55 protein-coding genes (2 of these 55 cut by a window edge) are annotated in these 57,671 nt (G+C 50.5%); 24 read left to right on the top strand and 31 right to left on the bottom strand.

The annotated features are described in order from the left end of the window. The 4 genes from queC to queF all read left to right on the top strand — a co-directional run. Positions 1-59 carry the 3' end of a 7-cyano-7-deazaguanine synthase QueC gene (queC, locus tag PGL02S_RS21375; RefSeq protein ID WP_036641320.1) on the top strand. The gene continues 619 nt to the left of window position 1, outside the view, so only the last 59 of its 678 coding nucleotides appear in the window; its start codon lies off the left edge, out of view; it ends in the stop codon at positions 57-59. After that, complete coding sequence (queD, locus tag PGL02S_RS21370) at positions 56-547, top strand: 6-carboxytetrahydropterin synthase QueD (RefSeq protein WP_036641318.1); 492 nt, start codon at positions 56-58, stop codon at positions 545-547. The genes queC and queD overlap by 4 nt, the downstream gene beginning before the upstream one ends. Beyond that, entirely contained in the window at positions 540-1,334 is a 795-nt protein-coding gene (queE, locus tag PGL02S_RS21365) for a 7-carboxy-7-deazaguanine synthase QueE (RefSeq protein WP_036641317.1), read from the top strand. Before queD ends, queE begins: the two co-directional genes overlap by 8 nt. Positions 1,335-1,397: 63 nt before the next feature. Continuing rightward, positions 1,398-1,895 (top strand): preQ(1) synthase, encoded by a 498-nt coding sequence (gene queF, locus PGL02S_RS21360; protein ID WP_036641315.1) that lies wholly within the window; start codon positions 1,398-1,400, stop codon positions 1,893-1,895. Positions 1,896-1,994: 99 nt separating this feature from the next. On the opposite strand, the gene PGL02S_RS21355 is transcribed toward queF, so the two are convergent. The 3 genes from PGL02S_RS21355 to PGL02S_RS21345 form a co-directional block, all read right to left on the bottom strand. Continuing rightward, complete coding sequence (locus tag PGL02S_RS21355; RefSeq protein ID WP_036641314.1) at positions 1,995-2,906, bottom strand: EcsC family protein; 912 nt, start codon at positions 2,904-2,906, stop codon at positions 1,995-1,997. A 194-nt stretch (positions 2,907-3,100) separates the two neighbouring features. Further along, a complete protein-coding gene (locus tag PGL02S_RS21350) occupies positions 3,101-3,574 on the bottom strand; it encodes a Dps family protein (protein WP_006208694.1) in 474 nt (157 codons plus the stop codon). Between the two features lie 203 nt (positions 3,575-3,777). Then, positions 3,778-5,226: a potassium/proton antiporter gene (locus tag PGL02S_RS21345; RefSeq protein WP_036641311.1), complete on the bottom strand. Its 1,449-nt coding sequence runs from the start codon at positions 5,224-5,226 to the stop codon at positions 3,778-3,780. 179 nt (positions 5,227-5,405) lie between these two features. On the opposite strand from PGL02S_RS21345, the gene PGL02S_RS21340 reads away from it, so the two are divergent. Further along, positions 5,406-6,515 (top strand): GNAT family N-acetyltransferase, encoded by a 1,110-nt coding sequence (locus tag PGL02S_RS21340; RefSeq protein WP_036641308.1) that lies wholly within the window; start codon positions 5,406-5,408, stop codon positions 6,513-6,515. Between the two features lie 217 nt (positions 6,516-6,732). On the opposite strand, the gene PGL02S_RS28330 is transcribed toward PGL02S_RS21340, so the two are convergent. Together PGL02S_RS28330 and PGL02S_RS21330 are read right to left on the bottom strand one after the other, a co-directional pair. Next, the gene (locus PGL02S_RS28330; RefSeq protein ID WP_162158345.1) at positions 6,733-7,170 is read right to left on the bottom strand and encodes a hypothetical protein; all 438 of its coding nucleotides are present in this window, start codon (positions 7,168-7,170) and stop codon (positions 6,733-6,735) included. Positions 7,171-7,236: 66 nt separating this feature from the next. Further along, the gene (locus tag PGL02S_RS21330; RefSeq protein ID WP_006208690.1) at positions 7,237-7,914 is read right to left on the bottom strand and encodes a general stress protein; all 678 of its coding nucleotides are present in this window, start codon (positions 7,912-7,914) and stop codon (positions 7,237-7,239) included. Positions 7,915-8,150: 236 nt separating this feature from the next. On the opposite strand from PGL02S_RS21330, the gene PGL02S_RS21325 reads away from it, so the two are divergent. Beyond that, complete coding sequence (locus PGL02S_RS21325) at positions 8,151-9,104, top strand: class 1 isoprenoid biosynthesis enzyme (RefSeq protein WP_036641303.1); 954 nt, start codon at positions 8,151-8,153, stop codon at positions 9,102-9,104. Positions 9,105-9,176: 72 nt separating this feature from the next. Continuing rightward, positions 9,177-9,416 carry an NHLP leader peptide family RiPP precursor gene (locus PGL02S_RS21320; protein WP_006208688.1) on the top strand — a complete coding sequence of 80 codons (240 nt, stop codon included), beginning with the start codon at positions 9,177-9,179 and terminating at the stop codon, positions 9,414-9,416. Between the two features lie 165 nt (positions 9,417-9,581). Here PGL02S_RS21320 and PGL02S_RS21315 read toward each other — a convergent pair whose 3' ends face one another. The 3 genes from PGL02S_RS21315 to PGL02S_RS21305 form a co-directional block, all read right to left on the bottom strand. After that, the gene (locus PGL02S_RS21315) at positions 9,582-11,471 is read right to left on the bottom strand and encodes a sensor histidine kinase (protein ID WP_152827557.1); all 1,890 of its coding nucleotides are present in this window, start codon (positions 11,469-11,471) and stop codon (positions 9,582-9,584) included. Positions 11,472-11,739: 268 nt separating this feature from the next. Further along, positions 11,740-13,638 (bottom strand): sensor histidine kinase, encoded by a 1,899-nt coding sequence (locus PGL02S_RS21310; protein WP_244892244.1) that lies wholly within the window; start codon positions 13,636-13,638, stop codon positions 11,740-11,742. Between the two features lie 209 nt (positions 13,639-13,847). After that, entirely contained in the window at positions 13,848-15,305 is a 1,458-nt protein-coding gene (locus PGL02S_RS21305; RefSeq protein ID WP_036641300.1) for a SulP family inorganic anion transporter, read from the bottom strand. Positions 15,306-15,638: 333 nt separating this feature from the next. On the opposite strand from PGL02S_RS21305, the gene PGL02S_RS21300 reads away from it, so the two are divergent. From PGL02S_RS21300 to PGL02S_RS21290, 4 genes are all read left to right on the top strand, one after another. Further along, complete coding sequence (locus PGL02S_RS21300; protein WP_006208684.1) at positions 15,639-16,337, top strand: hypothetical protein; 699 nt, start codon at positions 15,639-15,641, stop codon at positions 16,335-16,337. A 277-nt stretch (positions 16,338-16,614) separates the two neighbouring features. Then, positions 16,615-16,791, top strand: a complete 177-nt coding sequence (locus tag PGL02S_RS28325; protein WP_006208682.1) for a hypothetical protein — start codon at positions 16,615-16,617, stop codon at positions 16,789-16,791. A 103-nt stretch (positions 16,792-16,894) separates the two neighbouring features. Beyond that, positions 16,895-17,287: a hypothetical protein gene (locus PGL02S_RS21295; RefSeq protein WP_036641298.1), complete on the top strand. Its 393-nt coding sequence runs from the start codon at positions 16,895-16,897 to the stop codon at positions 17,285-17,287. 236 nt (positions 17,288-17,523) lie between these two features. Then, complete coding sequence (locus PGL02S_RS21290; RefSeq protein WP_036641296.1) at positions 17,524-18,243, top strand: peptidylprolyl isomerase; 720 nt, start codon at positions 17,524-17,526, stop codon at positions 18,241-18,243. A gap of 102 nt (positions 18,244-18,345) precedes the next feature. On the opposite strand, the gene PGL02S_RS21285 is transcribed toward PGL02S_RS21290, so the two are convergent. Then, positions 18,346-20,478 carry a class I SAM-dependent methyltransferase gene (locus PGL02S_RS21285; protein WP_036641294.1) on the bottom strand — a complete coding sequence of 711 codons (2,133 nt, stop codon included), beginning with the start codon at positions 20,476-20,478 and terminating at the stop codon, positions 18,346-18,348. 183 nt (positions 20,479-20,661) lie between these two features. On the opposite strand from PGL02S_RS21285, the gene PGL02S_RS21280 reads away from it, so the two are divergent. The 3 genes from PGL02S_RS21280 (at position 20,662) to PGL02S_RS21270 (ending at position 23,771) form a co-directional block, all read left to right on the top strand. Then, complete coding sequence (locus tag PGL02S_RS21280; RefSeq protein ID WP_006208678.1) at positions 20,662-21,381, top strand: 3-ketoacyl-ACP reductase; 720 nt, start codon at positions 20,662-20,664, stop codon at positions 21,379-21,381. 249 nt (positions 21,382-21,630) lie between these two features. Continuing rightward, entirely contained in the window at positions 21,631-22,554 is a 924-nt protein-coding gene (locus tag PGL02S_RS21275) for an AEC family transporter (RefSeq protein ID WP_036641293.1), read from the top strand. A gap of 35 nt (positions 22,555-22,589) precedes the next feature. Then, complete coding sequence (locus PGL02S_RS21270; protein WP_036641291.1) at positions 22,590-23,771, top strand: MalY/PatB family protein; 1,182 nt, start codon at positions 22,590-22,592, stop codon at positions 23,769-23,771. Positions 23,772-24,036: 265 nt separating this feature from the next. Here the strand turns inward: PGL02S_RS21270 and PGL02S_RS21265 are convergent, their stop codons facing one another. From PGL02S_RS21265 to PGL02S_RS21230, 8 genes are all read right to left on the bottom strand, one after another. Continuing rightward, positions 24,037-25,956, bottom strand: coding sequence for a DUF4855 domain-containing protein (locus PGL02S_RS21265; RefSeq protein WP_036641289.1), 1,920 nt, complete (start codon positions 25,954-25,956; stop codon positions 24,037-24,039). A 178-nt stretch (positions 25,957-26,134) separates the two neighbouring features. After that, positions 26,135-26,821 (bottom strand): N-acetylmannosamine-6-phosphate 2-epimerase, encoded by a 687-nt coding sequence (locus PGL02S_RS21260; protein WP_036641287.1) that lies wholly within the window; start codon positions 26,819-26,821, stop codon positions 26,135-26,137. Between the two features lie 46 nt (positions 26,822-26,867). Continuing rightward, a complete protein-coding gene (locus PGL02S_RS21255) occupies positions 26,868-27,701 on the bottom strand; it encodes a carbohydrate ABC transporter permease (RefSeq protein ID WP_036641286.1) in 834 nt (277 codons plus the stop codon). Further along, positions 27,701-28,630, bottom strand: coding sequence for a carbohydrate ABC transporter permease (locus PGL02S_RS21250; protein WP_006208672.1), 930 nt, complete (start codon positions 28,628-28,630; stop codon positions 27,701-27,703). The genes PGL02S_RS21255 and PGL02S_RS21250 overlap by 1 nt, the downstream gene beginning before the upstream one ends. A gap of 94 nt (positions 28,631-28,724) precedes the next feature. Next, entirely contained in the window at positions 28,725-30,041 is a 1,317-nt protein-coding gene (locus PGL02S_RS21245) for an ABC transporter substrate-binding protein (protein ID WP_036641285.1), read from the bottom strand. A gap of 252 nt (positions 30,042-30,293) precedes the next feature. Beyond that, on the bottom strand, positions 30,294-31,256 hold the full coding sequence (locus PGL02S_RS21240) for an ROK family protein (protein ID WP_036641283.1): 963 nt from the start codon (positions 31,254-31,256) through the stop codon (positions 30,294-30,296). Positions 31,257-31,362: 106 nt separating this feature from the next. Further along, on the bottom strand, positions 31,363-32,232 hold the full coding sequence (locus PGL02S_RS21235; RefSeq protein WP_006208669.1) for a MurR/RpiR family transcriptional regulator: 870 nt from the start codon (positions 32,230-32,232) through the stop codon (positions 31,363-31,365). A 281-nt stretch (positions 32,233-32,513) separates the two neighbouring features. Further along, positions 32,514-33,023 (bottom strand): hypothetical protein, encoded by a 510-nt coding sequence (locus PGL02S_RS21230; protein WP_244892243.1) that lies wholly within the window; start codon positions 33,021-33,023, stop codon positions 32,514-32,516. Between the two features lie 209 nt (positions 33,024-33,232). On the opposite strand from PGL02S_RS21230, the gene PGL02S_RS21225 reads away from it, so the two are divergent. From PGL02S_RS21225 to PGL02S_RS21210, 4 genes are all read left to right on the top strand, one after another. Beyond that, positions 33,233-33,829, top strand: a complete 597-nt coding sequence (locus PGL02S_RS21225) for a M15 family metallopeptidase (protein ID WP_036641281.1) — start codon at positions 33,233-33,235, stop codon at positions 33,827-33,829. Between the two features lie 177 nt (positions 33,830-34,006). Next, positions 34,007-34,393 (top strand): GntR family transcriptional regulator, encoded by a 387-nt coding sequence (locus tag PGL02S_RS21220; RefSeq protein WP_036641280.1) that lies wholly within the window; start codon positions 34,007-34,009, stop codon positions 34,391-34,393. Then, positions 34,383-35,261: an ATP-binding cassette domain-containing protein gene (locus PGL02S_RS21215; protein ID WP_036641278.1), complete on the top strand. Its 879-nt coding sequence runs from the start codon at positions 34,383-34,385 to the stop codon at positions 35,259-35,261. Before PGL02S_RS21220 ends, PGL02S_RS21215 begins: the two co-directional genes overlap by 11 nt. After that, positions 35,258-35,986 carry a hypothetical protein gene (locus PGL02S_RS21210; protein ID WP_006208664.1) on the top strand — a complete coding sequence of 243 codons (729 nt, stop codon included), beginning with the start codon at positions 35,258-35,260 and terminating at the stop codon, positions 35,984-35,986. Before PGL02S_RS21215 ends, PGL02S_RS21210 begins: the two co-directional genes overlap by 4 nt. Positions 35,987-36,074: 88 nt before the next feature. Here the strand turns inward: PGL02S_RS21210 and mmsB are convergent, their stop codons facing one another. The 7 genes from mmsB to PGL02S_RS21175 all read right to left on the bottom strand — a co-directional run bounded on the left by mmsB (position 36,075) and on the right by PGL02S_RS21175 (position 45,222). Continuing rightward, complete coding sequence (gene mmsB / locus PGL02S_RS21205) at positions 36,075-37,241, bottom strand: multiple monosaccharide ABC transporter permease (RefSeq protein ID WP_036641275.1); 1,167 nt, start codon at positions 37,239-37,241, stop codon at positions 36,075-36,077. Between the two features lie 2 nt (positions 37,242-37,243). Then, positions 37,244-38,776: a multiple monosaccharide ABC transporter ATP-binding protein gene (mmsA, locus tag PGL02S_RS21200; RefSeq protein WP_036641274.1), complete on the bottom strand. Its 1,533-nt coding sequence runs from the start codon at positions 38,774-38,776 to the stop codon at positions 37,244-37,246. Between the two features lie 47 nt (positions 38,777-38,823). Further along, on the bottom strand, positions 38,824-39,909 hold the full coding sequence (gene chvE / locus PGL02S_RS21195; RefSeq protein ID WP_006208662.1) for a multiple monosaccharide ABC transporter substrate-binding protein: 1,086 nt from the start codon (positions 39,907-39,909) through the stop codon (positions 38,824-38,826). A gap of 346 nt (positions 39,910-40,255) precedes the next feature. Then, complete coding sequence (locus PGL02S_RS21190; RefSeq protein ID WP_036641232.1) at positions 40,256-41,470, bottom strand: response regulator transcription factor; 1,215 nt, start codon at positions 41,468-41,470, stop codon at positions 40,256-40,258. Further along, positions 41,467-43,410 (bottom strand): cache domain-containing sensor histidine kinase, encoded by a 1,944-nt coding sequence (locus PGL02S_RS21185; RefSeq protein WP_370511133.1) that lies wholly within the window; start codon positions 43,408-43,410, stop codon positions 41,467-41,469. The genes PGL02S_RS21190 and PGL02S_RS21185 overlap by 4 nt, the downstream gene beginning before the upstream one ends. Continuing rightward, positions 43,391-44,398: a substrate-binding domain-containing protein gene (locus PGL02S_RS21180; RefSeq protein ID WP_006208659.1), complete on the bottom strand. Its 1,008-nt coding sequence runs from the start codon at positions 44,396-44,398 to the stop codon at positions 43,391-43,393. Before PGL02S_RS21180 ends, PGL02S_RS21185 begins: the two co-directional genes overlap by 20 nt. A gap of 224 nt (positions 44,399-44,622) precedes the next feature. Further along, positions 44,623-45,222 carry a TetR/AcrR family transcriptional regulator gene (locus tag PGL02S_RS21175; RefSeq protein ID WP_036641229.1) on the bottom strand — a complete coding sequence of 200 codons (600 nt, stop codon included), beginning with the start codon at positions 45,220-45,222 and terminating at the stop codon, positions 44,623-44,625. Positions 45,223-45,410: 188 nt separating this feature from the next. Here PGL02S_RS21175 and PGL02S_RS21170 point away from each other — a divergent pair, with 188 nt between their 5' ends. Next, positions 45,411-46,127: a futalosine hydrolase gene (locus PGL02S_RS21170; RefSeq protein ID WP_006208656.1), complete on the top strand. Its 717-nt coding sequence runs from the start codon at positions 45,411-45,413 to the stop codon at positions 46,125-46,127. Continuing rightward, positions 46,124-46,978, top strand: a complete 855-nt coding sequence (locus tag PGL02S_RS21165; RefSeq protein ID WP_006208655.1) for a 1,4-dihydroxy-6-naphthoate synthase — start codon at positions 46,124-46,126, stop codon at positions 46,976-46,978. The genes PGL02S_RS21170 and PGL02S_RS21165 overlap by 4 nt, the downstream gene beginning before the upstream one ends. A 100-nt stretch (positions 46,979-47,078) precedes the next feature. On the opposite strand, the gene PGL02S_RS21160 is transcribed toward PGL02S_RS21165, so the two are convergent. Continuing rightward, the gene (locus PGL02S_RS21160; protein WP_006208654.1) at positions 47,079-47,594 is read right to left on the bottom strand and encodes a mismatch-specific DNA-glycosylase; all 516 of its coding nucleotides are present in this window, start codon (positions 47,592-47,594) and stop codon (positions 47,079-47,081) included. A gap of 54 nt (positions 47,595-47,648) precedes the next feature. Next, complete coding sequence (locus tag PGL02S_RS21155; RefSeq protein ID WP_006208653.1) at positions 47,649-48,149, bottom strand: hypothetical protein; 501 nt, start codon at positions 48,147-48,149, stop codon at positions 47,649-47,651. Positions 48,150-48,312: 163 nt separating this feature from the next. Between PGL02S_RS21155 and PGL02S_RS21150 the strand changes: the two genes are divergently transcribed. Further along, the gene (locus PGL02S_RS21150) at positions 48,313-48,831 is read left to right on the top strand and encodes an RNA polymerase sigma factor (protein ID WP_051449240.1); all 519 of its coding nucleotides are present in this window, start codon (positions 48,313-48,315) and stop codon (positions 48,829-48,831) included. Further along, positions 48,828-49,802, top strand: a complete 975-nt coding sequence (locus tag PGL02S_RS21145; protein WP_036641227.1) for a DUF4871 domain-containing protein — start codon at positions 48,828-48,830, stop codon at positions 49,800-49,802. Before PGL02S_RS21150 ends, PGL02S_RS21145 begins: the two co-directional genes overlap by 4 nt. A gap of 143 nt (positions 49,803-49,945) precedes the next feature. Here PGL02S_RS21145 and PGL02S_RS21140 read toward each other — a convergent pair whose 3' ends face one another. Further along, a complete protein-coding gene (locus tag PGL02S_RS21140; RefSeq protein ID WP_036641225.1) occupies positions 49,946-50,824 on the bottom strand; it encodes a DUF6612 family protein in 879 nt (292 codons plus the stop codon). Positions 50,825-50,948: 124 nt separating this feature from the next. On the opposite strand from PGL02S_RS21140, the gene PGL02S_RS21135 reads away from it, so the two are divergent. Both PGL02S_RS21135 and PGL02S_RS21130 read left to right on the top strand, forming a co-directional pair. After that, positions 50,949-51,509, top strand: a complete 561-nt coding sequence (locus PGL02S_RS21135; protein WP_036641224.1) for a DUF1273 domain-containing protein — start codon at positions 50,949-50,951, stop codon at positions 51,507-51,509. A gap of 147 nt (positions 51,510-51,656) precedes the next feature. Then, positions 51,657-52,349 (top strand): pseudouridine synthase, encoded by a 693-nt coding sequence (locus PGL02S_RS21130; protein WP_036641222.1) that lies wholly within the window; start codon positions 51,657-51,659, stop codon positions 52,347-52,349. Between the two features lie 167 nt (positions 52,350-52,516). Here the strand turns inward: PGL02S_RS21130 and ald are convergent, their stop codons facing one another. From ald to PGL02S_RS21110, 4 genes are all read right to left on the bottom strand, one after another. After that, positions 52,517-53,635: an alanine dehydrogenase gene (gene ald / locus PGL02S_RS21125; RefSeq protein ID WP_006208647.1), complete on the bottom strand. Its 1,119-nt coding sequence runs from the start codon at positions 53,633-53,635 to the stop codon at positions 52,517-52,519. A 366-nt stretch (positions 53,636-54,001) separates the two neighbouring features. Then, on the bottom strand, positions 54,002-55,501 hold the full coding sequence (gene melA / locus PGL02S_RS21120; RefSeq protein WP_036641220.1) for an alpha-glucosidase/alpha-galactosidase: 1,500 nt from the start codon (positions 55,499-55,501) through the stop codon (positions 54,002-54,004). Between the two features lie 125 nt (positions 55,502-55,626). Further along, complete coding sequence (locus tag PGL02S_RS21115) at positions 55,627-56,529, bottom strand: helix-turn-helix domain-containing protein (protein ID WP_036641219.1); 903 nt, start codon at positions 56,527-56,529, stop codon at positions 55,627-55,629. A gap of 155 nt (positions 56,530-56,684) precedes the next feature. Next, on the bottom strand, positions 56,685-57,671 hold the final stretch of the coding sequence (locus PGL02S_RS21110) for a methyl-accepting chemotaxis protein (protein ID WP_036641217.1). The gene runs 1,011 nt beyond the window's last position; the window shows 987 of its 1,998 coding nt (coding positions 1,012-1,998); its start codon lies off the right edge, out of view; its stop codon occupies positions 56,685-56,687.

The raw sequence follows: 57,671 nt of genomic DNA, 5'->3' as shown, positions 1-57,671 counted from the left end.
GTCTCGACAACTATATGTTGCGCCGTAACCGTGTATCTGAAGGGGGGCGCCTGGTATGAGCCGCGAGCCCGGGACTTTCCGCATTGTAGAGCACCTGCAGAAGCTTGGAGAAGACATCGATGCCGGAACCCTGCGTTACCACCGGAAGCGGGTGCTTGTCTCGAAAGAGTTTACCTTTGATGCTGCCCATCATCTGCATTGTTATGAAGGAAAGTGCAAGAACCTGCACGGCCACACGTACAAAGTGGTCTTTGGTATCAGCGGTATTCCCAATGAAGTCGGTATTACCGTGGACTTTGGCGACATTAAAGATTGCTGGAAAACGGATATCGAACCTTATCTGGATCACCGTTACTTAAACGAGACCCTACCGCCAATGAACACAACAGCGGAAAACATGGTGGTCTGGCTGTTTGAAAAAATGGAGGACGCCCTCCGCAGCAAAGAGTCGCACGAGCAACAAGGCACACGAACCGAATTCGTTCGCCTGTTCGAGACGCCGACCAGCTACGCCGAGGTCAGACGGGAGTGGATGCTCCATGAATGATCAGCATGTTACAACCGCGAACGATCCGGGCCGCGGCTCCTCCGCCGCCGCAACGGTGGACCGGCCGATTCCCGTCATGGAAATCTTCGGTCCCACCGTTCAAGGTGAAGGCATGGTCGTAGGCCGCAAGACGATGTTCGTACGTACGGCAGGCTGCGACTATCGCTGCTCCTGGTGCGATTCCGCCTTTACGTGGGACGGGTCCGCCAAGGATTCCATTTCGCACATGAGTGCGGACGACATCTGGCAGGAGCTCTACCGCTTGGGCGGAGAACGCTTTGATCACGTCACGCTCTCCGGCGGGAATCCCGCTCTTCTCTCCCAGCTTGGCTCCCTTGTGAATGAATTGCATCGGCATGGAATTACCGTTGCCGTGGAGACACAGGGTTCACGCTGGCAGGATTGGCTGAACGAGGTTGACGAAGTCACCATTTCGCCGAAGCCGCCAAGCTCCGGAATGGCTACGGACTGGGGCAAGCTGGATGATATCATCTCCCGCTTGTCCGGACGTCCGCCCGGCAGATCCTTCAGCCTGAAGGTTGTGGTGTTTGACGATCACGATCTGGCTTATGCGGAGACGGTGCACGAACGTTATCCGAATGTGCCATTCTACCTGCAGACCGGCAACCCCGATGTAGGCACTGGCGATACAACCACGCTTGTCTCTCATCTGCTGGATCGGTATGAGCAGCTTGTTGAGGCTGTCATGTTATCCGACCGCTTGAACGATGTGCGTGTATTGCCGCAATTGCACACGCTCGTATGGGGGAATAAGCGCGGAGTATAACCGTCTGTAAGTATCAGCTTGATTAAGATGAAGAATACAAATAGTGATAAGGAGTTTTCGTTCATGGCTGGAAGAAAAAAAGAAGAGATGCAAGACGTTACCCTGCTCGGCAACCAAGGCACTAAATATACATTTGAATATGATCCCAGCATTCTGGAGAGCTTTGACAACAAACATGCCTACCGGGATTACTTCGTCAAATTCAACTGCCCCGAATTTACCAGCCTGTGCCCGATTACAGGCCAGCCGGACTTTGCGACCATCTACATCAGCTATATTCCGGATATCAAAATGGTCGAGAGCAAGTCTCTGAAGCTGTATCTGTTCAGCTTCCGCAACCATGGCGATTTCCATGAGGACTGCATGAACATCATCATGAATGACCTCATCAAACTGATGGATCCGAGATACATCGAAGTGTGGGGCAAATTTACCCCGCGCGGCGGCATTTCCATCGATCCGTATTGCAATTACGGTCGTCCGGGAACCAAATACGAAGACATCGCTGCAAACCGCCTGATGAACCACGACTTATATCCGGAGACAGTGGATAACCGTTAGAATGCTGCTTGTGAAAATTCAATATGTGTCAAAAAAAAGGGTTGCCCACGCACGATAAGCGGGCAACCCTTTTTGTCACAAGAATAATCGAATATATACCTACAAGGAAGATTCCATATTCCGCAGGCGGCAGCTAAGACGGCGCTTCTTGTAGAGCATTTTTCCGGCTTCGGCCACATCACTGATGGTCGCCTTATTGCTGATCGATCCAAATACGATCCCGGCAATCGGAATCAGCTGAAACAGCTTTTTCATTCCGAAGTTGTCGGTATAGGACAGGACCACTTCACGCCAGCCCTGCAGTTGGGAGAATACCTGCTCCGTCGCCTGCTCCTCATCAAAACGGGCAAGCTCTTCAAGCACGGCCTTCTTCCCCACGATGTCTGCGGATGAGAATTGCAAGCATTTTACGATGAACACCCGCTCCCGCGGATCGTTCGGATCATAACCGTAGCAGAGTGCCATCTCCTGCAGCACCTTGAGCGACTGACCCAGCACCATCGGCAGATCTGCAGCGATCGTAAACACGCCGCCGATTCCCGTTGCTGCCCCTTGCGCTGCGGCGAATTTGACACGCTTGACTGTTAGCGTATCCGCAGCGGTATCCATCACGTGGAGTGGCAATGCTGCGGCAGATGCCAGAGTCAGCTCCTCTGTCCCCGTCCTTTTCTCATCCCCGTCCTCAAACTCGCTAGCCGATTTCCTGTGATCTGATTTCACGGATGAGCTGGAAGCTGCCTCCGAAACATCCAATCCCGCGGTTTGAGCCAGTACGTTCAACACCGTCTTCTCGCGAACAAGATGCTTTCCACCGTTCTGAATAAATCCGCCAACCTCATTCAGGGCACTGCCGATTTTCTCTTGAACTGCCTTGGGGGTGAGGCGATCCAGCAGCATAAAGGGAATTCTTCCGAGCTTCTCCCAGAACATAACATCCTTCTGCTCTTTCTCCCATTTCAATATCTCTTGAAGCTGCGACTCCAGCTGTTGCCGTGATTCCATCTCCGTCATTCTCACTATCTCCTCTACCCACTATTAAAAATAACTATAGGGTGTATACGCAGCAAAACGCCAAAAAGACGCAACAAATTGAAAATTCTCTTATCAGTCTTTTCCTCCATTCGCAAAAAAAGAGGCCAACCCCTTATTCAGGTTAACCTCTCTCCTCTATTCTTCAGTCTATGCCATGTTACACCTGGATCATTTTATTTCCCTAAGTATGCGTTCAGCATCCAGGTATGCTTCTGAACATCGCTCACCATACCAGTCAACAGATCAGCAGTAGCATCGTCACCCTCTTGATTGGCTGCTTCGATTCCGGCTTTCAGTTCCACGGCAAGCTGCTCGAAATCTGCAACCAGCTGACCCACCATCTGCTCGGCACTCTTCTCATTCGAAGCTTCCTGAAGCGTGGCGAGTTTCAAGTACTGTGACATCGTTGCTGCCGGTTTGGCGCCAATGGCCAGCATCCGTTCTGCCAGCTCATCTACATAACCTGCCGCTGCGTTGTACAACTCCTCAAACTTCTCATGCAGCACATAGAATTGGGGGCCTTTGACAAACCAGTGATGATGGTGCAGCTTAACGCCAAGCAGGCTCCAGTTGGCTACCTGTGTATTCAAAATCTGCTGAAGTTCATCCGTTGTAGTTCCTTGCGTATTATGGGTTAAGTTACTCATCTATATCGTCTCCTTTTATTGTATTTAGACTTATTCTAAATCCTTGTATTAATCATACCAGATTACTCTCTCATTTGCAAAGGATATCGAAACTTATCAGATGAAGATAGGATGAAGAAATCCCCAGCTATTTATACTCTATCCTAATTTATTTTTCCATCCGCCTGCAGTGACAGGCATCATATGGCCTAACCTCACAACGCTTACGATAATCCCAGTATGGCCTTCATTTCCTTTCGCTTTTGTTTTGAATTCATCACATATAAAGTGTCCCCGGCCTCAATTACAGTATTGCCTTTGGGCGTAATAATACGCTTCTGCCGAATAATGGCCGTAAACAGGATGTCATCCGGCAGACCCAGCTCCTGAATCTCCTTACCGATAATGGGCATCTCCCCGTCCACAACGATGTGGTTAATCTCGGAATCTGCTTTGCCCAGCGCCATTAACTCCAATAAAGACGGAGCTTTGGCCTTGTCTCTCTCCACCAATGAAAGCTTCTGGGTTAGAGGGGAAATTGTCGTGCCCTGAATTACCGCGGAGGTCAGCACAACAAAGAAAACCACATTAAAAAAAAGCTCCCCCTGCTGGACTCCCGCCAGAACAGGATATGTAGCCAGCACGATCGGCACAGCTCCGCGGAGTCCGGCCCATGATATCAACATCTTCTCACGCACGGCAAACTTGGTGAACAGCAAGCTGGCGAACACGCCAATCGGCCGGGCAATGAATATTAGAATCAGAGACAACAGCAGCCCTTCCCATACAATCCCCGACAGCTCATTCGGGAACACAAGAAGTCCCAGCAGCACAAACATCACGATCTGCATCATCCAGGCAAATCCCTGATTAAATGCTTGAATCGTCTTGCGATAAGTCAACTCGGCATTGCCAAGCAGCAGCGCCATGACGTATACAGCCAGCAATCCGCTGGCTCCGAGCCAGGCGGCGGATGCATAAGTCATCACGGCAAACCCCAATGCCGTAACGGGGTACAAGCCGGAGGAATCAAAATTGATGCGGTTAATTACATATACAGCCAGCATTCCCAAGAGCACACCCACGACCAAACCGAGCCCCATCTCCATGACAAAAGAAAAAATCAGACCGAGCAAATTCATCTCCGGACGTTCTATCCATTCGATTAACGACACGGTTAAAAAAACCGCCATCGGATCATTGCTTCCGGATTCCGCTTCCAGTGTCATCCGAATCCGCCTCTTCAGATTCGTTCCACCTAGAACCGAGAATACGGCAGCAGCATCCGTCGAGCCTACAATCGCTCCGATTAATAGTCCCTCTTTTAAGGAAATATCCAGAATAAAGGCTGCGCATACTCCAATAACAACGGTGGTCAGTAAAACCCCAATCGTTGCAAGGGAAACAGCGGGTCCAAGCACCGGTTTGATCTCTTTGAAATCGGTCTGCATCCCTCCTTGAAACAAAATAACGATCAGAGCAAATATTCCGACCAGCTGCGTAAGCTCCGCATTATCGTAATAGATGAATCGGCTGAGAATCATGCCAATTGCGATAAACAACACCAGGGCAGGCATACCGAAACGGGAAGAGAACTTTGTGGTCAGGACGCTTGTCAGAAGCAAAGCGCCGCATAGCAGAATCATGGAATCAACAAAACTTGGCAAGCTCATCCCTCCGGTGTCAGATCAAGTTAAACTATATTACCCTAATAACACGTTCTTTCCGCATCAAGGCAGTTGGAATGGCCTTGGAAACCCGATCCTGACGGGAAGCAAACGTTTACTGGAAATTTCGTACCCAATGACTTTATACTGGTAATTAGCGACATGCATAGGGAGGTCTCAATCGAGTGAACATTTCTATTATGAAAGGCGATCAGTTACATCATGCAGTTGAACTGTCCGACCGTATCTTTCTTAAGCAGCCCGAACAGCCTTCTATGGGAGTATCTTTCCCTCCGATATTCTCGCCGGGCATCAGCCATTCTTACGGAGCCTGGGATCAAGACAAACTGGTTTCCTTTATGGGATTTGTACCTTTTTCCATACAAATTCGTGGTGCGAAGCTAAACATTTATTCCATCGGCTCCGTTTGTACAGATCCCGACTATCGGGGTCAGCGACTTGCCGGCACACTTCTGGAACAATGCATCCACCATGCCGAAGCTTCAGCAGCATCCTTAATTCTGATCTCTGGCGGCCGATCCTTATATACCCGGGCAGGCAGCCGTTTGTTCGGCCGGGCATACCGGTTCCGTCTATCCCCGGCCGTCATAGAGCCATTACGCACGGCAACCGGTAAACAGGTGAACATCCGGGCTATGCAGCCACAGGATCTGTTCGATGTGCACCGACTGATGGAGCTGCGAGATGCTGGATATGTTACCACTGCCTCAGAGCTTAACAAACTGCTTGATGCAAGTGCATACTCCAACGTGATCCGCCTGGAACAGCAGGTGCTTGTGGCTGAAGAAGACGGCGTATTGACTGCATTTGCGATTATTGCCGTACCAGGAACCGTCATGACTCCTTCCAGAGAATCCACCCTTGTGGAATGGGGCGGAAGCCCTGAAGCAGCTGCACTGTTGATAGCAGGCGCTATCCAGTCCTTCAATCTCACAGAGCTGACCGTTCCTCTGCCATGGCAGGATAACGAGCTCGCTGCACTCATCCAATCTGCTGGTGTCACACCTGAAAATATACGAAATGACGGAACCGTGTATCTGGTCAGCGGCCCCCGATTGCTTCGCCAATTGGCGCCTCTGCTGCCCGATGGTTTAATTCAAGCAGAGGGCGAACATGGTCCGTACCGCCTGACGCTGAACAATGAAGCATTGGTGCTCGATGATGAGGGACTGCTCTCGCTCTTGTTTGATCCGGAGTCATCTTATCGGACGAACGGCAGCGTAACCTTTGATCCTATACCTCTTCCGTATACAGCAGGTCTTCAATATATTTAGCTTTTTATATGAAGGTGCATATGTTCCTTCCTCTTATGAGGGAAGAGCATATGTGCCTTTTTTTTCAATTAAGAGTCTTAGGTGCGCTACACCTGTTATTAACAGGCCTCCACGTATAATGATTCACATGTGTACACCCCACCAGACGAATGGCCGTCCGCCTATTTTTGACTAGATAAGTGCCCTTCTTCTCCGCTTCTACATAGGATGAGGTAACCTACCTGATAGAAAGAGGTGCATGGCTTGAGTCACCATCATAAAAGAGGACTTCAAACCCAAACAAGCCTTGGTATCCCGGGTCTGATCCCCGGATATCCGTACTATCCTTATCCATACTATCCACCGTATTATCCAATCTATCCTTATCCACCATTCCCTCCAGGTTATCCGGGCGGCGGACCTGGATATCCTGGGCCGGGGCCGTGGCATCCGGGCGGACCTGGGCACGGACCTGGACCCGGCCCGTGGCATCCGGGAGGACCTGGACATGGACCTGGTCCCGGTGGACCCGGACATGGACCTGGTCCCGGCGGACCGGGACATGGACCTGGGCACGGCGGACCCGGACATGGGCCGAGGGAAACGCGAGCACAACGCAGCAAGCGATAATCAATAACACGGAAGAAATATTACAAGAATGCAGATTATCGCGCACAAGCAAACCGCCCGGGGAACCGGGCGGTTTTTGTTATCCTGTATCACATATACATAGAGATAGTACTTATCGTCTCTTTCTTGTTTCTTCCCGATCCGGACTTACAATATCAGGACTCACCGCACCGCCGTTGCCATCACCATAGCCTTGATACAGGTTAGGATCCGGAACGGCATCCTCGGTAGCAGCCGCTGCTTCGGAACGGGAATCAACGGGAGCGCCTGTTCCGCTGTATGTTCCTTCTTCACGGTAATGATGCTCATTCAGCGCGCTGTGACTCCGAAATATATCATATACCCGGCCTCCATTGGATTCATCCGCATCCACCATCACCAGAATATGGCCTTCGTTCACGTATCCTCCATACTCCTCTGCTTGCTCTTCCGGAATACCCAGACCAATCAAGCCGCCAACCAATCCACCCGCGCCGGCTCCTACGGCAGCTCCTGTAAGGGTTGCTGCGATAGGACCCGCGGCGATAATTGGCCCAATGCCCGGAATGGCCAATGCACCTAATCCAGCAAGCAATCCGGTTACACCGCCCAGCACACCACCCGTTGCTGCTCCGGAAGCCAGCCCTTCAGGTGCCTTGGTGCCTGTCTCCTCCTGAATATGGGAAGATTCACCTCGATCTTTAGCAATGACAGAGATTTCATCGGCTCCGAATCCTTGCCGCTTTAGCTCCTCAATAGCCCGGGTTGCTTCTTGTTCCGTCCTAAAGGCTCCAACAATTTTCTGAGTCATATGAATTACCTCCTGGTTTGTCATTTTCGGTTATCGCTGTACATTCCTAACTTAAACGCCAGCCGCCATAATCAAACATTGAAACCAAAATACATATTTGACCAAAACCCTATACTGGCGGGAAAGTTCCACATTTGTCCAAATTCCGGACTGGTAATATTTAACTAATGTTTCATTCATGCTAATATAGCAAGTAAGCACTTTCTACTTTAAAAATTGAATAGGTTGGTGATCCCATGAATTGGTTCAAACCATTCGAGGACGATCTTGCTGCAGCATTCTCAGCGTGTGAAGCAAGGCTAGGGGAGTTACCTGCTCCCCTGAACGAGATCGGACTATCGTATTTGAAGAAATTTGATGTATTCGAGCAGGATAGTTCCAAAAATTACATTTGTTATCTTCTTCCCTTCTGGATGAAAGAACTGACCGCACTCCCCGGCGATGTATATCGTCGTCTCTCAACCGCTAACATCATCGGCATGTTATACTACTTCATTCAAGATGACATAATGGACTCACCCCATGACAGTCAGTCTCCGATAGATCCAAAACACCATCTCGCCCTTGCCAACCTGTTGTATTATGAATTTCTAACATCCTATCAGCCATACTTCCCAGCTGAATCCAGCTTTTGGTCCTATCTCAAAACATACACGCGAGAATGGTCGGAAGGTGTCATGCATGAGACTGGAGATGATTACTTTAAGGACAATCCGATCCTGGTTGCCAAAAAAGCGGCACCGGTCAAACTCGGCAGTACCGCCGCATTGCTGCTCTCTGATCAGGCCGATCTGATCCCCCGTACAAATGACGCCATGAATCATGTCTTGCTGACCTTGCAAATGATGGACGACTGGACCGATTGGAAGCAGGATCTTGCCGATGGCAGCTACAATTGCCTGTTGTCGCTCATTAAATCTGAACAAGGGATGCCAAGTGATGCGCCTCTGACGCTATCGGAAGTACAAGAAGCACTCTATATCCACAATATACTGAAGCCCTATGCAGAGATTGCTGCAGCAACTCACGCTCATCTCTTAACGATAGAGATCGACGCCCCTCATCTCATGTCGTTCCACCAAACGATTGTAGATGAACTTCATGTCGAGGCGGAAAATATCGAAAACAGTAAAAAAACACTTTCGTTTGGCGGGTTAAACTATTATTTGTCTATACTGAACAAAAAATAATAGATTTTATATTTATTCCATGGTATTCTTTAAGAGTAAAAAATAACCAATTTATTTGAAAGGGTGATTCTAATGACGACAGAAGCCATCTTTCAAACACAATTGATTCAAAAAGCCTGGGAGGATCCTAGCTTTAAGGCAAAATTGCTCAGCGATCCTAAATCCGCCATCAAGGAAGTCCTTGGCGTACGGATTCCAGACCACATCGAGATTCGAACTCTTGAAGAAAATCCCGGCGAGCTGTATCTGGTCATTCCTCCGAATCCAACGGGCGTGATCAAATCTGAAGCCAAAGAAAGAGCCATCTGGTAAAGACTACATAACAGCAGGGGAATTTCATAAATAGATTCACAAGAAAAACATCAATCAACGTGCTTCCTTAGAAGGACAAACCACGTTGAGAAGATGTTTTTCTTGCGATTATCGGTAAAAAGAGTGGGAACGACAGCCGTCCATCGCTACCGCAGCTCTGGCGAATCATTCGCAAGCTGCGGGAAGCGTAATGATGGCATCCGTCCCCACTCCTTTTCTGCTTGTAAAAAAGATATCTCCGTCCATCGCCTCGATAATTCGGAAGGTTACCATCAAACCAAGACCGGTTCCTTTGGTTTTGTTGGAGAAATAAGGTTCTCCAAGCCGAGCTATTACATCCGCCCCCATCCCCTCTCCATTATCAACAACATGGATAAATACTTGATTCTGCTGCCGGTAACAACGGATATGAACCACCCCTTCTTCTCCCAGTGCCTCAATGCTGTTCTTGATAATATTAATGAAAGCCTGCTTGAATTTGGAGGAGTTTCCCCGAATGGTAATATCCTCTGGAATATCCACAGTGATCCTGCCTCCCTGCAGATGGGCGAGAGGGGCAAGTATGCCTTCGATATGCTTGAATTCTTCGGAAATCTGAAGCAGCGTGTCTTTGCCGAATTCCGGTTTGGCAAAGGTTAAGAAATCCGTAATAATACCGGAAGCACGGTCCAGCTCCACCAGAGCCAAATCCAAATATTCGCGTTCGGCAGCCTCCGCCTTTCCAGTAAGCAGCTGCAGGAACCCCCGCGTAACCTGAAGCGGATTGCGAACCTCGTGTGCGACCGATGCTGCCAACTCACTGATGATCTCCATCTTCTCCGAACGCTGCAGCTCATTGTTGAACATCTCAAGCTCTTTGGAGTATTGAAGAATCTGCTCATGATTTTTGGCAAAATGTCGCCCAAGGATAACAATCAATGCAATAATGAAGCTGACAATCCCCCACTTCCAGAGGAACAGATTGTAGCTGCCCCGGGTCATGAAAAATTGCAGCAGCTCTCCCAAACCTATAACGGCAAACACGGCAAAACCTGCATTGAAAATGACGGCATCCCTATTGCCCCTGAAGGCATAAAACATCGAGCTTCCAATCAGCAATATGAACTGAATGATCATCACAAACCCCATGACTTGCACGGAAAAGAAATAATACAAATCAAACCATTGATTGGAAGCCAATTGATTGACCACCAGAAACAGCCCGCAAAACAGCGAATAAACCACCTGAAATTTACGGAGTTTATGCAGCATATTTTTCCAACCGAGCCCGAATATTTTTTCAAAAAAGAGACTGAACGAAGGGAGTAGAATAAACAAAGAAATGTCGTATAAGTGAGTGTAGATATGTCCATATTCATCAAAAATCGTATAAAGAAACGGGGAGTATGTAAAAACAAGTATGCCTACAGATAAAACAATAAAGGACAGCGATAATACGGCAATCAAATATTTTCTGTTAAGGAAAATAGCGCAGATCAGCATAACAAAAGCAATAAAAACAAAGGCGCTTCCTAGAATGATATCCACCAAATTCGACTTAACAAACTGGTTTAGCAGATCATGATATTCGCCGACAAGGATCTTGCCTTCAATCGTCACATGATCCCTCGCGGTTTCCAGCCAAATGTGAAGGTCCTTGCCAAGCAGCTCCTTATCCAAAGGAAGCAGGATGTGGTTCAACTCATAATTGTACGCTCTTGTAGATTCGTAAACCTTCACATGATCGGCATAAACTGCAACCTGCTGTCCATGCAGCTTTTCGATCAAAATCCCCGGAGACGCAGCTGTAATTTCAGGAATTTTCATATGAATCCATGCGGATGTCTTGGCATGCGGCTTCGATGGCTCTGAAGCACCAGCTGAAGTCTCCGTCCAGTCTTCCCTATGTGCGGGTACACTCTCCGGTATTCCTCCGGACTCGGACCAGAGGATTCTCCACTCTTTAATCGCTGCCCGTGCTGCCGTTTCTTCGGTGGCAAAGACAAGCCTGGGGTAGCCCTGGCTTAAAGCAATAACGATGATCAGGAACACAGCGATTCTCCATCCAGACCTCATTGACGCACCTCAAACATTATAATGAGTGAATACCTTTACTGAAGTTATTCGATGCAGCAAAACCTTCCACCTTCTAAATTTCGGAAAAATGATAAAATTTCCTATTCATTATGTAAAAAAGCGGAAACAAACCGTAAAATAAGAATGGCGGTGCCAGGATATTATCCCTTTAGCACCGCCATGTCTCTGTACTTCAATTTAGATGGGTGAGGTAAGGCTGTTCGTCCAGTGAGCAAATCTGCTTTTGGGACATCTCCTCATGGTGCAGCTACTCTGGTTGCGATACATTCGCAGCCGGAAACCGGATAACAACCTCGGTTCCACTCCCCTTTTCGCTCTTAAAATGGATGGTCCCACGCATCGCTTCAATAATCCGGAAGGTAACCATCAATCCAAGCCCCGTCCCTTTGGACTTATTCGAGAAATAAGCCTCACCGAGTCTTTCCAGATCACGGGCGTCCATGCCAATGCCATTATCCTTAATGTGTATCACGACTTCTTCCGACTCGGCATACGCCCAGATGCGAATAATCCCCTCTTCATCCAATGCCTCTATGCTGTTCTTGACGATGTTAATCATCGCCTGCTTCAATTTGGAAGAGTTGCCGTTAATATATAAATCCTTGGTATCATCAAGCTTGATTGTCCCCCCGCTAAGATTCGCAAGCGGAAGCAGGATCCCTTTCACGTGCTTAAGCTCCTCATACACATTCAGCTTGACCTCATGCTCCAATTCAGGCTTGGCAAAGGTGAGGAAATCCGTGATGATGGCGGACGCCCGGTCCAGCTCCTTCAGCGCCAAGCCAAAGTACTCCTTCTCGGTCTCCTTGGAGTTTTGTGACAAAAGCTGCATGAAGCCGCGCGTCACTTGCAGCGGATTGCGAACCTCGTGTGCAACCGAGGCGGCCAGCTCACTGATGATCTCCATTTTCTCCGAACGCTGGAGTTCGTTATTAAACATCTCGAGCTTCCGGGAATATTGGACCACTTGCTCATGACTGCGGACAAATTTGCGGCCAAGCATAACGATCAGGGAAACAATCAGCGCGATAACGCCCCATTTCCATAGAAAAAAATCATATTTCTGGTCTTTATAATAGAAGGCCAGCAAATCTCCCAGCGTTGTTAACGCCATGATACCAAAGCCAAATGAAAAGATATAAGCATCCTTATTCCGCTTGGAAGCATAGAGAATCGTGGTTCCAACCAGCAGCAGGAGCTGCAGAATAATCAGGACGCCCAGAATTTGCACCGAGACGAGATAATAAATGTCATAGAACTGATTGCCGCTAAGCAAGTTCACGACAAGGAATATAACACAAGCCAGGGAATAGATCATCTGGAACCTTCGGCAATATCGAATCAGACGATAAGGACCGGAACCATATATTTTTTCGAAATAATAATACATCGCCGGCAGCACCGTTAAAAGCGCAACATCAAATGCCGTAACCCACACATTTCCGAGATCACCGTAGAAGGTATACAAGAAAGGGGAGTACGTAATAAGCAAGGCCCCGCTTGCCAGTATCACCACACTAAGTGCAAGCCAGCTGGATACCGTATGCTTCGGAAGAAACAGGCAGCAGCAGAACATCACCACGGCAATAAACAGAAATGAGCTCCCCAATATGAAATCTTCCAGGTCGTTCTTGATGAACGCTCCCCGCAGTTGGTCATATTCGCCAAGTCTGACGTTGCTGTCAATGCCCAGCGTTATATCACTGACGCCGCTCATCCATAGGTAAATGGTCTTTCCAGCGTCCTCCGGATGAATGGGGAGAAGCAGCGAATGGTTTGTATACATATAGTCTCGCTTGGCTTCGTATAACAGTTCATTCTCCAGAAAAACCATAACATTCTGTCCCTTAATGCGATCAATCATGATAGCGGACTGGCTCCACGGAAACTTGGGCAAGGTAAAACGATTCCATGCCGAATATACCCCATCTGACTTTGGGGGTCCCGTTTCATCTGGTCTTCCCTCTACCCATCTCCCTGGATCCTGGATATTGGCTGGCGAAACGACGTCCTGTGGTTCCAGATCCCGCATATACTGCCAGTCGGGGATCAAGATTTGAGCATCGTATGCGTCCGCTTGTTCCGGTGACATCATGGATATAAACAGCAGCAGCGGCAGCACCAGCAGGAATATGTATTTGGGCATATCCTTCATCTAGTCAGCACCTCTAACCGTTATCATAGTCAATAAAAATGCGTTGCCTTCCTCGCTATGTCTAATTCGACAAACTTCGTGTCCATTTACAATCAATATAACATGAAACGGGTGTGGCGTTCGTAAAATTTTATTACCATATGGCAAAATAAAAAGGGACTGCCCGTAACCTAAAGGTTTAAGAGCAGTCCCTTGCATCATTAGTGCGCAGAGCTCGAGGCAAGACCAACTTTATCAACCATCCGCTGGCTTTCCTCATTAAGACCAACCAGGGTGGTTTCTTTTCCAGCTTCCTTGTATTTGTTCACTACCTTGGAAATGGCGTTCGTGGCTGACTGATCCCAGACATGGGACTTGGAGAAATCAATCACAACACATTCCGGATCCTCATTCACATTAAACAGGTCTACGAAATACATCATCGTTCCAAAAAATAGCTGCCCCCGGATCTCATATACCTTCGTTCCATTCGGCTGCGTGTGCGGAACCGCATGAATACGGGCCATCTTCCAGCCGAAATTCAGTGCGCTTAAAATAATGCCAATCATGACCCCGATTGCCAGGTTATGTGTTGCAACGACAATGATCACTGTTGCCAGCATGACAATGGCATCCCCTAAGGGCACCCGATGAAGCGTGCGGAGAGATCCCCATTCAAACGTACCGATCGAAACCATGAACATCACGCCCACAAGAGCGGCCATAGGAATCTGCTTCACAACATCCCCCAGTACAATGATGAGGAATAGCAGGAACACACCGGATACCAAAGTAGACAATCGGGTGCGCCCTCCCGATTTTACATTAATGACGGTCTGCCCAATCATGGCGCATCCTGCCATACCGCCGAAAAATCCAGTAATCACATTAGAGAGACCTTGACCACGAATTTCACGATTCTTATCACTGCCCGTCTCCGTCATCTCATCCACGAGTGAAGCCGTCAGAAGCGATTCCGTTATCCCGACTACCGCAAGTGCAAGAGAGATAGGCAGTATCGTCAGGATCATATCCAAACTGATGCTTACATTCGGTAAATGAAAGAACGGAAGGGTCTGCGTAATGTTGCCCATGTCTCCCACCGTTTGGACAGGCGCTCCGGACCAAACGGCGATGATCGTCATCACGATAATGGCAACAAGTGCGGATGGAACGGCTTTGGTCACCAGCGGCAGCAGATAAATAATGAGCAGCGTTCCGACCACCATCAAGTACATGGGCCACGATTCCCCTTTGAAATTCGGAAGCTGGGCCAGAAAAATAATGATTGCCAGCGAGTTCACAAATCCGGTAATGACCGGCTGGGGAACAAATGTGATAAAACGTCCGAATTTGAGCGCTCCCATCACCATCTGCAAGAGCCCAGTGAGAATGGTTGCCGCGTATAAATACTCAATCCCGTGTTGAACCACAAGCGGTCCCATCAACGATGCCATGGCCCCTGTCGCCGCAGAAATCATGCCTGGACGCCCGCCAAAAAACGAAATGCTGACAGCAATCACGAAGGAGGCATAGAGCCCCACCATAGGATCCACGCCCGCCATGATCGAGAACGCAATCGCTTCGGGTATGAGCGCAAATGCTACCGTCAATCCGGATAAAATATCTTTGCGCGAGTTGCCAAAGAAGCCTTGTTTAATCCATTGAAACAAAGTCATAATCACTTCCATTCTATTGTAATGGTTGACAATCCACTCTCAGAATTGTCGGGGCCGTTAATCACTTTTTTGATTATAGCGGGATCATTTATAAAATTCATTATGCAATTAAGCGCATATACCCCATAAAATCCTTTATTTCCTCCTGCTTAGCTACTCTTTCGTCCATTTTCCTATTCTGAAGATTTTCATAATACGCGGAGTGACAGGGCATGCTAACACTTACTTGGTTCACCATAACCTGGACGTTTCGGGATTCATTCTTGTTTCAGCGGGTAAAGTCGAAGTATAGAAAAATTATTTCATATGGATTGAAGGAAGGAGCTGTGCAACATGCGAGATGAAAACAATCGTAATACGCTAGCGGATTTGACATATTTGGAATTTGAGGCCAGTCGAAGAGTAGAGGATGCGGACATGATTCCGAAGGATGATCTGAGGGATGTGAACACCTACACGGAGCAAAGTCTTAGCAGTGAGCATGCGGATCATATCGCATACGATCTGAATGAAGCAGCTCCTGCGGACGCGAAACCCGAGGAACGTTTGAATCCCGATCGCAGCGCCATCGATGCGTGGGAGGCTACCGGTGCTGAGCCCGATCAGCGGACGATTGCCGGCGAGAGGATCTCTTCGTCTGCGGGAATCAAAGAAACGGACCGACTGCAGGCGGATCGATCAGTCCACGAAACCGTCAACCGGGATGTCGCGGATGATGTGGCTGATCGGGAATGGCGGGCCATTGAGGCAGAGCCCCCTACTCGTCCCGGTGATGAAGTCATCGCGGAGTATGCTGGGGACAGGGAGCAGCGGGTTGCGGCCGACGCTGCATTAACCGGCAGCGGGACTGCATTTCTTAATCAGGATATATTTAAGGATTACCCCTCTGAAACGGATCAATATATGCCGCTCGAAGATATACCGGATGCGGACGCCATCTCGGCCAATAGCCCGGTGGACCCTGCAGCACCGCCAGATGAAGGCATGCACGGAATTGATCTTCTGAACGGCAGTCATGGCGAGGAGGATTAAGTAATAGCAGAAGACCCGCCTCTCCCATATGAGAAGGCGGGTCTTCTGCTATCCATCTATTTTCCGAATATGATATCCAGCCAGCCGAGAAAGGACATCCACAGCAAAATGCCGATCAGCGTGCCCCATATGAGTGCTGTTAATATATTTCCCTTTCTTTCCATGCCTATGCCTCCCATACATCCATCTTTATAGTAAACCAGTATGGGTCAAACTATCAGTTCTTATACCAGCCGCTACCTTTTTCAAAGACTTGATTTAATAGGAGGAACAGCCGATGAAGAAGCAACCTGACGAGAACAAACGTTTAGTGACCGAACGCGACATTGATGAGGAATTTGGTCTGTTTAAGGAAGATTCATACCCGGACAGCATTCCCATTCCTGACAGCATCAAACACGAGAAACCCGATGGCAGTGAAACCAGTAACCGCGGAAACGACTCCTCATCCTAAAACTTTATGATCAACATGATGGAAACGTGAATCTCTTCTTTCACCCCTGCCATACCTTCCAACATACACTACACCACACGACCCTGGAAGGATGATGATTAAGATGAAAGGATTGCCGCTCCATCACGGAGGACATAAAATCACGCTGCAGCAGCGACTGGCTTCCTTAACCGGACATCTGGTAGAGATCAACGCTCCCCATACCGGGTTAGAGCCCGGGCGGTTGCAGCGGGTATTCCCGAAAAATTTTGTTAAGGTACAAGGTGAGCTCTTCGTGCCCTCCAGTCTCAATTCGATCCGGGTATTTGACGTCAAACCGCCAATGAGAACGGTACTTGTGGGGGTACGGACCACCTTCCCTACCCGCGGCGCCTTTAATCGGATCCGGCTTGTCAGAATCGGAGCCGATTTTATTGAGCTGCTCGCCAAGGACAAAAACCGTTCGCGAATTCTGCTTCCCTTAAACAAAGTGGAGGGCATATTCCCGGCAAAATAAGCGCTTAGCCCTTCCAGCTTCTCTTGCTAGAGCCTCCGGACTGATGCCAAGTCCCGAGGCTCTTATTTTAAGTTGCAGAAAACAAAGGGTCTGTGTTCCGTGAAGATTTGCCGATAAATGCTTCTCTAATGTATACTCTATGTTTTCGATTTTCAGTACTTGTCCAACCTGTGTTAAGATATGATTCAGATGAAATATTTAAGCCTTGATTAGGAATAGCACAGGAGGAGTCAAAGATGTTGAAACGTAGAACACGCTGGATGCCCGCTCTATTTGTAGTACTTGCATTACTGCTCGTAATGACGGCATGCGGCCAGAATGACAAGGGTACCGAAGGTGGCGCTGCGGGCGGCACCGGCACCTCGAACGGGGCAGCTCCCGAAACGGAGCCGCCGAAGGAGACGGAAGTTAAGCAGAACGTTCCTGACCCGAACGCCAGTCATCCCATCGTCACAATTGAGATGGAGAACGGCAAAACGATAAAGCTGGAGCTTTATCCTGAAGTTGCACCGAATACGGTAAACAATTTCATCTCGCTGGTGGAACAAGGCTTCTATGACGGGACAGGCTTCCACCGCGTCATCCCCGGCTTTATGATTCAGGGGGGCGACCCGGATGGAAATGGAACAGGCGGACCCGATTACGAGATTGCAGGAGAATTCACATCCAACGGATTTCAGAATGACCTGAAGCATACAACAGGCGTCCTGTCCATGGCACGAGCACAGAATCCCAACTCCGCCGGCTCGCAATTCTTCATCATGGTGGCGGATGCGCCATCCCTGGATGCGGAGTACGCTTCCTTCGGAAAGGTTATTGAAGGAATGGAGGTTGCAGAGGAAATCGTGGGCTTGGAGCGGGATCAGATGGACAAACCGCTGGAGGTTCCCGTCATGAAAAAAGTGACGGTAGATACACTCGGCAAGGACTATCCGGAACCTAAGAAGCAGGAATAGAGATCTCCCTTCCAGTCCAGCCATAAACAAACGGAATAGGACCCGACGCATTCATTATGCGTACGGGTCCTGTTTTTTTAGGTCGCCACCCGTAATCAGCTGTTACGAATGGGCTGGTTTCTCTATGACATACAGGCAGGTGCTGTCGGGCAGCTTCACCGGCTGACCTTCCTCGTCCATGAACACAATACGATCGGCCAATGCTTCCGCATACCCTTCCTGCAGGTAATGCTGCTGGACCCGGATAATCGCTTCTTCTCCTAATGTCTTACGTATACATTCTTCGTACTGTGAAGGCGTGAAATAGCCAAACTGCTCCTGCACCTCATGAACATAAGCTTCGGCTCCCCAAGTATAGGTGTACAAAAATTCCATCGCATCGTTCACAGGCAAACGCACTTCATCCTGAGCCAGCTGCTCGTAAACAATCTCTCGTCCCTTGAAGTCGGACGCATACCGAAGCAGCCATTCCAGACCATCCGCTTCCCGGAAACGGATCCTTCTCATCGTATCCACCGGCTCGGTCATAATCCCGTCCCGGATAATGATGCGGCCGCCAGGTCTAAGCACCTCGTAGGCACTGAATAATGCCGCCTCTACCGTAGCCCTATTGAAACGGAAGCCGTCCATCTCAATGTAGGAGTACAGCTCATGAATGATCGAGGAGAAGATTACAGTGTCGACACTGCCCGGCTCCACATATTCCCTAAGACGAAGCGCATCTCCCTTCAGTACCTCCCATGGCTTATGCTCCAGACGTTTGCGTTTCTCCAAAGCTTCAATCACATTCGAGGATATGTCGATCCCGACTGGACGCACATGCGGCAGCTGTTCCTCCATCAGATCCAGCAGCACGCCGCCGCCAGGACCAATATCAAGCACAACCTCTCCCGTGATATAATCCAGAATCACTTTCTTGTAATCGCCTGTACTGTTCATATCGTTCAAGTAACTCTCTTCATTATGAAACCGGTCATACGCATCCCGGCGCAGCCCGAACAGGTCGAACAGCAGCAGCACCGCCTTCTCATAGAGTGGAGACTTCTCCGCTTCGATGCAGAACTCGATTAATTTCTCGGCCGCACGAGAGAATTCAAAGGTAAAGAATACCATGTCCGGCAGCTCCGGCTTCCGTTCAATCCGGTGACTCAGATGAGGATTGACGGTAGCTGGCCCATGAAGGCAAGTATTCCAATCCATTTGGCGCAAATATTGCTCAATCATTCTTTTCTTGTATACGTTCAGCTTCTTAACGCCTTGATAATCGTAATACATATCGTTCATCAACGGTTCGAAGCTTAAGTGGCTCACAGAACCCGGATTCACCTCCTCCTGCTGCCTCTCCAATCCCTGGTCTTCCCTGTACAACTTCTTCGGGTGAAGGGCAAGCAGAAGAACCTTCATAAACTCTTCCAGTGAGTAATCCTGCAATGCGGCTTCGACATACCAGAGCGTCATATTCTGAAATCCGTGAAGCGCATGCGTCAAATCCGTCTGCTGACGGATCTGACTCAGCTGCCGGTCGAAGTCCTCGCCCCGGGCAATGGAGGCGGTTCGAAGACGGCGCAGACGGTCCTCATACGTCCACATATTCGGCTGCGTCCCAGTTGCGAGACGGCGAATGAGCGCCGTGACTTCTTCCTGAACGGAATGCCAAAGTTCTTCCGATACGGCACCGACGATGCAGTGGTTTAGGGGGATCAGCAGCCGGACCAGCTCATCTGCTGTCAGTTGTCCCTGTTCCACCAACTGAAGCAGGGGCAGGTTTTCCTCAAAAGGCACCTCTCCCCGAATGTGTTGACCCACCAGTCCGTGGGTAAGAATGAGTGTGTGGACCATCTCTTCATGCGGGGTCATGACGCCTCCGGTATCCCGGATATGTCTCTCATACAGCTGGGCAGACCCGATATTATGCAGGAACAAATTGACCCCTGACTGCTGCCAGCGAAGGCGATCCCGCATGGTTCCGCCCTTGGCGGTTTCAGCCCACATCAGCACTTCCTCCAGCAGTTCCTTGATCCAATAGGACACAGGCAGTGAATCCAGTATCTTTAACGTGCGTTCTACGTAATCCAGCACAGGGTTTGCCGCTGCCAATTGTCCGATGGATGTAATTCGTTCCAGGTTCACGATTCTTTCTTCAGCCGATACCAGCTTCATCAGCCACGAATGAGGCTTTGCAGCCGTCTCATCCCCCTGACGAATAGCGGTAATGGCATCCAGTGCGTGCAGCATAGTTGATCCTCCACTTCCTGTATTCCTGTAATCAAATGAACGGTTATGTATTTCATGCTTTCATGCTGCTACGATTATAACAAATTCCCAGTCGATGGATCGCCACATTTGGTAGTTGGTATAGGATCAGGGTATACTGGTCAACGAAACCATATTTTTTATTTATGTGAAGGAGTGAAGGTCATGAGCCTAAAAAATAAAACAGCCCTGATAACGGGTGCAGGTAAAGGGATCGGACGCGCCCTAGCCATCGCTCTTGCCAAGGAAGGCGTACATGTTGGGCTCGTTGCCCGCACTGCCTCGGACCTGGAGCCGCTTAGCGCCCTAATTGTAGAACAATATGGCGTCAGAGCGGTAGCTGCTGTTGCCGATGTTTCTGTGCAAAGTGAGGCAGAGGCAGCTTTTGCCGCGGTGAACATGGAGCTGGGCTCGGTGGACATTCTGATTAACAATGCGGGGATTGCCCAGTTTGGGAATCTGCTGGATATGGAGCCGGAAGCATGGAAACGCATCGTTGATGTCAATCTGATGGGCACTTATTATATGCTGCGCGCAGCGCTGCCTGGCATGATTGAGCATAACAAGGGAGATATCGTCAACATCTCCTCCACGGCCGGAGAGCGTGGTTTTGCCACGGGGTCTGCTTACAACGCTTCTAAATTTGCCGTTATGGGACTGACTGAAGCCGTACTGCAGGAGGTACGCAAACATAACATCCGTGTAACCGCCCTGACCCCAAGCACTGTCAACACGGATCTTGCCGTTAACGCCGGTCTTAAGATTGGGGACGAGGACCGGATGATGCAGCCGGAAGATGTGGCCGAGCTTGTGCTGGCGGCACTCAAGCTGCCGCAGCGGGTATTTGTCAAATCCGCCGGGATTTGGACAACAAACCCGCAATAAAGACGCGCTGAGGCTGGCGTTATATTGCTATATTGATTCAAGGGTGTTTCCTGGCCACTGGCCACGGGACACCCTTTTTGCGTAATGCGAACATAACTAGCGTGGTCATAGGTTGGTGGAATCCCGATTCTGTTTTCCATACGGAATCAAGTGTCAACACTGCATGGTCATGATATAATGACATGGTCTAACACGAACAGCCGGATATTCACCTTAAGGTAACACTCATGGAAAGAAGATGACTACAGCATGATCGCCGACATTTTACTCGAAGTGGTTCTCCCCATCTTTGTCCTGATAGGCTTTGGCATCATTATGCAATATGCCTTTAAGCTCGATTTGTACACACTCGCGAAGATCAACTTTTATTACATTACGCCTGCAGCCGTATTTATGAGTATGTATGAATCCAAGATGTCGCCGCAGCTGCTGGGCATGGTGGCCTTGTTCTATGCGCTCTATATCGGTGTCCTCTACCTGATCAGCACGCTGGTTGCCAAACAGCGCAGGTTCAATCGGGGTATGAAGGCTGCGTTTACCAATAGCCTGCTGCTGGACAACTCGGGCAATTACGGCCTTCCGATCAATGATCTGGCCTTCAAGGGCGATCCGATGGCCGGCTCGGTTCAAGCGCTCATCATGTCCTTTCAGAGCCTCCTTACGTTCACGTACGGAGTTATTTCCATTCAAGGCGCCAAGACGGAAGGGTTATACAAACAAGCCATTATCGGCTTCTTGAAAATGCCCGTACCCTATGCCCTTGTCATCGGAATTCTGCTGCATGCCCTGGCTCTGCCGCTCCCGGTCTTTATATCACAGCCGCTTACGTATGCGGACCAATCCATGGTGGCAATCGCTCTGCTGACGCTGGGCGCACAGATTATCAAATATCCGCTTCGCCTGCGCCGCCTTGATGTATATCTGAGCGTTCTGCTGCGTCTTCTGGTTGCGCCTGCGATCGGCATTCTGATTGTACTGCTCCTCGGGCTCAAAGGCATCCCGGCTCAAGCGCTCATTATCGCCTCCGGCATGCCGGTCGGGGTAAATTCATCCATTCTGGCGGAAGAATATCAAAATGAACCTGATTTTGCTGCACAAACCGTCCTGATATCGACCATACTAAACGTAATTACGATTACCGGCTTAATCACATTAGCCAAATTTATAGCTTAACCGCTAATTCAGCTCTGACTAGGAGGAAATTACATATGAACTTTGATCTTGCTATTGACCGTAACCGAACCGCCTGTGAGAAATGGGATAACGTTCCCACCGTCTTCGGCGCGCCCGATGTGCTCCCGATGTGGGTGGCGGACATGGATTTTTCAGCACCGCCGGCTGTCATTGAGGCACTCCATAAACGGGTGGAACACGGTGTGTTCGGATACACCTTCCCGACCGAGTCGTACCGGGGGGCCATTGCTGATTGGATGAAGAACCGCCACAGCTGGACGATCCAGCAGGAATGGATTCAATTCTGTCCGGGTGTGGTTCCGGCACTCAGCCTCATCGTGGATGCATTCACCGAGCCAGGTGACCAAGTCGTCATCCAGACACCGGTTTATCCGCCGTTCTACCGGGTCGTACAGGAGCATGGGCGTGAGCTTATACATAATCCGCTTCGCCTGAGCGAAGATGGGGATTACTCGATGGATTTTGAGGATCTGGAGAACAGCTTCTCTACCGGCAATGTCAAAATGATCATTCTGTGCAGTCCGCACAACCCGGTGGGCCGGGTGTGGAGCAAAGAGGAATTGGAGCGTCTGGCCTCCCTGTGCCAGCAATATGATGTACTCGTTGTATCCGATGAGATCCATGCGGACCTTGTATTCGAGCAAGGCGGCCATACACCATTCGCAGCTCTATCGGAGGATGCCGAGGGGCGTTCCATCATCTGCACCGCACCGAGCAAGACGTTTAATATCGCTGGCCTGAATACGGCGAACATGATCATTCCGAATGCCCAGCTGCGCAGCAAGTTCCGTAAAATACTGAATCGATACTCCATCGGCTCTATCACACCAATGGGTGCTGCTGCCACCGAGGCCGCTTATCGTGAGGGCGAGCCATGGCTGGATGAGCTCCTGGTATACATTCGCGGGAACATGGAGCTTGTTCGGAATTACGCACAAGAGCACCTGCCTGAGCTGAAGGTATTTATGCCGGAAGCTACTTACCTGCTATGGATCGATTTCCGGCAGATGGGCTTGTCCCACGAAGAGCTGACCCGCTTCCTGGTTCATGAGGCCAAACTTGGATTAAACAGCGGCGCTTCCTTCGGCAAGGATGGCGAGGGCTTTATGCGCATGAACTTGGCTTGTACGCGCGCCACCGTTCAAGAGGCGCTGTCTCGCCTGCATCAAGCCATCGAGGCATGGCGGAAAGCGTAAAATCAATTAGCGATCTGACGATAAACAGGGGCCGTCCCAGTCACTTGACCTGAGGGCGACCCCTTTGTCTGTTATAAGGACGCTGCGAGACAAAGATTCTTCCGATCGCTGTTGACCCCGAAATCCTGATTTATATTAAAAGAGCCCACGGCCATTAACCCTGAATACCTTGGGCTCCCTTCACATTATTCCCGGCTAAAAGCGGAAATTTCTGCCGCTTCCCCATGCATGCTCGCTTGGCATCAAACATATTTTCCGTCAAAGGCTACTGCAAATGCTTTGCCAAATACTCGCCGTTTGCCTTTAGCAAGGGATAGGCTCTGGCCGATACCGCCCCACTCTGCTTATGGCTATCCAGCAATTTCATAAAGCCGTCCAAATGGTGGGCTGCCTGCTTCTTGTTCCCTTTCTCTTCGAAGCGGATGACCGAATCCAACTTTGCAACCAGCGAACGGGCAGCCCCTTGGTTCGCAAATTCACCTGCCTGCTCCAGTTGATCCACCAGCCCTTTCAGGTGCAGAGAACCGGTATTTTCCAGCTGGTACGTCCCTTTAACAAACTGATACAGCCAGTCATACATCATTCGGATATCCGGATCCTGGCTTGTCGCCGCATCTCTCAACACCGGACCGGAGCCCATGTAATACGCTTTGAACGCATCCTTCATATACCCGTACTTTACGCCTCCGTCCAGATATTCCTTATACCGGTTACGGAATACTTGATCGCTCAACATCCGTCCGTCAAATTCGATCTCAACGCCCATTCCGAACCGTTTGGCTGTGTAGGCCGCATCGTCCAGACGCTCATTACCCATGTCTTCGAAGAAATAGTTCGGCTGGAATGCCACCGCATCAAATCCGACCTCATCCCACATATAACTCTTATAAGCCAAGAAATGAGGGATCCAGAAAGACTTCAGTCCTTCGTCATGAATTTGGCCATTCACATATTTCAGCATATCCGGTCCGGAAGCGCTTGTGCTTACCTGTTCGGACAACCAGTATAAACCGACCAGCTCCAGGTTCGAGTATTGGTTAGTGTCCCAACGCTGCAGCACTTCGTCCATCCACCAGCGGATCGCCTTTTGCCTGTTCGCCATGGCCGACTCCTCGCCAATAGCCCCGCCATTAAAGTTTTCGGAGATTCCATCTCCGTCCACGTCACCAAAGTCGGTTTGATACTCACCTGTATCCGGGATCATTACAACGACTTTGGTTTTGTGGTCAGGCTGTCCCAGCTTGACTCCTACCTCCTTGGTGGCTTCATTGAGCTGGTACATCTCACCATCCGCGTCAAACGTTTTGTCAAGGTACCAATTCCAGTCCTTCAGGTTCGCGCCGCCGCCATAGTCACGCCCATCCGGCGATATCAACCCGAGCGTAAGAACCCCGTCAAAGAGCCAATCCACCGGTTCTCCATCCTGGTTCACGTAACTGATCTGGGGAATGATCTCCTCCTTGCTCCAGTCACCTTCCCCATTCGCATACTGTCCATTGTACAAGAGGGACAGATTATGAATGCCCGCAGTTGCCTCTCCCGGCTGCAAATAGTTGAAGTCTTGCGCCGGAAGCTGGACCGCGCCGGAAGCTTTGCCATCCGTACCGGTGATCTCGATTTCATCGATGAAGGTCCAGGCTCTTGTATGCATAGAGAAGGTCACCTTCACATAACGCGCATAAGCGAACTCCGCCTCATCAAAACCGGGTACACCCTCTGCTTGACTATCCCAAGCGTAAGTTTCATCTACAGGCGGACCATCCACCCATAATGTCTGTGTTGCTTTATTCGTCAAGTTCGCCCAGTGAACATTATCGTCCGAGACGTACATCGATACCGTTAAGGGAAACAGAATCGCTGAACCCGGCCAATCCTGCAAAAAACGCGCGTTAATGCCCGAGATGGATTTGGGTTCGCCCAGATCAAACACGACCTCCCGCGTTTTTTTGCGAAGATGCCCGACCCATGCAGGATCAAGCACGTTGCGAGTTCCGTGTATTCCGTCATTCAGCTTGTTTCCCGGATCGGGATAAGCACTTTCGGGAGCTTCCGACCAAGTGTAGGTTGCATCTCTTGCCAGATTTCGAACTCCCGATTGAGCCTCGTCTGCATACGTTAAGGGAACAATCGAGAACATCATGACCAACATCATGGCTAAGGATATCCGCTGTTTTATAGAACGCATATTGAATTACCCTCCTCATATCAATCTTCCTGATCGCTCACCGCTCTTCATCGTGCCGGACTATCCATTCTCCCTATATCCTTGCCGGCACAGCAGGCTCACTCCGTTACGTCATCTCACCTCCTTACATGCCTTCAAGTATCTTTATCTTTGCTGTGGTACTCCCCCTGCGCTTTCCCTAGTTCAAATCCACTGCAGCTTCAATCGACTTCCGATAACGCTCGGTAATGTCCTGGGGGCGTGTAATCGCACTGCCGACCACAACAAACCTGGCACCGGCATTGAGAGCCTGAATCATCTCATCTGCGCTGGTAAACCTGCCCTCCGCTATAACGGGGAGCCGCGTTTCCTGCACCAGCCGGGCAACCAATCCGATATCCGGTTTATGGGTGTCGAGACTGTACGAGGTGTACCCCGACAACGTCGTGGAAATATAGTGAACGCCTAAATCGGCAGCATATAATCCCTCTTCCAAAGTGGATACATCTGCCATCACATGGATCCCCTGACCCATCAGTTCCTCCACAACCTCTTTCAGTGTTCTTCCATCCGGTCTCGGTCTCCGCGTCCCGTCCATGGCCACGATATCGGCGCCTGCCTCATGGACAGCAAGGGCATCCTCCAGAGTCGGCGTGATGTAAACAGGATACTCTTCGACCTGCCGTTTCAGCAGGCCGATAACCGGAACGTTAACAGCCGCTTTAATCGCGGAAATATCGGCCGTCCCATTGGCCCGAATGCCAATTGCGCCGCCGAGCACGGCTGCTTTCGCCATTTCGGCCATATGCAGAGGCCCAAACAGCGGCTCACCCTCATATGCCTGACAAGACACCACTAATCCTCTATCTGTAATCATTCGCCTCATAATTAGCTCCTACATCTGTTTTAGAATGAAATGTGTGATCGATCGCTTACTTCAGCCCCGTAATGGTAATACCTTCGATAAACTTCTTCTGAACGAAGAAATACAGGATGATGATCGGAATCGTAAACAGCGTAGCAGCTGCCATTAATGGCCCCCATGCCACCCCATTCTCCCGAATAAACTGCTTAAGCCCGATAGACAGTGTCCATGTCTCCTGGTCGTTAAGATAGATCAACGCTCCCTGGAAATCGCCCCATGCGGCCAGAAACGTAAACAGTCCGATTGTCAGAAGGGCCGGCTTGGCAAGCGGCAGCACAATTTGGGTATAGATGCGAAACTCGGACGCACCGTCGATTTTGGCAGATTCGGTAAGCTCCATCGGAATGCCGTTAAAAAACTGCCGGATCAAAAACACATTGTATGCCATTCCCGTACCGAACCACGCGGACAGCACCAGGGGCCAGTTGGAATTCAGCAGATTCACTTTGTTGAATACAACATACAGCGGTATCATGGTTACCTGCATGGGAAGCATCAGCGTGCTGAGCATCAGGATAAACAGCAGGTTTCGGCCTTTAAATTGAATTCGCGAAAAGCCGTACGCCACCAGCGGTGACAACAGGACCACGCCGGCAACACTCATCAAGGCAATCACGACGGTGTTCCAGGTGTATTTAATGAACGGAATCATGCTGACCGCATTCACGTAGTTATCCCATATCCATTCCTTGGGGATCCATTGTATCGGAATGACAAAGATTTCATCCTCCGTCTTGAAGGTCGTCAGCAGCAGCCACGCAAAGGGTGCCAGAAACAGCAGACCAACGATGATCAATAGCAGATGCGGGAGGATCTTTCTGCCGATGGATGCCGTGTTCATTATTTTTCACCCCCATAGAAAACCCACCTGCTGGATGTCTTGAAGATTAACAGGGTCAGCAGCAGGACAATCACAAACAATATCCATGCCATGGCTGAAGCGTACCCCATCTTCAGGAACATGAAGGCATTTTGGAACAAATAAATCGCATAGAACAAAATCGAGTTCCCCGGTCCGCCAATGGCCTGGTTGCTTGATTCCGCAAACACATAGCCTTGGGAGAAATATTGGAAGGAGCCGATGAGCCCCATAATGAGCTGAAAGAAGGTCATGGGCGAGATGGCGGGCAATGTGATATGCCAGAACTTGTGCCATTTGTTCGCTCCATCAATGGAAGCGGCCTCATAATACATCCTCGGCACTTCCTGCAGTGCCGCCAAATACATGATCGTAATGGTTCCGGTCCCCCAAAAACCCATCAAAATCAGCGAAGGCTTGGTCCAGTTCTCGTCCATCAGCCAGTTCGGCTCCGGCAGGCCGATCGCACCCAGCATCTGATTGACCAGACCGTACTGCGCGTTCAGCAGCCAAATCCACAGCAATGACCCCGCTACAGCCGGGACAAGTGTGGGCAGGAAATAAATCGTCCGATACAGGGACAGTCCTTTTACGCTTTGATTCAACAGCAGAGCAATGCCCAGTGCGTACGCAAGCTGCGGAAAGAATCCGAACAAAGCCATGAATGCGGTATTGTACAGAGATGAGAGCATCTTGCCGTCTTGGGCCATATCCGCATAATTATCCAGTCCGACCCACTGAGGCGAGGTAAACAGGTTGTACTCCGTGAAGCTGTAATACAATGACGTGATGATCGGATAGAGCTGGAAGACCAGAAAGCCGAATATCCAGGGACTTAAAAATAAAAGTCCGATGAACAGCCGTTTCCTTTCCCTGCTTCTCATACCGCTCCGGGGTTCCAAACGTTCCATGTGACATTCACCTCCAAGTGAAAAAACAACAGCATGCAAAAGGAGCGGCTTGCTTGCTAAACCATCGTGCTCACCGCTCCTTGCATCATCAGGATTATTTCTTGTCTGCGATCGGCTGCATTTTGTTCACGACATTATCCATTGCTTCCTGGGCCGTTATCTGCCCTTTGAGTGCCTTCTCCGTCTCTTCGTTCAAGGTCTGCAAGTATTCGTTAATGTAGATACTGTTCGGGAAGCCCTTCAAATTCGGGTTTTTAGCGCTTTCATAATAATCCCACAGTTCCTTCACCTCTTGATTCTCCGTAAGCTTCGGATTATCGAGTGCTTTCGTTAGAACCGGGATGGAACCGAACTCAATGCTGTATTCAATCTGAACGTCCTCACCGAGCAGGTACTGCATCACCTTCCATGCCTCATCCTGATGCTTCGCCTTGGACGGAATGAACATGGCAATCGGACTGACCATGCCGGAGCCTTTGAGCTCAGGGTTCGCCGCCGGATACGGGAATGGTGCTACTCCCACTTCCTTATCCTCGCCGCGATGCTCCACATACCAGTTCTCCCAGCCGATAATCATGGACAGCTTGCCGGTCAGGATCGGATCCTGCGGAGTCTCGAGGCCGCCCATGCCCGATTTGAATTTATCGATGCTCTCCTGCCCGAATTCCCGATAATAATTCATTTGATAATCGATGGCCTTCACATTCGCTTCCTGGTTCGCCGTCAGCTTCCCGCTGCCGTCATCCCATGAACCGTTGAAGATGATCGGCCAGAAGACATTATCGATCCAAGGGTAATCCGGTATAAAGCCCATTTGCGTGATGTTTCCTTTAGCATCCTTCTTGGTCAGTTTCTTCGCATATGCGAACAGCTCTTCAAGCGTCTCCGGCGGAGCTGTCAGCCCTGCTTCCTCAAACGCTTGTTTGTTGTAAAACAATTTGTTGGCCATGCTCATAGAGATCGGTAGACCGAATATCTCATGATTGACCTTCATGCGATCCAGCGCCGCAGGAATGATCTGACTGGTGTCATAACCGTCGCGCTTGATGAATTCTTCTAGGGACTGTACCGCACCGGCAGCGGACCACGGGCCGATATTATTCCACTGCGTTACGATGATATCCGGAGCACTGCCCCCTGAAATCGCGGTTAATTGTTTCTGATGATCCTGGTTGCTGAGTGTCTTGACTACGATGTCGTCCTGGCTTTCATTGAATTTCGCTATAGCATTCTCAATCGGCTTCGCGTTTTCTGCTGTAGCAGAGCTCCATAATTGAATTTCCACCTTACCGCCCTCGCCGGGTTTTCCGGCAGTGCCGCCAGCTCCGGAACATGCGCTCAATACGGTCGTGAAAGCTAACAATAACAGGAGCATAACGTGAAACGTCTTCTTTCTATAGTGCCTCTTCAAATGACTCACCCTCCAACATGTCATGGATTTTACAATTCATTTTGAAGAAAAAATCCTTCTAAACAAAAATTAATGGATAATTTTTCTTTAGTCAATCCTTAATTTTCTAATTTTTATTTTAATAAAAACGCAAAAAGAGCAAGGATTATCAAAATAATCCTTGCCCCGCATATGATTTCACGTTTCAATGGCATACCCGTAATCAAAAAATAAATATTTATTTAACAATAAAATTATGAAGTAATAATTCTTTTATATCATATACTGCGAACAAGATGACTCTCCGTAATGCCATACTTGAGCGGCTGCTCCAATCACACCTGCGTCACTTCCAAAGTTAGCCGGAATCAGACGACAGCACCCCCTCATATATGAAGAAGTTCTTGCGTTGACTTCCTGATCGAGTGCCTGCAAGAAACGGGGACCGGACTGCGCCACGCCACCGCCGACAACAACAGCCTCCGGATTAAATGTATGTATATACCCTGCAATAGCGGAACCGAGTGCCCGAATGACGATTCTCATCACTTGCGTTGCAGACGGATCATGCTGATGCCAAGCCTGAATAATGTCCCGGGCATTAGGCCTCCACGCATATGAAGCGCTTCCATTACGCTGCATCTCAAGACCCAGTCTGGCAATCCCGCTGCCTGATGCATACAACTCAACGCATCCATTGTTCCCGCAGCTGCAGCGGGGACCATTAATATCAATACTGACATGACCCAGCTCGGCCGCTCCACCAAAGACACCTCGAATAAGACGGCCCGCTTCCATGACTGCACCGCCAATTCCCGTGCCCAGCGCAAGACATACAAAATGGTCGCAATGCTTGCCAACACCGTACATCTTCTCGGCAATCGCAATGACATTAACATCATTGTCAACATAAACCGAAGTGTTGTAGCGACGAGCGATCATTTCTTTAATGGCTGTCCCCGTCCAGTCCGGCAGCGTATCTCCCGCATATCGAACGGTCCCTTCCCGGTAATCGATTTGACCGGCGCTGCCGATGCCGATGCCCTGGATCTCTTCTTCTTGATCAATGGATTCCATCATCATGTCGATGCCAAGCAGCACTTTGTTCATAAGCTGCTCCGGTCCTTTATTCGCCTCGGTTGGCACCCGATGTCGGTTCGTTATATTCCCTTCTCTATCGATGACGGCAAACTGGACCTTCGTCCCCCCAATATCAACGCCGATCGCGTAACTCATCGCCAGGAAACACTCCCTTCACTCCCTTTTATGATCAAAAATCCAATAGCTCCTTCTGTCCGGCACCCCTAAGCGCGTATGTGAATCGATCCCGGGGAGCGATTCACTAGTACAGCTTATCTACAACCGACCTCGCGGTTTTCTCCAGCGACTCTGAGGCATCCACTTTTTTCATCGTTAAGAGCGTGGTCAGAATGTTCAGCATATACGTCTGCATGAATTTTGTCGCCAGCGCCCCGCCCTCCGTCGGCATTTCGCGTGAAGATACCAGAAGAACCGTGTCGGCGTAAGTGGCAATCGGAGAACGGAGATGACCGGTCAAGCAGATGACATCCGCGCCATTCTTCTTCGCTTCCTTCACTGGATCGACCAGATCGCGCGTACTGCCTGAAGTCGAAATCGCAAAAACCAGATCCCCTTTCTTCAGCAAAGAAGCCGACATCGCAATAATGTGCGAGTCCCGGTGCGCTTCCACATTCAGCCCCAGTCTCATCAGCTGATAGTGCAAATCCAGGGCCGTTATACCGGATGAACCCACGCCATAGACATACACTTTGTTTGCGGCTAACAGCTTATCCACCGCCATTTTCAGATTATCCGTATTGACCAGATCCAGCGTGTTCTTCAGCAGAATCTCATGCTGCAACGTCAACTTGCGGGCAACGGTCATCATGTCATCCTGCTCATCGATGGAGGTATCGATCACAGACGGAGGGCGATCCACCAGATCCTGCGCCACCGAGAGCTTAAACTCATGAAAGCCCCTGAATCCTAATTTGCGGCAAAATCGGATGACGGAGGTCTCGCCAACTCCCGCTTTCTCGGACAAATCCGTTACAGTTGCCAGTACCGTTTCTTCCGGATAAGCTTTTACATAATCAGCTACTTTCTTCTCCGTCTTGGTCAGAGAAGAATAGATGCTGGATATCATCAGCAGTGTATTGGATTGATTCAGTCTCGGGCCTACTCTTGCCATTCCACGTCCCTCATTTCTCTCTAAACTAACACAAAAAGAATATTTTCTCCTTAATTATATATTAAAAAAGAGTTTTCTTTCAATCCTAAAAAAAAGAAGCTGCCAGTATCCTGTGGCAGGATCTGCAGCTTTACTGGAGAACACTTTTTCCAGAACGCAGCGGTTAACGCACTCGCTCTTATCGCAATTCGGGTCCTAAACTCTCCGCAGGACATGACATGCGGATACCTTCCAAATCTGCAGCACGGGGACACACTCTTTCGCGTGCAGTCCGCTCTCTCTTACATCATGGTTCCACCCTCGTCTGTACCAAGGGTCAAATCCTCACTCTGGACGGCTCCGTTCAGAGTGTCACCAGCCATCACTCCCCGCTCGAGCTGATATCCCGTATCCAGCATCGATCCATCCAGCTGATGGAGATGCTGGCTGACTTCATCCATCTGCTTAAACGCCAGACGATATTGATAGGCTTGCGAATATTCGCTTTGTTGAGCGGCCTCATCCAGCTGCTCAAACACCGTTTTATTCTCGCCCAGCACCTGCCGATACTGCTCTGCCGTAGCAGTTCGGATATCCTGCACAGCATCCATCATGCCGTGCAGCACGATACGACAATTCACCAGCTCCTGCCGGGCGGAGGAAGAGGTTTCAGATGTAACCGCAGCCTGCAAGTTCTGAAGCTCGGTGTAGAGCTGGCTGAGCTCGCTGACAATCAACCCAACTTCATCCAAACGGCCGTTCTGCCCTGCAGCGGTCAATTGACTGGATAGCTGGTTAAGTCTCATGGACATGTTTTGAATATGACTCATCACGATTCCCCTTTTTTCGGATAGCGTCCGTTTTACGAATAGAATGTGTTCAACCATGAATTTCTATTCATGTTGATATATGGTCATCAGGCAGGTCTGCTGGATCACAGGGCGGGATGCCGATATAATAGAGGATGAAGTTACGAGTGACCTTACGCCAAGCACGAAAGTAGGTAGATTAAAGAATCCGCATGATTAAACGCAAAAAAACGACACTATTCCTTATTGTTGCCCTATTACTTGCCATATTTTATATGCAGCTGCAAACCTCGATACCGGGAATTTTCAACGATCTCGATTTTGATTTTAATCATAAAGAAACCCCTAAAGTTACCCAGCTCCACCCCTACGTGTTACAGCAAAAGAACGAACTCGTCCGTCTCACCAAGGAAAAAGGAATTACGATCGTCATTACCGATGGGTACCGAAGCCATGAGGAACAGACCCGAATTTACAATCAGGGCCGCAGTACAGCGGGCAATATAGTGACCAACGCCAAGGCAGGCGAATCACTGCATAATTATGGCTTAGCCATTGATTTTGCGCTGAAGCAAAAGGACGGCAGCGTCATCTGGGACATGGAATATGACGGGAACGGAAACGGCAAGGCTGACTGGATGGAGGTTGTGGAGATTGCAAAACATTTAGGCTTCCAGTGGGGCGGCGATTGGGCCAACTTTCCCGATTATCCGCATCTGCAAATCGATTTCGGACTGACGATACGGGATTTGAAACGGGGCAAGCTCCCTCCTGTGGAATCCCATGAATATTTGGAAGCAACAAAATGAGAAATACAAAAATAAGAGGGTATCGATAGAAGGCTCATGTATTGAACATGGGTCTTCTTTTTTTTGTTCAACGATATTTCGCAGGCGTGCTTGACATCCCATTCACATTCTGGTTATATAGTCATATATATAAGCATATAACCTTACCAGGCCATGAAAGCAAGGCGGTGATTCTTATTGAGCGGTACCGTACATCCGGATAACAAGCCCCTGTTCATCCAAATCAAGGAGAAGATCGAGGACCAGATCGTAAACGATCAATTGCTTGAAGGTGAGCAGGTTCCCTCCACAACGCAGCTGTCCCAATTTTACAAAATCAATCACATCACAGTGCTGAAAGGGATCAACCTCCTCGTTGATTCCGGACTTATTTACAAAAAGCGAGGTGTCGGCATGTTTGTTGCAGAAGGAGCGAAAGAGAAGCTGCTCCAAACGAGGAAAAGCGCATTTGCAGATGATTTTGTATTGCCCATGGTGCAGGAAGCAGACAAACTCGGTTTGTCCACGGATGAGCTTTTTCAAATCATAACCCAGTTAAAAGGAAGTGACCCCCATGAATCTTGATGTACAGTTTGACCGCGTATCGGTGGCATACGGAGGCGTCGAAGCCGTCCGGAATGTTTCCTTCTCTCTCCCGGCAGGCAAAATTTACGGTCTCCTCGGGCGCAATGGCGCAGGTAAAACCTCGCTTCTGTCCGTCCTGGCTTCCTATCGCACGCCCTCCTCGGGATCGGTTACGATTGGCGGCGAGGTGCCCTTCGAAAATGCAAACATGATGAAGGAAATCTCCTTCATCTACGATGTTGACTATAAAGACGAGTCGGACAAAATAAAATCAACATTTGAATCGATAGCCAGATACCGGCCTCACTTTGATATCGATTATGGCCTTGAGCTTGCCCGTAAATTCAATTTGCCCCTGAATAAACAGCTGAAGCAGCTCTCCAAAGGGATGCAATCCGCCTTTAACGTATGCATCGGTCTCGCCAGCCGATCGCCCGTTACCATTCTGGACGAAGTTTATCTCGGAATGGATGCGCCGACTCGTGAAATTTTCTACCGGGAGCTGCTGGAGGGTCAAGCGCGTCACCCTCGGACGTTCATCCTCTCCACCCACCTGGTCTCTGAAATGGACTATTTGTTTGAAGAAGTCATTATCATTCATAAAGGCCGATTGGTGCTGCATGAGGACTACGAAAGCCTCACATCCAGGGGCGTATCCATTACAGGTATGGCGGCAAAAGTGGATGAATTCATCCGGGGCATGAACGTGCTCAACGTACAGCAGCTCGGCTCTACGAAATCCGTCATGATCTACGGGGAGTTAAGCGAGGAATCTCTAATCGCCGCACGCCGTGCTGGACTTGAGCTCGGTCCGATCTCGCTCCAGGACTTGTTTATCCATCTTACGGGGGAGGAATACACCGCATGAATAAGACGTCTTCGGCCGTAACCAAAGTAGCGAGAGATATGTTTGTGCAGCAAGGCAGCTGGGCGTTGGGATTTCTATCTATTGTGCTGCTAATCTATTTTGGAGTCGGCATCGGCACCAGCATCGGTGTCAATGTTCGCGAAGGATTCGCGGAGGAGGACTTCTTCTCCATCGCTTACCGCTCAACCAAAGGATTTATGCTCGTTATCGGCATTATTTCGGCCTACAGCTTTCTTAGCTATTACGTAAGACACGGGATTACGCGCAAGGAATTCTTTAATGGAGCTGCCTTGGCGGCCGTCTATCTATCCCTGGCATTTCCGGTTGTCACAGCTCTGATTCAGCAGATTGCCTTGATGTTTGCATCGCAAGATGCGGGAAGTACTTCGCTGCTGCAGACGTTTGATAACAGCTGGCTGCTGACACTTGTCTCCTTCGGCGTGCAAATCTTGATCTATTATCTGATGGGATGGATGATCGGATCCGGATTTTACCGGTTTGGCTGGATTCGCGGCTTGGGGATGATCGCCGTAGCCCTCGTGTTGATCAGCTTCATGGATGCATTGTGGCAATTCGAGCTCTCTTCCATATGGGAACAGTGGCTGCCGGTCACAACAGACCTTTCCGTCACGCTGCCAGTTTCTCTTATTGGCTCCCTCGTTGTCATTCTGATAACGCTTATTCTGATCCGACTGATAACCCGAAGAGTGACAATTAAGATGTAACCTGTACGCAAAAAAATGGCTGATCCATGGGCAGCGACACTCGTCTGCCCAAGATCAGCCATTTTACGATCTGATGCCATCATTTAAATTAAGCGGCACTGCTCTTCTTTTTGTTATAGATATCGAAGGCTACTGCCGCGAGGAGAACCAAACCCTTGATGCCTTGCTGCCAGTCGATACCGAGGCCTACGAGCGACATCCCGTTATTAAGTACGCCCATAACGAGTCCTCCGATGATCGCGCCGAAGACCGTCCCGATCCCGCCGGTAGCGGATGCTCCGCCGATGAAACTCGCTGCGATAGCATCCAGCTCAAAGTTCGTGCCCGCTCTCGGTGTCGCAGCATTCAAGCGAGCAGCAAAAATCAAACCGGAAATCGCTGCCATCACGCCCATGTTGACGAATACCCAGAACGTGACCTTCTTGGTCTTCACCCCGGACAGGGCCGCTGCCTTCTCATTGCCACCAAGCGCATAAATGTGACGGCCCATCACGGTTTTGTTCATCACGAAGGAATAGATGATAATGAGCACCAGCAGCAGAATCAGAATATTGGGCAAACCGGCGTAACTTGCCAGCATATACGTAAAGGCATTAATTACCGCTGCGATGAGCACCAGCTTCAGGAGGAACAAGCCGCTTGGCAGTACCTCGAAGTTGTATTTTTTATGCGATTTTCGCTCCCGCAGCTCATTAATCAGGAAAATAACCGTAAAGATGATGCCCGCCAGAATTGCGACTAGATTGGTACCTGTGTTGCCGAAATCCGGAATAAAGCCGGAGCTCAGCTTCTGGAAGCCTCCCGGAAACGGCGCAATGGATTGGCCCTCCAGTACAATCATCGTCAGTCCGCGGAACAAAAGCATGCCCGCCAGGGTTACGATAAACGCCGGTATCCTCACATAAGCCACCCAGAATCCCTGCCAAGCCCCGATCAGACCGCCGACAATCAAGGATACGAGCACGGCAATGACCGGATGCAGCTGCATATCGACCATCATGATCGCTGCAACAGCTCCGACGAAGGCGGCTACCGAACCGACCGACAAATCAATATGACCCGTAATGATGACAAGCACCATACCTATGGCCAGTACGAGGATGTAGCTGTTCTGGAGAATCAGATTCGTGATGTTAATCGGCTCCAGCAGCAGCCCTCCCGTTATCATCTGAAAAAATATCATAATGACAACAAGGGCGATGATCATCCCGTATTGACGGATGTTGTTTTTAAACATTTTTTTGAGTGTCTCCATGCTTAAGCCCCTCCATTCTTGGTCATGTATCTCATCAAGGTTTCCTGTGAAGCCTGCTCTCTGCTGACTTCTCCGGTCATCCGTCCCGCGCTCATGACATAGATCCGGTCGCAGATCCCCAAAATTTCGGGCAGCTCCGAGGAAATGACAAGCACGCCCTTGCCTTCATTCGCAAGCTGGTGGATGATTGCATAAATCTCGTATTTCGCCCCGACGTCAATCCCGCGGGTTGGCTCATCCAGAATCAGAATATCCGGCTCGGAATAGATCCATTTGCTCAAGACCACCTTCTGCTGGTTACCCCCGCTGAGGTTCCCCGTCTTCTGTAGAATGTTCGGCGTTTTGATCTTGAGTTTCTTCCGCATGTCCTCCGCCACAAGTATTTCTTCCCGATCATCTATGACCATGTTCCTGGCCAGCTTGGACAATCCGGTAAGCGAGATGTTGCGCTTGATATCGTCCATCAGGATCAGGCCGTATTCTTTACGGTCCTCCGTCACGTAAGCAAAGCCGTTCTCTATCGCCTCGGTAATGGATTGATTTCGGATATCCTTGCCGTCTTTCCGAAGTGTCCCGGTAATATTCCTGCCGTAAGCTCTGCCGAAAATACTCATCGCAAGCTCGGTCCGGCCGGAGCCCATCAGCCCGGCAATGCCCACGACTTCCCCCCGGCGGATATTCAATCTTACGTTGTCAATTACTTTTCGGCCTGGTTGCAGCTCGTGATACACCGTCCAGTCCTTAATCTCCAGGATAACTTCCCCGATCTTCGGAGTCCGCTCCGGATAACGGTTCGTCAAATCCCGGCCGACCATCCCGCGGATAATCCGGTCCTCGTCCACCTCGCCACCCTTCATATTCAGCGTTTCGATGGTTTGACCATCACGCAGAATGGTGACAGAGTCCGAGACCTTCGATACTTCGTTCAATTTATGGGAGATGAGGATGCAGGAAATCCCCTGCCTCTTGAACTCCAGCATCAGCTCCAGCAGATTCTCGCTATCGTCCTCATTGAGCGCCGCTGTCGGCTCGTCAAGAATAAGCAGCTTCACCTTCTTGGATAAGGCCTTCGCAATTTCGACCAGCTGCTGCTTGCCGACGCCGATGCTGCCAACCTGCGTATTCGGATTCTCACTGAGCCCCACCATATCCAGCAGTTCCCTTGCTCCCGTCATGGTCTCGTTCCAGTTCATGATCCCCTTCTCGGCCCGTTCGTTGCCCAGATATATATTCTCGGCAATCGACAAATAAGGAATCAATGCAAGCTCCTGATGTATGATGACAATGCCCAGTTCCTCGCTTTGCTTGATGTCCTTGAATTCACACACCGTGCCTTGGAACAGAATGTCGCCCTCATACGTGCCGTGCGGGTATACGCCGCTCAGCACCTTCATCAGGGTCGATTTGCCTGCTCCATTCTCCCCGCACAAGGAGTGGATCTCGCCCTCGCGCACCTTCAAGTTCACATTGTCCAGCGCCTTCACACCGGGAAACGCTTTCGTAATGTTTCGCATTTCAAGAATGTACTCTGACATAAGGCTTCACCTTCCCATCGTTTTGTTTCTTCATAGCGACCCCGATACTATTTCAATCCGATTTCTTCCTTCGAGTAATATCCCGTCTCCACAACCTCTTTCTCCACGTTGGAAGCATCCACGGATACAGGCGGCAGGAGATAAGCCGGAACGACCTTAATACCGTTGTCGTACGATTCGGTATCGTTGACCTCCGCCTCTTGTCCCTTCAGCACACTCTCCGCCATCTTGACCGCCTGCTCAGCAAGCTGCCGGGTATCCTTAAACACGGTCTGCGTCTGTTCACCGGCTACAATCGACTTGATGGAGGCCAGCTCCGCATCCTGGCCCGTAATGACCGGCAGCGGCTTGCCCGTTGTTCCATAACCTACGCCTTTGAGTGAAGAGATAATACCGATGCTGATCCCGTCATAGGGTGACAGCACCGCATCCAGATTTTCGCTGGAATAGTTGGCACTGATCAGGTTATCCATCCGCGATTGGGCCAGCGCACCGTCCCAGCGCAGCGTAGCAATCTGGGCCATCGTTGTCTGTTTGCTCCGCACCACAAGCTTACCTGAGTCCATGTAGGGCTTCAGGACGGACATCGCCCCGTCATAGAAGAAGTAAGCATTGTTATCGTCCGGCGATCCGCCGAACAGCTCGATATTGAACGGCCCCTTCCCTTCCTTCAAGCCAAGCTTTTTCTCAATGTAGGAAGCTTGCTGAACCCCGACCTGAAAGTTGTCAAAGGTGGCATAATAACTCAGATGCTCGGTGTTGCGGATCAGCCGGTCATATGCAATGACCTTGATTCCCTGATCATGGGCCTTCTTAATGACATCGGTCAGCGTATTGCCATCAATGGAAGCAATCACAATAACGTCGACCCCTTTAGTAATCATGTTCTCGATTTGCGAAATCTGATTTTCAATGACGTCTTCGGCAAATTGAAGATCGGTTTTATATCCTTTTTCCTGAAAAATCCGCTCCATATTCTTCCCGTCAGCCACCCAGCGCTCGGAGGATTTGGTTGGCATGGCAAGACCGACATATCCCTTCTGAGCGTCCCCGGTTTGACTTTCGGCGAGGTTGCAGGCCGTCAGGGCCAGCAGCAGCGCCACGATAAGCCCCCCTAACATTCCTCTCTTCATCGGTGTGTTCCCCTTTCCGAAAAGTTGAATCGAGAGCGCTTACAAATCCGACTTTCCAAAGCCTCTCTGTACTAAAAAGGATACACTTCCTCAATGAAGCGGTCTTTCCACGAAAACAACCTTTTTTATAAATTTCATACTTTTGTTCCTGATAACATGAATTCGTCCCGGCCGCTTGTCTGTGAAGCTGTGCAAATCCACCCTACCTACGTTGTCAGACGATAAGACGGATCATGGGCCAGGCAAACAAAAAAAAAAAGACGACCCTGATTGGTCGTCCTTCGTGAACCCTGATCCTGCCGGAGTCGGCCTCTACACATACTGCTTCGTGGACTGCAGCGTACGCTCACTGCTCCTGAAACGCCGCTCCCTTGCGGTAGCCGTTAGGCGAAACGCCCATCACCTTCTTAAATGCCGTACTGAAATAGTGCTGGCTGTCATACCCGACCTGCTCGGCAATGTCGTGAATGCTCAGATCGGTGGAATTCAGCAGCTGGATGGCTTTTCGAATGCGTGTCTGGGTAATAAAAGCCACAAACGACGTTCCTAGCTCTTTTTTTAGAGTACGGCTTAAATAAACCGGGGAAACCTGCAGAGTATGGGCAAAAGACTCCAGGGTCAGCTCCCGTACGGCGTATTGTTCCTGGATCAGCTGCCTTGCTCGCCGCACCAGCGGAGAGAGCTGAGCCTCCCGGAATACCCCTTCCCGGCACGCCTCATAGGCAGCCGCAATCGATTCAGCTCCTTCCTGCACGGGTTCCATGTGAACATTTACCGTCAGCTTCAAGTACTTCTGAATCGTTTGCTCTGCATCGGCAGCCAGTTCAAGCGCGGGTTCTCCCCATATACAGATTCCGATCCATCCGGCATGATCGCGGAACAGAATGTGAGGGGCAGGGTGAAGCAGCTCGGATATAATATTCTCCATCGCAAACAAGTAGAGCTGCCGGTCGCTTTCCTTCATCAAGGGCTGCGGCGTATTCAGCTCCGGCCATCGTGCGATGCCGACCTGGGAGGGGCGGCAGGGCGGCAAACCGAGAAAATCAAGCTGCCCCGGCGCCTCCTCCTCATCCAGCAGGCCGTGAATCCACTCGAGGAGAAAACGCTCCCGCAGCAGCGGTATGTTCTTCTCGATCTGCTCGGATGCCTTCTTCAGATAATCCTCCTGAATCTGCCGATCGTCCAGCTCGTCCCGCACGCTTCCCAGCACCTGAACCAGATGCTGTGCATTCACGGGCTTCAATATGTAGTCCTTCACCCCGAGCCGGATCGCTTCCTGTGCATACGCGAATTCATCATGACCGGTAATAATGACGAACCGGCATTCGGGACGCTCCTTCTTCATTCGCCTCATGAGGGCAATGCCGTCCATAAACGGCATATTCATGTCAACCAGCATGATATCAATAGGCCGGCCAAGCGCCAGTTCCAGCGCTTCCTCGCCGTCCTCCGCCTCGGCTGCCACCTCCATGCCCAGTGACGCCCAATCCACAGCATCCCGGATTCCCTCTCGGATAATCGGTTCATCGTCAGCAATCAGTACCTGGTATGCCTTATTCATAAACTGTCGCTCCCATCATGCCCAGATGAAGAGGGAAGGGTATGCAGCAGCGGATGCGCAATGATCACCCTCGTCCCCTTGCCTTCTGTGCTCTCCAATGTGATTCCATACTTGTGGCCAAACGTCAGCCTGATGCGAGCCTGAACATTCAGCATGCCGTAACTGCGACTTCGGCCAGTCCCTTGCTCTGAATGTCCCTCCATGGCCGCTACGGGATCAGCAAGCTGTTTGCGGAGCTCCGCAAGCCGCTCCAACGCCATACCTGCCCCGTCATCCTGAATGGATAGGAATAGAACATCTTCGCTCACCTCCGCTTTGATGCCGATGCGTCCTGGTCCTCGGCGGGCTTTTATCCCGTGGTATATCGCATTTTCCACCATCGGCTGCAGCAGCAGCTTCAGGACGTACAGCTTCTCGGCCTCAGGAGACACATACATCTCCACCTGCAGCCTGTCCCGGTAACGCGTTTTCTGGATTTGCAGGTAACTGCTGATATGCATCCATTCGTCGGGCATGGGAATGATGTCATCCCCTTTGCTGAGACCGATCCGAAACAGCCTTGACAATGATTCCACCAGATCGGATACATCGTCCGCCCCTTTCTTGCGGGCCATCCAATGAATGGTATCCAGCGTGTTGTACAGAAAATGCGGCCTAATGTGGGCCTGAAGGCTGCGAAGCTCAGCTTCCCGCTTCTGCTGTTCGCGCAGCTCGCTCAGCTTCATCAGTTTGCGGATTTGCTGCAGCATCCGGTTAAAACTTCGCCCCAGCATACCTACCTCATCCTGTCGATTTCCCCAGTAACGGATCGTCAGGTCCCCGGATTCCGCTTTTTGCATGAACGACATCAGCTGCCAGATCGGTCTTGATATCGACTGGGAGAGTGTATAGGATGCCGCGACGCCAAAGAGACACACCACAAACAAGAAACAAATCATGTAAAATCGGATCTCCCGGACCTCATACACCGATTCGCTGGTCGGAAATACGCCGATTGTCCGCCAACCGGTAAAAGAAGACGTGCCGTAAATCAATTGCAGCCGTTCTCCATTTACCTCACGAATCACCGCGCCGCCTTCCTTATCCGGGAGCCATGAAGGCGGAATGGCCGGAATTAATGAATCCTCCGGTGTGTAGATGCTTAAGCCGCCCGCTTCCGTGACCATCAAATATCCGCTTTTGCCAAGCGTGACATCCCGCACCGCTCTCGCCACGGCCCGCAGCTTCAAGTCGATCAATACCGCTCCGGTCACTTCCCTTGTGTCCGGGTCCACAAACGAACGCACAACCGACACCAGCTCTTCGTCGCCATAATGAACATGGGTGGTCACCTTGCGGTCGACCGGATGTCCGAGCACCGTAAAAATCCCCTCGTTCAAAACGGCCTCCCGATACCAGGCTTCCCCGGTTAAACTCCCCGGGCTGCGGGCGTACATCTCGTTGCTGATATACTCTCCTTCGCGATTAACCAGAAGGATGGACGCGATTTCCGGATACAGCGTTGTGTAGCCTTGGAGATAGCGCTTGATTTCGTAGTTCTCCTCGTTGTCCTGCTTCACCTGAGAGGGCTGAGAAAGGGCTCTGCTTCCGCCTCCGGCTTCAGCTGCCGGTCGGTCCCCTTGAATATCACCATTCAGGAACCGCTCGATCCGCTGGTCAAACCCGATCAAATAAGTGATATTCTGAAGATTTTCCATATCATTGTCCAGAGTTTGATTGACTTTCCCGATCAATTGAATGGTATTGGAGGTGACTTGTTGGTCCACGATACGGTTGACCGTCCAATTGACCAGCACGCCCAGTGCAATGGATGGCAGAATACCAATCATGAGAAACAGGATGACCAGCTTGTATCTCAGCGGCAGGTCTCCAAATCGCAGCCAGCGCAGCAAGCCTTCTCGCCAGGACTCCATTTCATTTCTATTTCGCATAATAATCATTCACATTCTCTCGGGTCACAATCGAAATCCCGGTATCCACCCGGGTGGGAAGCGGAGAGACATCATTGCCGAGGGTCGGAGCCGGCACGGTTAGTCCGTGGTGCAGATGAAACAAATACTGCAGGGACCAATACCCCATATTCCACGTTCCCTGTGCAATCGTTGCCGCAATGGTACCATCAGATATCCGGTCGAGTGTCCCTTTATTTGTATCGAATCCGATGATGGCGACCTCTCCGGTTTTATCCGCGCCAATCACGGCATCCGCTACCCCCATCCCGCCGCTGGCCTCCGTCACGAAGATGCCCTTGAGATTAGGGTGCTTGTCCAGCATGTCGGCGGCGGCTCCTTTGGCTACGAGCGTATCGCCCTTCCCTTCCTTGACCTCCGCTACCGTCATAGCCGGATATCTCTGGGTCAAAGTTTCCCGGAAACCCTCCGAGCGGTCATCATGATTCTGCTGTCCGGGCTGAGTGATGATCCCGACCTCTCCTTCACGGCCTAACAACTGAGCCATTTTATCCGCAGCTGCAACACCAGCCTCGTAATTGTTAGTCGCCAAAAAAGAATATGCGTTGCTGTCAGGCGCGTCCGCGTCAAACAGCACGACCGGAATACCGGCATCCACTGCCTTATTGATTGTAGACGTAAGCGCCTTGGAATCAATGGCTGACAAGGCAATGCCGGCAGGCCGCTTGGCGATGACCTGTTCCAGTACAGTGATCTGCTCCTCCACGTCATATTGCGTAGAGCCGCGGTAATCCACGGACACGCCGAGAGCGTCCCCTCCGTCCTCGAAGCCCTTCAGAATGTTTTTCCAATACTCCATGCCCGATTGAAAGGTCACCATGACATAATTCTCGCCTATGCTGCCGTGCAGCCCCCCCTCCTCCCATGCCGAGGTGCGCCGATCCTCCAATCGGTACATAAACACGTATGTCAGAAAAGCCAAAATAAGAGCAGCGTACACCAGCATCATTTTCTTCATAAAAAACGCCCCCGATTCCCCATCCCAGGTAATGTCAATTCCAACTGCAATCGGTTACATAATGTATTAAGAATATACTGCAATTGTTTGAACAAGATCAAACCCCCCATCGAAAAACAAATAGCAGCCACAAAAAAACAGACTGTCCACAGGTATCCCTACCTTGACAGCCTGTTTTTTATCATTGAAAGCATCTCTTATCAGCCTGGAATGCTTCAATATCCTTATGAAACCCCCTTAACCGGATCCTTTCGAATTCCGTGCATGAATAGATTCACCACGTGACACGCAAGATCCTCTGAAGTCCGTTTCTCTGTCAGAAGCTGCTGAGCGGTCAGCCTCTCGATGACACCCACCAAGCTTTCCGCGACGATGCGCATATCGCATTCACGGTCCAAGAGACCATCCCGCTGCTCATCCTTCAGATATTGCTCCAGCATCGCTGCCATCTCAGCTTTGACGATAGCTGAGTCATCCCCGATAAAAAAACCGATCTGCGTCAGGTCCGGGTCTTTGGCAAGAAACGCAAATAACTCCCTTAGCACGCCCAGCAGACGGCTGGACACGTCATCCTCATCAATCCCACCTTCCACTCTGCTGCCCTCGATCAGCGTCTTAAGATTCGTTCGAAATTTCTCAACCAGCTCCTTAAAAATGGCCTCTTTGCTCTCAAAATACAAATAGAATGACGGCTGCGTCAATCCTGCCCGGGAAACGATGCTGCTAATTTTCGTCTGATGGTATCCTGACCTCGCAAATTCACTGGCAGCAACAATCAATAGTCTTGCCCGGCTTTCTTGTCCATTCGCACCCTTCTTCCGCAAAGCTATCCAACCTCCGAATTTAGTCATGATGTATGTAAGTTAACGCTGATTACACTTCATATTGTAAAAGCTGTCCTTGCATAAAGTCCAGACTCAACCTGGACGGAAGACTTTACACAGCCGCAAGAACGTTATAACGTAAAGGGATAAGAAGTTTAGCGTTACTGCCAAGAAGGAGATTATAAACCATGCAGGATCATTCCCAATCAAACTCGGCGGCTCTTAGGACAGCCGAAACGTATAACTCACCACATTCGCCTGCGCAGCGTGTCTTGATTGTCACGGCGGTGGATGCCGAGAAAGATGCCGTGCTGCGCGGTCTGGGCCATGCAAGCGGATTTGATGTTATTGCAGGAGGAGTCGGTCCCGCTGCCACTGCTGCGGCGACTGCCCGCCAGCTCATACAGGTCTCTTATGATGTTGTCATCAGCGCAGGTATTGCCGGCGGATTTGCCGGCCAAGCTGAAGTCAGCTCCATTGTCATTGCGGATGCCATCATTGCAGCAGATCTCGGATCCGAAACCGAGGACGGCTTCAGCAGTGTCCAGGAGCTCGGCTTCGGTACGGACCGCATTCAAGTGGATACAGCGTCCGCCCGCAAGCTTGCGGGTGCCCTGAATCGGGCCGGTGCCGCCGTAACCCTCGGTCCTGTGCTCACGGTTTCCACGACCACAGGAACAGCGGCTTCGGCCGAACGACTGGTCAACCGGGTGCCAAACGCCGCCGCTGAGGCTATGGAAGGATTCGGCGTTGCCACGGCCGCCGCTGCCGCCGGCGTCCCCGTGCTCGAAATCCGTTCCATCTCCAACATGGTCGGTCCGCGGGACCGCAGCGCATGGAAGATCAAAGAAGCGCTGCAGGCGCTTGAAACCGCAAGCTCATTACTACCGGAGGTGTTACGATGAAAATCGCCTTTTCCCCATGTCCCAACGACACATTTGTATTCCACGCCCTGGCACACGGCTTGATCCCCGGTGCGCCCGAGCTTGACATATCCTATGCGGATATCGATATGACCAACCACTGGGCTGCTGAAGATCGAGAGCAAGATATTCTGAAAATATCCTATGCCGCGCTGCCCTGGGTGTTGGACGAGTATGCCCTGCTGCCGTGCGGCGGAGCACTCGGGCGCGGCTGCGGCCCGCTCGTTCTAACTGCGGACAAGCTGTCAGATGGAGGAACCCCCGCCAGTCCTGCTGCGCTCTCGGGCCGCCGGGTAGCCGTTCCAAGCGAACGCTCCACAGCGTATCTGTTGTTCCGTCTGTGGGCGGCACAGCAAATTCCGGGTGGCCTCGGCGAAATCGTGGTCATGCCGTTTGATCAGATTATGCCTGCCGTGCGCGATGGGGCTGTCGATGCCGGGCTTGTTATCCACGAGGCACGCTTTACCTATCCATCTTACGGATTGAAGCTGATGACGGATCTGGGCAGCTGGTGGGAGTCCGATACGAATCTGCCGATTCCGCTGGGAGCCATTGTAGCGCGCAGATCCCTGGACCTGGCAAGCATCTCGAACTGGATTCGCTCCTCGGTGGAATACGCCTGGGAACATCCTGAGGAATCCAGAGCCTATGTCCTTCAGCATGCACAGGAAATGGACCCCGACGTAGCCGATGCCCACATTGATCTGTACGTAAATCCATTTACAGCAGAGCTTGGCGAAGACGGTTATGCAGCGATTTCGGCCCTGTTGAATCGCGCGGCGGATGAAGGGCTTGTACCGCGAATCGATCCAGCCCTGCTGAAGCGTCCATAACAACAAACATTAGGAAAGAGGAAGGCCAAGGCCCGGTTCCACCGGAGCTTCCAGGCCTTCCTCTTTTTTTCCCAATACATGACCTCACGGACAAATTGTGCTAGAACTCCTCCTTGGATATGTAATCATTCAATTGCCGGTAAATCCCGATAATCTCATCCATGGGCATTCTCACAAGTCCGCTGGAGGAAGGGGCCACGAACTCATGAATGCCGTCGACAACCGAGTTTGGCTGGAGTCCCCAATCCACCCGTGAGCTGCCGCTGAATTCAGTATATACCCCTTTGCCGACAAAGCAGGCCACCTCCGGTCTGTATTCCGCCAGCTTCTCCCGCAGCGTCTCTCTTCCGAGCCTGTACTCGTCTCGGGTAATATCTTCAGCGCCTCGTGTGGGTCTGGCCACAATATTCGTAAACCCGTATCCTAATTTCAGCAGTTCCCCATCCTCTGACGCTTCATATAAACGCGGGGTCAAGCCGGACTTATGCAGAATCCTCCAAAAATTGTTGCGCGGGTTTGCATAGTGATGCCCAACTTCACCTGATCGCAGGCTGGGGTTAAAACCGATAAACACCAGGGTTAATCCATAGTCCAGATGGTCGCTGACTTCGTTCATTATGACTCCTCCTATCGTTACCTCTAGCCGATACGCTGCGGACGATGACGACCTTTAATGGGAGCTTGAGGCGGCATGGTTGTTGCGCTTGCGTATTTGGTGAATGCCCATGACCAGGGCAGCAAGTTCCCAGTCCCCCAGAGTTTCGCTGTCATTCTGCAGCTCGAACGCACCAGGCTGAAGCCATCCGCTAATACGGGAAAACCGGGCTATTCCTCTCCCAGCGGTATCCGCAATTTCATATTCGTTCGAGTAGGCCGGTGACGTGATCTCATAGACACCGCGCGGTCCCGCGTCATATTCAAATTTCTTCGTAAAAAAACTCATCCGCATACGCAGCATGCCCAGCTCTTCCCCGTGCCCGTCAGCAATGTTCCATTTGTTAGAGAAGAAACGAAATGACCCGCTGCATACATGATCTCCTGAAGCATTATACACATCCAGGGAGGAGCCGAAAGCACTCTTCAAATCCAGACTCCCGATGATGCTGCCGTCCCTGTCCATCATATCTGTTCTACCTGCGTTAAAAAAGTTATCCTTAAAATATATACTCATACGCCTGTCTCCTTCCTTAATTCCTGCACGCCATGCACATCTGTTACCCGTTTAAACGATTCATCTGTTAAATTGTTTCAATTTCCCCAATGAAATTCGGGAACCGAGAAGTTTTTTCATTGTCTAATAAAATGAGGTGATGCTATTGGAGTACCTGAAACAAATGGTAGCCGTGAACGATCCGGGCTCTGTGCTAAACGGCTTGATGGAATCCTTCGGCCAGGACGTGTGGAACTATGCATTCTTCCTGACGAAACAGAAAGAAGCGGCTGATGATATCAGTCAGGACGTGTTCCTGAGGGCCTTTCAGCATTGGAATGATTTTCAGGGCAGAAGCTCTGTGAAGACCTGGCTCCTGACCATCACCCGCAACCTATCCTTGAATTATCTCAAGTCTTCTTTTATGACCAGGGTGTCCTTAACCGGCTGGATAACCCCCAAGCAAACCGGACCTTCCGCGGAAAAAGAATTCATGGACGCTGCCGCAGTCTCGCAGATATGGAAATTCGTCATGGAGCTGCCTCCGAAATACCGGGAAGTGCTCATTCTCGAATCCCACTACCGGCTGCCGCGAAAAGAGATGGCCGAACTGCTCGGAATTTCCGAAGGCACGATCAAATCCAGACTACACCGGGCGCGCACCCGAATGGAAAAGATGCTGAAAGGAGAGGATGTCCAATGAAGACTGAACAAGAACAGCAGCCGGACTGGATGCAGGAACTCGGTTCCTCTCCCTTTAATGAGCCGATGTTCACCAGCAGCATGAAATCCCGTGTGTTAAACAGCGCTGGCAGCAGCTCATTAATGAAGGACCGAACCATGCGGAGGTCCCCTGCCCGTTCGCGTTTCATGGCAGCAAGTGTTCTTACCCTGCTTCTGATCGCTGCGGTTTGGGGGTTGCGCGAATCTCCTGCCCTTCAACAGCTTATCCCGATCAAAGGTTTAGGGGGTTCGGCTGAATGGACTCCACACAACGTATATGCCGAGAACGGGGTAGATAAACTTCAGGCGATTCCGGGCGGAGATTTTGCCGCAGGCGCTCCAGCCGGTGCCTGGTGGAATTTGTTCACCCCGATACAAGAGCTGGAGGGTCAACATATCCGCATATCGGCCATTCACCGGGATACAGGGACAACGCTCGAAGAGCTGACCGAAACGGAGATTACCTCCGATATGGCTTACAATGACTTTACCCGGGTGTCTTCCCGCTTTGGCATGCCGCTCTCCGGTTTATGGAAATTCAATGTAATGGTGGATGATGAACCATACGGCGATATCGTGATTCATGTGCCTGACAGCAGCTGGGAACCAAGTCCAAGCTTCAAATCCGGCGTGTATGACATGACCGGCGTGGAAGGGCGCCTGGGCTTTATCAATCCGGGGTTTATCGCAGGTCAGCCGAATAAATACATGTGGCACTTCTGGGGACGCAGCGAAGAATTGACGGGGGACCTGCACATTACGGCAGTAAAAAGAAACACGAGCAAGATCATCGATGTTTTTGAGACGACCTTGAGACCCGGAAAACATAATGGTGCCGATGCTGCCATACCCACCACCATGTCGCTGCCTTCGGCAGGGCAGTGGAGAATTATGGCCTCCATTAACGGTCAATTGTTCGGCAGTGTCATCGTTGAGGTCGATTCGCCATAACCCCCTCCATCCATTCATACGGGGGGCTCCTCATGAAAAAGGCTGCCACGGTTCTGCAGAACATCTGCAATACCGGAGCAGCTTTTTTCGTGAAGAAGAAATGATGATCTCATATTCCGCTTGTTCAATAGCCGTTAGCGACATTATGTGGCGTTCAAGGCTTCCTTGGGAACCTCGATTTTGCTGATCTCATCATGCTTGGAGTATGCGCTCTTCATTTTCATGTCAAGCGTTACCTTATCGCCCTCTGCTGCCATCTCCATGACCATGTCCATATCGGTCGTCGCCGGCAGATACGTCTCCTTCTGTACGCCATATACAATGCTGATGCTCTTGATATCCATCTGATCCATCATCGCTTCCATCTGCGGATCGTTGCCAGCTTGATTCATCATCGTCTTGGCAAGTTCCTTCAGGTTATCCCCGGATACATTAGCCTTCAGGACATATACGTCCCCTTCTTCCGTCACTGTAAAATCCTTGGCTATCGCCTTAAACTGCTCCAACTGCTGCTCCGGACTTGCATTCGCCATGTCCAGGCTGTCCCGGATTTCCTTCTCGGACTCCGCCGGAACCTGCATCCATTGTCCGTCCATATGCATGTATATGCCGTCTTCCGTAATATACTGCTTCATCTCGACCTTGCCATCCGGGGAATCCATCGCGATGTTCTGCATCATCTCCATCGGCTCCAGCGTAATTTCCGAATCGAGTGACATATCGACATTCTGCTCCTGCTTCTCGGCACCCTCAATAACAATGTGCTGTTTTATATCGGCCTTCATGGCAAAACTCTTCAAGTTCTGAGAAGCTTCCGCTGATTTCTGAAGAAGTTCTTCTGCCGTCGGGGCGGCTTCCTCCTGCGGTTCTTCTGCAACCGGCGGCGTTTCGGCCGGGGTCGTAGTCTCTTGTCCGGTAGTTGGCGGTGCTGCGGCATCATCCCCGGCTTTGCTGTCATTGCCGCATGCGGCAATGCTCATCATCAAAATTGCTCCAAGTAATACGGCTGTCCATTTTTTCAATCGATTATCCTCCTAAAATATGTATTCCCGTGTACTTACCCAAATTTATACAATATGTAACATGTGTTGATCAAAATATTCGAAAAAGTTACACTAAACCTATTCTCATCAAGGAGCGTGCTCGATGGAAAACATTTTGGTTACCGGCTATCGAGCTCATGAGCTCGGTATTTACAATAACAAACACCAGGGCATCCCCTATATCCGCAAAGCGATTGCCAGCCGCTTGATTCCACTGCTCGAGGAGGGATTACAGTGGGTCATCACCCCTGGTCAATATGGCGTAGACCTGTGGGCCATTGAAGCTGCCATTGAACTAAAAGCCGAATATCCTCAGCTTAGATGCTCCATTCTGACGGCCTATCAGAATCCCGAGGAACAGTGGAATGACGACAAGAAGGCCTACTTCCAGGAAGTGATGAAGGGGGTAGACTTCTATGCGCCTGTCAGCAAGAACAGCTATCAGGGACCTTGGCAATTTACGGCCAGAGACGATCTCCTCCTCCGTAAAACCGATGGCATTCTGCTCGTGTACGACGAAGATAACGGTGAAGCCAGCCCCAAATTCATTAAAGAGCGCGCATTAAAGAAACAGGCCGCAGACGGCTACCGCTTCATCAGCATCGGGTCAGAGGAAATACAGGCCGTTGCCGACGAAGAGAATTCGTCGCAGGATTATTACTAAATGTCGTCAGCCCGATGACACAACCACTGCATGCCTCGAACGGCTTCCTCATTTTATTTCAATCTACGCCAAGCTCCTTACCAGCCAGCCATGGCTAACTTGCAGCATATCGGAGCGGCACTAAATATATATAAGAAGTGGTGGAGCATGAGGATTAACAAATATATCAGTCAAACGGGATTTTGCTCGCGCAGGGAGACCAACCGCTTAATTGCAGCCGGGCGCATTACGATCAACGGCAAGGTATGCGAAAAAGGGGCTGAGGTTGAGCCCGAGGATATCGTGCTCATCGATGGGCAGGAGATTCCTCATAACGATAGTGAGCCTGTATACCTGGCCCTGAATAAACCGATTGGCATCGTCTGCACGGCAGCGGATGAGGTGGAAGGAAACATCATTCGCTATGTGAATTACCCATCGCGTATATTTGCCATCGGCAGGCTGGATAAAGCATCTGAAGGCTTGATTCTGCTCACGAACGATGGAGACATCGTGAACAAAATGATGCGCTCGGAGCATGATCATGAGAAAGAATATGTGGTAACCGTCGACAGACCCGTTACGGATGAATTTATGCGGAGGATGTCTCAAGGCGTTGAAATCCTGGACGTAGTAACCAAGCCATGCGAGGTTTTCAGGCAAAGCGAAGCGGTATTCCGCATTATTTTGACCCAGGGCCTTAATCTGCAAATCCGCAGAATGTGTAAGGCCCTGGGGTATAGAGTGCTGAAGCTGGAGCGCATCCGAATTATGAATATTACGCTGGATCAATTGGAACGGGGGAAGTGGCGGCATTTGGAGGAAAGGGAGCTCCATAAACTGCTGTTCATGCTGAACTAGAATGTTATGCTGGCTGATTTCTTGGTGCTTCTGAACGTCAAACCAAAAAGCCATCTTTCAAATAGGCTCACGCCGGAAGCTGATTCCGTCACCAGGTTTACGCCGTAAACCTGGTCTCGTGTCCGATTGAAAGATGGCTCTTTTCTATTTAAGCTCAGATGCTGCCTCTACGCCAGCAAATAATCATCAATGCTTGTATATGCGTATCCATGCGCTGCCGCAACCGCCTCATACGTCACTTTGCCGCCGATGGCATTAATGCCCTTCGCCAGTGCTTTATCATACCGGGCTGCGGAGCGGAGTCCTTTGCTAGCTATTCTCAAACCATAAGGTGCCGTTACATTAGTCAATGCCATGGTGGAGGTTCTGGCTACTGCGCCCGGCATGTTGGCTACGGCATAGTGAATAACGCCATGCTTCTCATAGGTAGGGTTGTCATGGGTTGTAATCCGGTCGATCGTCTCGATCGAGCCCCCTTGATCAATCGCCACATCCACGATGACCGATCCCGGGCTCATCTCCTTCACCATTTCTTCCGTTACGAGGCGCGGAGCCCGGGCACCGGGGATCAACACCGCTCCCACAACAAGATCCGCCGCCTTCACCGTCTCCGCAATGTGATACGGATCAGACATGATCGTTTTGACCCGTCCCTGGAACAGATCATCCAGCTGACGCAGCCGCCCCGGATTAATATCGAGAATGCTGACGTCCGCGCCAAGACCCAGAGCAATTCTTGCCGCATTGGTGCCAACGATTCCACCGCCAATGACCGCAACTTTACCCGGCGCTACACCAGGAACGCCGCTTAGAAGAACGCCCTTGCCGCCATGCGCCTTCTCCAGGAAATGGGCACCGATTTGAATGGACATTCTTCCCGCCACTTCGCTCATCGGTGTAAGCAATGGCAGGCTGCCATCCGTCAGCTGTATCGTTTCGTAAGCAACAGCACTCACCTTCCGGTCAACCAGCGCTTTGGTCAGCTCGGGCTCGGGAGCCAGGTGCAAATAGGTGTACAGGATCATTTCCTCCTGAAAATAATCATACTCCTCCTGCAGGGGTTCCTTTACCTTCACAACCATTTCGGCTTTCCACGCATCTGCAGCCGTTGCAACCACCTTGGCACCAGCCGCTCTATAATCTTCATCTGTAAAGCCAATGCCAAGACCAGCCCCAGATTGTACAAGCACTTCGTGCCCCGCATTTTTAAAACTGATGACGGTACCCGGCGTCATGCCGACACGGCTTTCGTTATTTTTGATTTCTTTGGGAACCCCAATGATCATCCCCATGGCCTCCTTAGTGGTCAACTTTGCCTATCTAATTGCATTGTACCTATTTTTGCCCAAACTGTGTACCTGTCTAAGGTCAGGGATTGTCCATCCGATTTCATTACTATGTATCTGCAGTATATGCAAATCCATAACTGGCTGCATACAAAAGATCACCTCTCTTTATGCGACTGAAGCGAATGTGCGTTATCCTTCTTGGCTTCAGCCCTTATGAGAGGTGATCATTCAGCTTGACTTCACGTCGATTTCAAGATGCTCACATACTACATGCATTCATTTCATGGCTTTCGTTAAAGTAACATGTTCACCGATGCGGTCTGCTGTTCATTTACCACATTAAGCTGGATGCGGCAGTTGCGGTCACACTTTCTCCCGATCTTTCCCTTTATCGGATTCGCCTGCATTTTTGTTGGCCGTATCCCGGTCGAGCTGCATCTCCTCCACGGTCTTGACCTTAAGTCTGGCGGCACCTTCATACTGAAGAGTCGGAATCAGGTTCCCGGCTGCAAGTCGCTTCTTCGCTGCGGCAATCGAATCCGCATACTGTGGAAGCCACGTTTCACCAGCAACCAGCATTTCATCAACCAGCTGCCAAATTTCCTTCGGATTGTTTACCGCTCCAATCAACGGATCCATCATAAACGCCTGACGAAGCAGCAGGTCGTCACCGTGAACCGCGGCTTCAACCGCCAATCGCTGAACCGATATACTCACGCTGCACACAGCCGCCGGTCCAAGTGGCAGCTCGCCTATCAGCGGCATGGAAACTCCGTTGCGGTCTACGTAACCCGGCGCTTCGATAATCGCATCATCCGGCAGATTGGAGATAATGCCTTCGTTCACGACATTAAAGTGTCCACGGTATACCCGGCCGGTTTCCAAGCCTTCAATGATGTAAGAGCCATGCTCCTCTCCCCGATGTTCGGGCCTAAATACCATGGCCGGATCCTTCATCCAGTTCGGAAAATCGGTCTCGAACCAGCTGCGACCCTCGGTGCAAATGCGCAAATATCCACCCGTCTCTCCATTAATCCAGCTGCCAAGATCAATCCACTCCGTAATTTCCTCCGGCCGCTTTCGGTACCATGGGACATATTCGCTGAGATGGCCATTGGATTCCGTACTGTAGTAGCCGAAGCGCCGCAGCATATCGATGCGTACCTTCTCTGTTTGGCTGTACTCCGGATGCCGTTCGAACGCCTCCAGCAGCCCGCTCGTCAAATCCTTGCCTTGATGAGAGGCTTGGATATACCAGGTTTGATGATTAATACCCGCGCAGACAATATCAACGTCTTGTTTCTTCAAGCCATACACCTCTGCGATTTGGTGGTGCCCATGCTGAACACCATGACATAAACCAATCGTCCGCACGCCGCCATACTGATGGCAGGCCCACGTCAGCATCGCCATCGGATTCGAATAATTCAGCAGCAGCGCATCGGGTGCACACATCTCCCGAATATCCTTGCATATGCCCAGCATCTCTGGAATTCCCCGCTGCCCGTACATAATGCCGCCTGCACACAACGTGTCACCTACACACTGATCGATGCCATATTTCAGTGGAATCTCGATGTCCGTACGGAATGCTTCCAAGCCGCCAACGCGAATCGTACAAATGACATATTTGGCATCCTGCAGGGCTTGTCTTCGATCTGTGGAGGACTGAATCCTGATGGACAACCCGTTCTCGTCTATGTCTCTCTGGCACAATTCAGTAACCATATCGAGATTATGCCGACTGATGTCGGTGAAAGCCACTTCGATATTCCGAAATTCCGGCACAGTCATCAGGTCACGCAGAATTCCCCGCGTAAAGCCGATGCTCCCCGCTCCGATAAATGCAACCTTAAATGACATTGTATCCTCTCCCAGCTACAAATGAGTTTGTAATCATTGTAGCAATCGGTCGAAGGAAAGCGTTATCAATATCATGACCTCTTGAGCTCAACACCGTCAACAATCCTCACTTCTTCATAATCCCCTCACTTCGGTTCGCCGTATTTCCATGCATTCCGGTCTTGCTGGAGACGATATTCCACCGGCGTACTGCCTGTAAACTTCTTGAATAATAGATGGAAGTACTGCCTGCTGCCAACACCCACATAATCCGATATTTCATGGATGGGGATATCGGTCCGCTCCAGCAGCATCTTGGCCTTCTCCATTCGAATTCTTGTCAAATACTCGGTAATTGTCCTGCCTGTCCCTCTGCGGAATACCCGATGCAAATACCCCGGATGCAAATTCACTTCCGCTGCAACGTCCTTCACCTGAATCGGCCGATCATAATTCTGATGTAAAAAATCGATACATCGTTTGATGTACAGTTCGCTCTGCTGCACATCGCTGCGCTCCCTTTCTTCATACAGGCGAGCGATGCATACGAGCAGCTGGATGAACAGCGCATGCGTCATCGTTCTACCATCTGTTCCTCTTCGATCGAGCTCGAGCACCAGACTTCTCAGAACCGGGTACACCTCCTCCTGATCGACTAGCACCAGGGAAGTGAACGGCCGGTTCAAGAGAAACATCACCTCTTCCTCCTCGCGCATAATCTGCCTTAAGGAAGGCGCTTTGCCAGCGCTCTCCATAAACCCGAATTCCACGTTCAGCATACGGCAGGAGGTCGTCTTCTCGACGATTAACCGGTGCGGAACCTCAGCATCCAGTAGGATAAACTCCCCTTTTTTCAGCGTGACACTCTTTTCCATATGGTTAGCCTTGACATCAATTCGGCATTCCCCTGAGATCATGTACATAATCTCGGTTGAATCATGCTGATGATACGGCATTTGATAGTCCTTCCACTGCTTATAATAATAGGCGTAGAATCGCGGGACGTAATCGCCCTTCTCAAGCATCTGCTGAAACAGGCTTCCATTCACGATTGACCTTCCTCCCCTCACACTGTGTAAGGATATATTCAAGAGCACCGGCCCACGGAATGGGATGGCTCCTCTTCTGTACTATAATGGATTCGATTTATATATAAAAAAAGCCTGGCCCTTGGGCCAAGCTTATCATCATTATGCTATCCGTGCTACGAGATTTTGAAGGCCGATACCGTATGATTCAGCTCTTCCGCGAGCTCGGCAAGCGACTGCGCGGTTGCAGCCGATTCCTCACTCGTAGCCGCCGTTTCCTCTGTGGACGAGGATATCGTTTCGATGGCAGTTGCCACTTCGGCGGCCTGTGCGGCCTGCTCTTCGCTGGCAGCTGCAATGTCCATCACTTTGCCGGCCGACTCATTCACCATACTTGTAATGTGGGCAAAGGCCTCCCCGGCTTTTTCCGTGTAGACGACGCCATGCTGAACCGCCTCCACGCTATCGGCCGTATTCTTCTGCATGCCCTTGATAATGTCGGCGATCTGCTTCGTGGCTCCTCCGCTTCGTTCCGCTAATTTGCGTACTTCATCCGCCACCACAGCGAAACCTCTCCCTTGATCCCCGGCACGTGCAGCCTCAATCGTGGCGTTGAGGGCCAGCAGGTTGGTCTGCTTGGCTATATCGTCGATCACTTCGATAATCTCGCCAATGCGCTGGGAGTCTGCTTCAAGCCTGGTGACATGCTCCCGCACCCGATTCATGCCTTCAACGGATTGCTGAACGATCCCGCTGCCTTCCGACGCAATTCCGGAAGTCTGGTTGACAAGCTCTGATGCAGCCGAAGCATCGCTTGCAACCGAGTTGATTGCATTCGACCATTCCTGGAACAATTCGCTGACCGTTTGCACGGATTCCGCCTGATTGCTGCTCCCGACCGCCAGCTCCTCCGCTCCGGCAGACAGCTGCTGGGAAGCAGCAGCTACGGACGCCGCATTCATATTCACTTTGCCGATCATTTCCTTCATACTCTCCAGCAGCTGGGCGAACACTCGGGACAATGTACCAATCTCATCCGATCTGCGAAGATACGCTGCAGGAACCTTCTGCGTAAAATCTCCCTTGGACATGAACTCGCCAATCGCAACGGATGAACCTAAAGGCTTCACGATGGAACTCGTTAACAGAATCACTACAGCCCC

Origin of the sequence: Paenibacillus glucanolyticus NBRC 15330, from assembly GCF_004000885.1 — a bacterium.
Classification (GTDB): domain Bacteria; phylum Bacillota; class Bacilli; order Paenibacillales; family Paenibacillaceae; genus Paenibacillus_AQ; species Paenibacillus_AQ glucanolyticus.
This window is presented reverse-complemented; position numbering and strand designations above follow the sequence as displayed.

What these genes read in the sequence shown, in the direction of transcription:
- queD (WP_036641318.1), top strand. Translation starts at nt 56, where the DNA reads ATGAGCCGCGAGCCCGGGACTTTCCGCATTGTAGAGCACCTGCAGAAG.
- queE (WP_036641317.1), top strand. Translation starts at nt 540, where the DNA reads ATGAATGATCAGCATGTTACAACCGCGAACGATCCGGGCCGCGGCTCC.
- queF (WP_036641315.1), top strand. Translation starts at nt 1,398, where the DNA reads ATGGCTGGAAGAAAAAAAGAAGAGATGCAAGACGTTACCCTGCTCGGC.
- PGL02S_RS21355 (WP_036641314.1), bottom strand. Translation starts at nt 2,906, where the DNA reads ATGACGGAGATGGAATCACGGCAACAGCTGGAGTCGCAGCTTCAAGAG.
- PGL02S_RS21350 (WP_006208694.1), bottom strand. Translation starts at nt 3,574, where the DNA reads ATGAGTAACTTAACCCATAATACGCAAGGAACTACAACGGATGAACTT.
- PGL02S_RS21345 (WP_036641311.1), bottom strand. Translation starts at nt 5,226, where the DNA reads ATGAGCTTGCCAAGTTTTGTTGATTCCATGATTCTGCTATGCGGCGCT.
- PGL02S_RS21330 (WP_006208690.1), bottom strand. Translation starts at nt 7,914, where the DNA reads ATGACTCAGAAAATTGTTGGAGCCTTTAGGACGGAACAAGAAGCAACC.
- PGL02S_RS21325 (WP_036641303.1), top strand. Translation starts at nt 8,151, where the DNA reads ATGAATTGGTTCAAACCATTCGAGGACGATCTTGCTGCAGCATTCTCA.
- PGL02S_RS21320 (WP_006208688.1), top strand. Translation starts at nt 9,177, where the DNA reads ATGACGACAGAAGCCATCTTTCAAACACAATTGATTCAAAAAGCCTGG.
- PGL02S_RS21315 (WP_152827557.1), bottom strand. Translation starts at nt 11,471, where the DNA reads ATGAGGTCTGGATGGAGAATCGCTGTGTTCCTGATCATCGTTATTGCT.
- PGL02S_RS21310 (WP_244892244.1), bottom strand. Translation starts at nt 13,638, where the DNA reads ATGCCCAAATACATATTCCTGCTGGTGCTGCCGCTGCTGCTGTTTATA.
- PGL02S_RS21305 (WP_036641300.1), bottom strand. Translation starts at nt 15,305, where the DNA reads ATGACTTTGTTTCAATGGATTAAACAAGGCTTCTTTGGCAACTCGCGC.
- PGL02S_RS21300 (WP_006208684.1), top strand. Translation starts at nt 15,639, where the DNA reads ATGCGAGATGAAAACAATCGTAATACGCTAGCGGATTTGACATATTTG.
- PGL02S_RS28325 (WP_006208682.1), top strand. Translation starts at nt 16,615, where the DNA reads ATGAAGAAGCAACCTGACGAGAACAAACGTTTAGTGACCGAACGCGAC.
- PGL02S_RS21295 (WP_036641298.1), top strand. Translation starts at nt 16,895, where the DNA reads ATGAAAGGATTGCCGCTCCATCACGGAGGACATAAAATCACGCTGCAG.
- PGL02S_RS21290 (WP_036641296.1), top strand. Translation starts at nt 17,524, where the DNA reads ATGTTGAAACGTAGAACACGCTGGATGCCCGCTCTATTTGTAGTACTT.
- PGL02S_RS21285 (WP_036641294.1), bottom strand. Translation starts at nt 20,478, where the DNA reads ATGCTGCACGCACTGGATGCCATTACCGCTATTCGTCAGGGGGATGAG.
- PGL02S_RS21280 (WP_006208678.1), top strand. Translation starts at nt 20,662, where the DNA reads ATGAGCCTAAAAAATAAAACAGCCCTGATAACGGGTGCAGGTAAAGGG.
- PGL02S_RS21275 (WP_036641293.1), top strand. Translation starts at nt 21,631, where the DNA reads ATGATCGCCGACATTTTACTCGAAGTGGTTCTCCCCATCTTTGTCCTG.
- PGL02S_RS21270 (WP_036641291.1), top strand. Translation starts at nt 22,590, where the DNA reads ATGAACTTTGATCTTGCTATTGACCGTAACCGAACCGCCTGTGAGAAA.
- PGL02S_RS21265 (WP_036641289.1), bottom strand. Translation starts at nt 25,956, where the DNA reads ATGCGTTCTATAAAACAGCGGATATCCTTAGCCATGATGTTGGTCATG.
- PGL02S_RS21260 (WP_036641287.1), bottom strand. Translation starts at nt 26,821, where the DNA reads ATGAGGCGAATGATTACAGATAGAGGATTAGTGGTGTCTTGTCAGGCA.
- PGL02S_RS21255 (WP_036641286.1), bottom strand. Translation starts at nt 27,701, where the DNA reads ATGAACACGGCATCCATCGGCAGAAAGATCCTCCCGCATCTGCTATTG.
- PGL02S_RS21250 (WP_006208672.1), bottom strand. Translation starts at nt 28,630, where the DNA reads ATGGAACGTTTGGAACCCCGGAGCGGTATGAGAAGCAGGGAAAGGAAA.
- PGL02S_RS21240 (WP_036641283.1), bottom strand. Translation starts at nt 31,256, where the DNA reads ATGAGTTACGCGATCGGCGTTGATATTGGGGGGACGAAGGTCCAGTTT.
- PGL02S_RS21235 (WP_006208669.1), bottom strand. Translation starts at nt 32,232, where the DNA reads ATGGCAAGAGTAGGCCCGAGACTGAATCAATCCAATACACTGCTGATG.
- PGL02S_RS21230 (WP_244892243.1), bottom strand. Translation starts at nt 33,023, where the DNA reads ATGTCCATGAGACTTAACCAGCTATCCAGTCAATTGACCGCTGCAGGG.
- PGL02S_RS21225 (WP_036641281.1), top strand. Translation starts at nt 33,233, where the DNA reads ATGATTAAACGCAAAAAAACGACACTATTCCTTATTGTTGCCCTATTA.
- PGL02S_RS21215 (WP_036641278.1), top strand. Translation starts at nt 34,383, where the DNA reads ATGAATCTTGATGTACAGTTTGACCGCGTATCGGTGGCATACGGAGGC.
- PGL02S_RS21210 (WP_006208664.1), top strand. Translation starts at nt 35,258, where the DNA reads ATGAATAAGACGTCTTCGGCCGTAACCAAAGTAGCGAGAGATATGTTT.
- mmsB (WP_036641275.1), bottom strand. Translation starts at nt 37,241, where the DNA reads ATGGAGACACTCAAAAAAATGTTTAAAAACAACATCCGTCAATACGGG.
- mmsA (WP_036641274.1), bottom strand. Translation starts at nt 38,776, where the DNA reads ATGTCAGAGTACATTCTTGAAATGCGAAACATTACGAAAGCGTTTCCC.
- chvE (WP_006208662.1), bottom strand. Translation starts at nt 39,909, where the DNA reads ATGAAGAGAGGAATGTTAGGGGGGCTTATCGTGGCGCTGCTGCTGGCC.
- PGL02S_RS21190 (WP_036641232.1), bottom strand. Translation starts at nt 41,470, where the DNA reads ATGAATAAGGCATACCAGGTACTGATTGCTGACGATGAACCGATTATC.
- PGL02S_RS21185 (WP_370511133.1), bottom strand. Translation starts at nt 43,410, where the DNA reads ATGATTATTATGCGAAATAGAAATGAAATGGAGTCCTGGCGAGAAGGC.
- PGL02S_RS21180 (WP_006208659.1), bottom strand. Translation starts at nt 44,398, where the DNA reads ATGAAGAAAATGATGCTGGTGTACGCTGCTCTTATTTTGGCTTTTCTG.
- PGL02S_RS21170 (WP_006208656.1), top strand. Translation starts at nt 45,411, where the DNA reads ATGCAGGATCATTCCCAATCAAACTCGGCGGCTCTTAGGACAGCCGAA.
- PGL02S_RS21165 (WP_006208655.1), top strand. Translation starts at nt 46,124, where the DNA reads ATGAAAATCGCCTTTTCCCCATGTCCCAACGACACATTTGTATTCCAC.
- PGL02S_RS21160 (WP_006208654.1), bottom strand. Translation starts at nt 47,594, where the DNA reads ATGAACGAAGTCAGCGACCATCTGGACTATGGATTAACCCTGGTGTTT.
- PGL02S_RS21155 (WP_006208653.1), bottom strand. Translation starts at nt 48,149, where the DNA reads ATGAGTATATATTTTAAGGATAACTTTTTTAACGCAGGTAGAACAGAT.
- PGL02S_RS21150 (WP_051449240.1), top strand. Translation starts at nt 48,313, where the DNA reads ATGGTAGCCGTGAACGATCCGGGCTCTGTGCTAAACGGCTTGATGGAA.
- PGL02S_RS21145 (WP_036641227.1), top strand. Translation starts at nt 48,828, where the DNA reads ATGAAGACTGAACAAGAACAGCAGCCGGACTGGATGCAGGAACTCGGT.
- PGL02S_RS21135 (WP_036641224.1), top strand. Translation starts at nt 50,949, where the DNA reads ATGGAAAACATTTTGGTTACCGGCTATCGAGCTCATGAGCTCGGTATT.
- PGL02S_RS21130 (WP_036641222.1), top strand. Translation starts at nt 51,657, where the DNA reads ATGAGGATTAACAAATATATCAGTCAAACGGGATTTTGCTCGCGCAGG.
- ald (WP_006208647.1), bottom strand. Translation starts at nt 53,635, where the DNA reads ATGATCATTGGGGTTCCCAAAGAAATCAAAAATAACGAAAGCCGTGTC.
- melA (WP_036641220.1), bottom strand. Translation starts at nt 55,501, where the DNA reads ATGTCATTTAAGGTTGCATTTATCGGAGCGGGGAGCATCGGCTTTACG.